Source organism: Mesonia sp. K7 (assembly GCF_003233725.1).
Classification (GTDB): domain Bacteria; phylum Bacteroidota; class Bacteroidia; order Flavobacteriales; family Flavobacteriaceae; genus Mesonia.
Genome location: NZ_QKQV01000005.1, coordinates 57,672 through 115,342 on the forward strand (window position 1 = coordinate 57,672; position 57,671 = coordinate 115,342).

At 36.0% G+C, this 57,671-nt stretch carries 50 protein-coding genes (2 of these 50 cut by a window edge); 20 read left to right on the top strand and 30 right to left on the bottom strand.

What is annotated here, in order from left to right; genetic code table 11:
* On the top strand, positions 1–398 hold the final stretch of the coding sequence (locus tag DNG35_RS05155; protein ID WP_111126694.1) for an aspartate kinase. 943 nt of this gene lie to the left of the window's left edge; 398 of the gene's 1,341 nt are visible here — the last part of the coding sequence; the start codon falls outside the window, past its left edge; the stop codon is at positions 396–398.
* Positions 399–469: 71 nt separating this feature from the next.
* On the opposite strand, the gene DNG35_RS05160 is transcribed toward DNG35_RS05155, so the two are convergent.
* Positions 470–1,285, bottom strand: a complete 816-nt coding sequence (locus tag DNG35_RS05160; protein WP_111126695.1) for an alpha/beta fold hydrolase — start codon at positions 1,283–1,285, stop codon at positions 470–472.
* Between the two features lie 127 nt (positions 1,286–1,412).
* Positions 1,413–2,705, bottom strand: coding sequence for an aminopeptidase P family protein (locus DNG35_RS05165; RefSeq protein ID WP_111126696.1), 1,293 nt, complete (start codon positions 2,703–2,705; stop codon positions 1,413–1,415).
* A gap of 83 nt (positions 2,706–2,788) precedes the next feature.
* On the opposite strand from DNG35_RS05165, the gene DNG35_RS05170 reads away from it, so the two are divergent.
* From DNG35_RS05170 to DNG35_RS05185, 4 genes are all read left to right on the top strand, one after another.
* Positions 2,789–3,658: a hypothetical protein gene (locus tag DNG35_RS05170; RefSeq protein ID WP_111126697.1), complete on the top strand. Its 870-nt coding sequence runs from the start codon at positions 2,789–2,791 to the stop codon at positions 3,656–3,658.
* Between the two features lie 124 nt (positions 3,659–3,782).
* The gene (locus tag DNG35_RS05175) at positions 3,783–4,445 is read left to right on the top strand and encodes a succinate dehydrogenase cytochrome b subunit (protein ID WP_111126698.1); all 663 of its coding nucleotides are present in this window, start codon (positions 3,783–3,785) and stop codon (positions 4,443–4,445) included.
* Between the two features lie 12 nt (positions 4,446–4,457).
* Positions 4,458–6,461, top strand: coding sequence for a fumarate reductase/succinate dehydrogenase flavoprotein subunit (locus tag DNG35_RS05180; protein ID WP_111126699.1), 2,004 nt, complete (start codon positions 4,458–4,460; stop codon positions 6,459–6,461).
* A gap of 74 nt (positions 6,462–6,535) precedes the next feature.
* On the top strand, positions 6,536–7,282 hold the full coding sequence (locus tag DNG35_RS05185; protein WP_111126700.1) for a succinate dehydrogenase/fumarate reductase iron-sulfur subunit: 747 nt from the start codon (positions 6,536–6,538) through the stop codon (positions 7,280–7,282).
* 80 nt (positions 7,283–7,362) lie between these two features.
* Here the strand turns inward: DNG35_RS05185 and DNG35_RS05190 are convergent, their stop codons facing one another.
* Complete coding sequence (locus tag DNG35_RS05190) at positions 7,363–8,310, bottom strand: NAD-dependent epimerase/dehydratase family protein (protein ID WP_111126701.1); 948 nt, start codon at positions 8,308–8,310, stop codon at positions 7,363–7,365.
* A 65-nt stretch (positions 8,311–8,375) separates the two neighbouring features.
* Here DNG35_RS05190 and DNG35_RS05195 point away from each other — a divergent pair, with 65 nt between their 5' ends.
* Genes DNG35_RS05195 through DNG35_RS05205 form a run of 3 tightly spaced genes read left to right on the top strand, consistent with a single transcriptional unit; the run spans position 8,376 to position 11,591 of the window.
* Positions 8,376–8,993, top strand: a complete 618-nt coding sequence (locus tag DNG35_RS05195) for a hypothetical protein (protein ID WP_146228833.1) — start codon at positions 8,376–8,378, stop codon at positions 8,991–8,993.
* The gene (locus DNG35_RS05200; RefSeq protein WP_111126703.1) at positions 8,990–9,487 is read left to right on the top strand and encodes a nuclear transport factor 2 family protein; all 498 of its coding nucleotides are present in this window, start codon (positions 8,990–8,992) and stop codon (positions 9,485–9,487) included. The genes DNG35_RS05195 and DNG35_RS05200 overlap by 4 nt, the downstream gene beginning before the upstream one ends.
* A 37-nt stretch (positions 9,488–9,524) precedes the next feature.
* On the top strand, positions 9,525–11,591 hold the full coding sequence (locus tag DNG35_RS05205; RefSeq protein ID WP_111126704.1) for a M13 family metallopeptidase: 2,067 nt from the start codon (positions 9,525–9,527) through the stop codon (positions 11,589–11,591).
* Positions 11,592–11,690: 99 nt separating this feature from the next.
* Here the strand turns inward: DNG35_RS05205 and DNG35_RS05210 are convergent, their stop codons facing one another.
* Genes DNG35_RS05210 through aspS form a run of 5 tightly spaced genes read right to left on the bottom strand, consistent with a single transcriptional unit; the run spans position 11,691 to position 18,622 of the window.
* The gene (locus DNG35_RS05210) at positions 11,691–12,494 is read right to left on the bottom strand and encodes an SDR family NAD(P)-dependent oxidoreductase (RefSeq protein ID WP_111126705.1); all 804 of its coding nucleotides are present in this window, start codon (positions 12,492–12,494) and stop codon (positions 11,691–11,693) included.
* 2 nt (positions 12,495–12,496) lie between these two features.
* Positions 12,497–14,773 carry a M28 family peptidase gene (locus tag DNG35_RS05215; RefSeq protein WP_111126706.1) on the bottom strand — a complete coding sequence of 759 codons (2,277 nt, stop codon included), beginning with the start codon at positions 14,771–14,773 and terminating at the stop codon, positions 12,497–12,499.
* Positions 14,774–14,783: 10 nt separating this feature from the next.
* Positions 14,784–15,032 carry a hypothetical protein gene (locus DNG35_RS05220; RefSeq protein ID WP_111126707.1) on the bottom strand — a complete coding sequence of 83 codons (249 nt, stop codon included), beginning with the start codon at positions 15,030–15,032 and terminating at the stop codon, positions 14,784–14,786.
* 10 nt (positions 15,033–15,042) lie between these two features.
* Complete coding sequence (locus DNG35_RS05225) at positions 15,043–16,815, bottom strand: chloride channel protein (RefSeq protein WP_233494459.1); 1,773 nt, start codon at positions 16,813–16,815, stop codon at positions 15,043–15,045.
* A 58-nt stretch (positions 16,816–16,873) separates the two neighbouring features.
* Positions 16,874–18,622: an aspartate--tRNA ligase gene (gene aspS, locus DNG35_RS05230; RefSeq protein WP_111126709.1), complete on the bottom strand. Its 1,749-nt coding sequence runs from the start codon at positions 18,620–18,622 to the stop codon at positions 16,874–16,876.
* Between the two features lie 215 nt (positions 18,623–18,837).
* On the opposite strand from aspS, the gene DNG35_RS05235 reads away from it, so the two are divergent.
* Together DNG35_RS05235 and hflX are read left to right on the top strand one after the other, a co-directional pair.
* Positions 18,838–19,191: a toxin-antitoxin system YwqK family antitoxin gene (locus DNG35_RS05235; protein ID WP_233494460.1), complete on the top strand. Its 354-nt coding sequence runs from the start codon at positions 18,838–18,840 to the stop codon at positions 19,189–19,191.
* 119 nt (positions 19,192–19,310) lie between these two features.
* Positions 19,311–20,534 carry a GTPase HflX gene (hflX, locus tag DNG35_RS05240; protein WP_111126711.1) on the top strand — a complete coding sequence of 408 codons (1,224 nt, stop codon included), beginning with the start codon at positions 19,311–19,313 and terminating at the stop codon, positions 20,532–20,534.
* A 383-nt stretch (positions 20,535–20,917) separates the two neighbouring features.
* On the opposite strand, the gene DNG35_RS05245 is transcribed toward hflX, so the two are convergent.
* The 3 genes from DNG35_RS05245 to DNG35_RS05255 all read right to left on the bottom strand — a co-directional run bounded on the left by DNG35_RS05245 (position 20,918) and on the right by DNG35_RS05255 (position 26,208).
* The gene (locus DNG35_RS05245) at positions 20,918–21,385 is read right to left on the bottom strand and encodes a hypothetical protein (RefSeq protein WP_111126712.1); all 468 of its coding nucleotides are present in this window, start codon (positions 21,383–21,385) and stop codon (positions 20,918–20,920) included.
* A gap of 449 nt (positions 21,386–21,834) precedes the next feature.
* A complete protein-coding gene (locus DNG35_RS05250; RefSeq protein WP_111126713.1) occupies positions 21,835–23,223 on the bottom strand; it encodes a DUF5689 domain-containing protein in 1,389 nt (462 codons plus the stop codon).
* A gap of 27 nt (positions 23,224–23,250) precedes the next feature.
* Complete coding sequence (locus DNG35_RS05255) at positions 23,251–26,208, bottom strand: carboxypeptidase-like regulatory domain-containing protein (protein ID WP_111126714.1); 2,958 nt, start codon at positions 26,206–26,208, stop codon at positions 23,251–23,253.
* Positions 26,209–26,342: 134 nt separating this feature from the next.
* Here DNG35_RS05255 and DNG35_RS05260 point away from each other — a divergent pair, with 134 nt between their 5' ends.
* Positions 26,343–27,422: an endonuclease/exonuclease/phosphatase family protein gene (locus tag DNG35_RS05260; protein WP_111126715.1), complete on the top strand. Its 1,080-nt coding sequence runs from the start codon at positions 26,343–26,345 to the stop codon at positions 27,420–27,422.
* A 69-nt stretch (positions 27,423–27,491) separates the two neighbouring features.
* Here the strand turns inward: DNG35_RS05260 and DNG35_RS05265 are convergent, their stop codons facing one another.
* From DNG35_RS05265 to DNG35_RS05280, 4 genes are all read right to left on the bottom strand, one after another.
* On the bottom strand, positions 27,492–27,935 hold the full coding sequence (locus DNG35_RS05265; protein ID WP_111126716.1) for a hypothetical protein: 444 nt from the start codon (positions 27,933–27,935) through the stop codon (positions 27,492–27,494).
* A gap of 120 nt (positions 27,936–28,055) precedes the next feature.
* Positions 28,056–30,713, bottom strand: coding sequence for a carboxypeptidase-like regulatory domain-containing protein (locus DNG35_RS05270; protein WP_111126717.1), 2,658 nt, complete (start codon positions 30,711–30,713; stop codon positions 28,056–28,058).
* A gap of 93 nt (positions 30,714–30,806) precedes the next feature.
* Positions 30,807–32,042, bottom strand: coding sequence for a peptidoglycan DD-metalloendopeptidase family protein (locus DNG35_RS05275; protein ID WP_111126718.1), 1,236 nt, complete (start codon positions 32,040–32,042; stop codon positions 30,807–30,809).
* Positions 32,043–32,155: 113 nt separating this feature from the next.
* Entirely contained in the window at positions 32,156–32,992 is an 837-nt protein-coding gene (locus DNG35_RS05280) for a DUF3108 domain-containing protein (protein WP_369908047.1), read from the bottom strand.
* Between the two features lie 50 nt (positions 32,993–33,042).
* Here DNG35_RS05280 and DNG35_RS12305 point away from each other — a divergent pair, with 50 nt between their 5' ends.
* Complete coding sequence (locus DNG35_RS12305) at positions 33,043–33,168, top strand: hypothetical protein (protein WP_255419901.1); 126 nt, start codon at positions 33,043–33,045, stop codon at positions 33,166–33,168.
* 44 nt (positions 33,169–33,212) lie between these two features.
* On the opposite strand, the gene hppD is transcribed toward DNG35_RS12305, so the two are convergent.
* The 4 genes from hppD to uvrC form a co-directional block, all read right to left on the bottom strand.
* Entirely contained in the window at positions 33,213–34,373 is a 1,161-nt protein-coding gene (gene hppD / locus DNG35_RS05285; RefSeq protein ID WP_111126719.1) for a 4-hydroxyphenylpyruvate dioxygenase, read from the bottom strand.
* Between the two features lie 115 nt (positions 34,374–34,488).
* Positions 34,489–35,649, bottom strand: coding sequence for a homogentisate 1,2-dioxygenase (locus tag DNG35_RS05290; RefSeq protein WP_111126720.1), 1,161 nt, complete (start codon positions 35,647–35,649; stop codon positions 34,489–34,491).
* Between the two features lie 60 nt (positions 35,650–35,709).
* Complete coding sequence (locus DNG35_RS05295; protein WP_111126721.1) at positions 35,710–37,956, bottom strand: patatin-like phospholipase family protein; 2,247 nt, start codon at positions 37,954–37,956, stop codon at positions 35,710–35,712.
* A complete protein-coding gene (uvrC, locus tag DNG35_RS05300; protein WP_111126722.1) occupies positions 37,953–39,749 on the bottom strand; it encodes an excinuclease ABC subunit UvrC in 1,797 nt (598 codons plus the stop codon). The genes DNG35_RS05295 and uvrC overlap by 4 nt, the downstream gene beginning before the upstream one ends.
* Positions 39,750–39,847: 98 nt before the next feature.
* Between uvrC and DNG35_RS05305 the strand changes: the two genes are divergently transcribed.
* From DNG35_RS05305 to DNG35_RS05320, 4 genes are read left to right on the top strand one after another with little or no spacing between them, the layout of a single operon-like run.
* Positions 39,848–40,291 carry a RimK/LysX family protein gene (locus DNG35_RS05305; RefSeq protein WP_111126723.1) on the top strand — a complete coding sequence of 148 codons (444 nt, stop codon included), beginning with the start codon at positions 39,848–39,850 and terminating at the stop codon, positions 40,289–40,291.
* A complete protein-coding gene (gene rimK, locus DNG35_RS05310; RefSeq protein WP_111126724.1) occupies positions 40,288–41,160 on the top strand; it encodes a 30S ribosomal protein S6--L-glutamate ligase in 873 nt (290 codons plus the stop codon). The genes DNG35_RS05305 and rimK overlap by 4 nt, the downstream gene beginning before the upstream one ends.
* A 6-nt stretch (positions 41,161–41,166) precedes the next feature.
* Entirely contained in the window at positions 41,167–42,141 is a 975-nt protein-coding gene (locus tag DNG35_RS05315; protein ID WP_111126725.1) for a succinylglutamate desuccinylase/aspartoacylase family protein, read from the top strand.
* Entirely contained in the window at positions 42,141–42,704 is a 564-nt protein-coding gene (locus DNG35_RS05320) for a 5-formyltetrahydrofolate cyclo-ligase (protein ID WP_111126726.1), read from the top strand. The genes DNG35_RS05315 and DNG35_RS05320 overlap by 1 nt, the downstream gene beginning before the upstream one ends.
* Here the strand turns inward: DNG35_RS05320 and DNG35_RS05325 are convergent.
* The 4 genes from DNG35_RS05325 to ileS form a co-directional block, all read right to left on the bottom strand.
* Positions 42,701–43,318, bottom strand: a complete 618-nt coding sequence (locus DNG35_RS05325) for a lipoprotein signal peptidase (protein ID WP_111126727.1) — start codon at positions 43,316–43,318, stop codon at positions 42,701–42,703. The two genes, DNG35_RS05320 and DNG35_RS05325, sit on opposite strands and share 4 nt — an antisense overlap.
* A 27-nt stretch (positions 43,319–43,345) precedes the next feature.
* The gene (locus DNG35_RS05330) at positions 43,346–43,948 is read right to left on the bottom strand and encodes a DUF4097 family beta strand repeat-containing protein (protein ID WP_111126728.1); all 603 of its coding nucleotides are present in this window, start codon (positions 43,946–43,948) and stop codon (positions 43,346–43,348) included.
* A 380-nt stretch (positions 43,949–44,328) separates the two neighbouring features.
* Positions 44,329–44,712, bottom strand: a complete 384-nt coding sequence (locus DNG35_RS05340) for a TraR/DksA C4-type zinc finger protein (RefSeq protein ID WP_111126730.1) — start codon at positions 44,710–44,712, stop codon at positions 44,329–44,331.
* Between the two features lie 5 nt (positions 44,713–44,717).
* Entirely contained in the window at positions 44,718–48,119 is a 3,402-nt protein-coding gene (gene ileS, locus DNG35_RS05345) for an isoleucine--tRNA ligase (RefSeq protein ID WP_111126731.1), read from the bottom strand.
* 198 nt (positions 48,120–48,317) lie between these two features.
* Here ileS and DNG35_RS05350 point away from each other — a divergent pair, with 198 nt between their 5' ends.
* The gene (locus DNG35_RS05350) at positions 48,318–48,746 is read left to right on the top strand and encodes a TerB family tellurite resistance protein (protein WP_111126732.1); all 429 of its coding nucleotides are present in this window, start codon (positions 48,318–48,320) and stop codon (positions 48,744–48,746) included.
* A gap of 17 nt (positions 48,747–48,763) precedes the next feature.
* Here DNG35_RS05350 and fbp read toward each other — a convergent pair whose 3' ends face one another.
* Complete coding sequence (gene fbp, locus DNG35_RS05355) at positions 48,764–49,771, bottom strand: class 1 fructose-bisphosphatase (RefSeq protein WP_111126788.1); 1,008 nt, start codon at positions 49,769–49,771, stop codon at positions 48,764–48,766.
* Between the two features lie 75 nt (positions 49,772–49,846).
* On the opposite strand from fbp, the gene DNG35_RS05360 reads away from it, so the two are divergent.
* The 3 genes from DNG35_RS05360 to DNG35_RS05370 are packed head-to-tail and all read left to right on the top strand — an operon-like array spanning position 49,847 to position 53,436.
* Positions 49,847–50,326, top strand: coding sequence for a GNAT family N-acetyltransferase (locus DNG35_RS05360; protein WP_111126733.1), 480 nt, complete (start codon positions 49,847–49,849; stop codon positions 50,324–50,326).
* Positions 50,323–51,576: an aspartate kinase gene (locus tag DNG35_RS05365; protein ID WP_111126734.1), complete on the top strand. Its 1,254-nt coding sequence runs from the start codon at positions 50,323–50,325 to the stop codon at positions 51,574–51,576. Before DNG35_RS05360 ends, DNG35_RS05365 begins: the two co-directional genes overlap by 4 nt.
* Positions 51,577–51,612: 36 nt before the next feature.
* Positions 51,613–53,436: a lysophospholipid acyltransferase family protein gene (locus tag DNG35_RS05370; RefSeq protein ID WP_111126735.1), complete on the top strand. Its 1,824-nt coding sequence runs from the start codon at positions 51,613–51,615 to the stop codon at positions 53,434–53,436.
* Here DNG35_RS05370 and DNG35_RS05375 read toward each other — a convergent pair whose 3' ends face one another.
* The 6 genes from DNG35_RS05375 to rsmA form a co-directional block, all read right to left on the bottom strand.
* Positions 53,437–53,826: a VOC family protein gene (locus tag DNG35_RS05375; RefSeq protein ID WP_111126736.1), complete on the bottom strand. Its 390-nt coding sequence runs from the start codon at positions 53,824–53,826 to the stop codon at positions 53,437–53,439.
* An 8-nt stretch (positions 53,827–53,834) separates the two neighbouring features.
* On the bottom strand, positions 53,835–54,290 hold the full coding sequence (locus DNG35_RS05380; protein ID WP_111126737.1) for a DUF1801 domain-containing protein: 456 nt from the start codon (positions 54,288–54,290) through the stop codon (positions 53,835–53,837).
* A gap of 5 nt (positions 54,291–54,295) precedes the next feature.
* The gene (locus tag DNG35_RS05385; RefSeq protein ID WP_111126738.1) at positions 54,296–55,243 is read right to left on the bottom strand and encodes a 2-hydroxyacid dehydrogenase; all 948 of its coding nucleotides are present in this window, start codon (positions 55,241–55,243) and stop codon (positions 54,296–54,298) included.
* Positions 55,240–55,638 (bottom strand): thioesterase family protein, encoded by a 399-nt coding sequence (locus tag DNG35_RS05390; RefSeq protein ID WP_158524873.1) that lies wholly within the window; start codon positions 55,636–55,638, stop codon positions 55,240–55,242. Before DNG35_RS05390 ends, DNG35_RS05385 begins: the two co-directional genes overlap by 4 nt.
* Before the next feature lie 95 nt (positions 55,639–55,733).
* Positions 55,734–57,083, bottom strand: coding sequence for a magnesium transporter (mgtE, locus tag DNG35_RS05395; protein ID WP_111126740.1), 1,350 nt, complete (start codon positions 57,081–57,083; stop codon positions 55,734–55,736).
* On the bottom strand, positions 57,064–57,671 hold the 3' portion of the coding sequence (gene rsmA, locus DNG35_RS05400) for a 16S rRNA (adenine(1518)-N(6)/adenine(1519)-N(6))-dimethyltransferase RsmA (RefSeq protein WP_111126741.1). The gene runs 235 nt beyond the window's last position; the window shows 608 of its 843 coding nt (coding positions 236–843); the start codon falls outside the window, past its right edge; it ends in the stop codon at positions 57,064–57,066. The genes mgtE and rsmA overlap by 20 nt, the downstream gene beginning before the upstream one ends.

Sequence of the window (57,671 nt, forward strand, 5' to 3'; positions counted from 1 at the left end):
TGTTGGCACACGGTTTCTTAAAACGTGTTTTTGAGATTTTCGAAAAATACCAAACGGCTATCGATATGGTCACCACTTCAGAAATTGCAGTTTCACTTACAATAGACAATACACAATTTTTAGATGAGATCGTAGCCGAGTTAGAAAAATTTTCCGCAGTGACGGTAGAAGATAAAATGAGTATTGTATGCCTCGCAGGTAATAATATTGTCAACCATCCTGAAACCTCGAAGTTATTTCAGATTTTAAACGATGTGAGCATCAGAATGATTGCCTATGGCGGAAGCAACAACAACATTTCATTATTGATAAATACCCAAGATAAACCTAATACTTTGCAACAACTTAACCACTATATCTTTAAAACACAAGTTGCAAGTGTTGCACCTAGCGTTTAGCCAACGCTACCCTTAATTTATTCAACAACTAAAACTTCAGAAACTGCTCTATATTTGAGCAGTTTTTGTATTTATAGGAAGCCCTCTAAGCTTTTTATATAATTTGCTTTAGCCTCCAACCAACTCATATGTCCGCCTTCTAGAATTTTAATAGGCGTTTGGGTTTTGGTAGCAATTTCTTGAATGTTCTGAATCGGTATCACTTCGTCTTTTTCTCCAGCAATAATCAGTTTTTCACCTTTAAAGTTCTTCAAAACATCAGTTCGATCTTTACGGTTTTTCATCCCTTCGATGGTGGCTACAATAGATTCTATGGGCATTTGCTGGGCTTCGGCGACCAATGATTTGATTTGTTCAGTCAGATTTTCTCTATTTTCTTCCGCAAACAAATTGTTGATCGCCATACTTATAAAGGCTGTTTTATTTTGCTTGAGTAGCCTAATTGCCCGATCGCGATTGTCTTTTCGCTCTTGCGAATCTTCACTAGAAGTAGAATTGAGCAACACCAATTGAGTCATCATTTTAGGAAACAATTCCACGAAAGCGAGTGCAACATAACCGCCCATCGAATGCCCTACAAAACTTGTCTTTTTTATTCTTTCGGTTTCCAAAACACTTTTGACAAGCAGAGCGTTTTCTCGCATCGTATGAATATAACCCAGCTTATCAGTTTTTCCGTGACCTAATAAATCAATCGTAACGATTTGATATTTTTCTTGCAGTATTTCAACAGTTTCTCGCCACATGCACGAACTTTCAAGAAAGCCATGAAGCAAAACAATGGTTTTTCCGCTTCCGAAAATGCTATAGCTTACGCTGATATTCTTATAGGATAATGTTTTTAGCATTTGAACCGTCATTCTGTCCCGAACCTTCGGGATCAGCATCTTATTAATTTAAATTTTTTATGATTCTTTTGTGGTCATTCCATACTGAATCTTAGAGAACAAGAATCTCTTATTGCTAATTTGCTCATCGGGATGAGACCCTGAAACAAGTTTAGGATGACAGAAATTACGAATTCATCAAATCTTCAATTTCATCGGCTTCAATTGGGATATTACGCATGAGGTTAAAAGGCGTTCCTTTTTCTTGAATGACCACATCGTCTTCCAAACGAATACCAAAACCTTCTTCTGGAATATAAATTCCCGGTTCTACGGTAAAAACCATATTGGCTTTCATGGGTTCGTACAGCAAACCATAATCATGAGTGTCTAACCCAATGTTATGCGAAGTGCCGTGCATAAAATATTTTTTATATGCCGGCCAATTTGGGTCTTCGTTTTGGACATCAGCTTTATCCAACAAGCCCAAACCAAGTAATTCTGAAGTCATCATTTTACCTACTTCTATGTGGTATTCTTCCCACATCGTTCCTGGAACTAGGAGTTTGGTAGCTTCGTCTTTAACCCTATTTACCGCGTTATAAACTTCTTTTTGTCTCTTCGTAAATTTCCCATTTACAGGAATAGTTCTTGACATATCGCTGGCATAATTGGCATATTCGGCACCTACATCAAATAAAATCAAATCGCCATCTTTACAATGTGCTTTATTTTCGATATAATGCAACACATTGGCATTGTTTCCCGAAGCAATAATTGGCGTATACGCAAAACCTTTGGAACGATTTCTTAAAAATTCGTGCATAAACTCTGCTTCGAGCTCATATTCCCAAACGCCCGGTTTGGTAAATGCTAAAATCCGGCGAAAGCCTTTTTCGGTAATATTACAAGCTTGTTGCATGACATCGATTTCCAATGGGTCTTTTACCGATCTTAGTCGTTGTAATATAGGATTACTCTTGGCAGTTTGATGCGCAGGATAACTTTCTAACACCCATTTATTAAAACGTGCTTCACGGGTTTCGGTCTCGACATTAGCGCGGTAATGTTCGTTGGTGTTGATGTAAATTGTCTCGCTTTGCGACATTAACTGATGAAATATCTTTTCAAACTCGCTTAACCAATACACCGTTTTGATACCCGTAAGCTCAGTAGCTTTTTCTTTGGTGAGTTTTTCACCTTCCCAAACCGCAATATGCTCATTTGTCTCGGTCACAAAAAGCACCTCACGATGTTTCTCATGCGGAGCATCAGGAAAAAGCACCAATTTGGTCGCTTCTTGATCGACACCACTTAGGTAGTATAAATTTCTGTCTTGTTGAAACGGAATCGTGCTATCGGCTCCGATGGGATAAATATCATTAGCATTAAAAACTGCAAGACTGTTTGGCTTCATCTGCGCCATAAAGTTTTTACGGTTTTTTATAAATAAATCTGATTTGATAGGTGAATATCTCATAGCTGTTTTTGAAATTTTTTCAAAAGTACAAATTCAGAGAAGAAATAGAAAATCACTATCTTTAAGTTTTAAATTTTACACTCATGAGACATTTACCCTTTTTATTTTTGACGTTTGCCTTAGTGTTGACAAGTTGTAGTAATGACGACAATAACAACCCTTCAGATGATGAACCACAACTGGTAATTAGACTAAAATTTGACCCCAATCAAGAACGTTTAAATAACCTTGGTCAACCTTCTACCATTCCAGACGGAAATGCTGCACAATCACCCAGCATTAAAAGCATGAGTGCCAACTATATCGAGTTTGCTCCAGGACCGTTTACACCACTTGGGGAAGGCGAAGTCATTTTTTTGGGTGAAGAAACCAATGTTGGCGGTGAAACGGCTATCGATTTTCAGCAAGCTGTTTTTGCCGGAAACGATGAAGTGTTTTTAAGCATTCCTTTAAGCGAAATTGCTGCTGGCAATTACGAATGGGTAAGAGTCTCATTGGCATATCAAGAAGGTGATATCGATTTTTTACTTGACGGAAACACTTACACAGCTACTTTAGCCAGTTTTGTAGGTTATAACACTTACATTTCTACTTTTGATCTCAACGGAGCAAATTTTGAAATCAATGAAAATAAAAAACAAGGTTTTTGGGCATTAGAAACGAACGGATTTTCTACGCAAGGACAAGCACCAGAAGGAGCTACAACGGTTCCTAACCCATTGTTTGATTCTTCTCCAGTACCGCAAGGTTCATGTGTAGTCACAGGCGAATTCGAAAACGGTTTTACCATCACAGGCAACGAAACCGAAGATGTGGAAGTGGTTCTTTCATTCTCTATCAACAACAGTTTTGAATGGACAGAAGTCAATGAAGATGGTCTCTACGAACCTAGTGCGGGAGAACAAGTAGTCGATATGGGACTTCGGGGTTTGATTCCGGTTGTTTTGGAGTAAATTTTCTATACAGAAAAAGATTGCTTAAACTAATTCTAAATAACATTAATCTTTCTGCGAAAGTTTGTGAATAAGCGAGCGCACTTGTATTTTTGTGTAAATTTATTTTAAACAACCAATTTCCATGGGAGGATTATTAAAATCGTCAATAGCTAGAAAGGTAGCCATGGCGCTTTCGGGATTATTTTTAGTTTTATTTTTATTCCAACACTTTTCAATCAACTTTACATCGGTTATCTGCCAAGACACTTTTAATGAGTTGTCACATTTTATGGGCACCAACTTTTTTGTACAAGCGATTTTACAACCTATCTTAATTTTTGGAGTGATTTTTCATTTCATTATGGGGTTTGTTTTAGAAATCAAAAACAGAAACGCAAGAACATACAGCTATGTAAAGTACAATGGAGCAGCCAACTCAAGCTGGATGTCCCGAAATATGATTTATTCAGGTGCAGTTATTCTAGCGTTTTTGTGTTTACACTTTTATGATTTTTGGTTTCCAGAAATTTCACATAAGTATATTCACCGTCTACCAGAAGATCCAACAAGGTATTATGAAGAAACGGTTGTCAAGTTTAAAGATTTATGGCGTGTAATTCTGTATGTTATTTCTTTTATCTTTTTGATGTTGCACCTATTACACGGGTTTTCTTCCTCTTTCCAATCGATGGGTTGGAACAACAAATACTCAAAAGGACTTAGAGGATTTACCGTAGCCTTTGCGATTATCATCCCATTAGGGTTTATTTTTATCGCCCTTTTCCATTATTTCAACCAACTATAACAACGTAGATTTATGTCAGTATTCGATTCTAAAATACCAGAAGGACCCTTAGCAGACAAATGGACAAAGCATAAAAACGACATCAACTTGGTGAACCCTGCCAACAAGCGTAATATCGATGTAATTGTTGTTGGAACAGGTCTTGCAGGCGGAAGTGCCGCAGCAACTTTGGCTGAGTTAGGTTATAACGTAAAAACATTTTGTTACCAAGATTCTCCGAGACGTGCACACTCTATTGCCGCTCAAGGCGGAATTAATGCCGCAAAAAATTACCAAGGTGATGGAGATTCAAACTACAGGTTATTCTACGATACCATAAAAGGAGGTGATTACCGTTCGCGTGAAGCCAATGTTTACCGTCTTGCAGAAGTGTCGGCAAATATTATCGACCAATGCGTAGCTCAAGGTGTACCTTTTGCTCGTGAATATGGTGGTTTACTAGACAATCGCTCGTTTGGTGGTGTATTGGTTTCGCGTACTTTCTACGCCAAAGGGCAAACAGGTCAACAGTTATTACTAGGCGCTTATTCTGCGATGAATAGACAGATCAACCGCGGAAAAATAAAAGCTTATAACCGTCACGAAATGATGGATTTGGTTTTAGTAGACGGCAAAGCTCGCGGTATTATTGCGCGTGATATGGTAACTGGCGAAATACAACGGCACTCGGCTCACGCTGTCGTTTTAGCTTCTGGAGGTTATGGAAATGTTTTCTTTTTATCGACCAATGCGATGGGAAGTAACGTCATGGCAGCTTGGCGAGCTCACAGAAGAGGGGCTTATTTTGCCAATCCTTGTTACACACAAATTCACCCCACTTGTATTCCGGTTTCGGGAGAACATCAATCAAAACTAACGTTGATGTCTGAATCGTTGCGTAACGATGGTAGAATTTGGGTTCCTAAAAAACAAGAAGATGCTATCGCTATTCGCGAAGGCAGAAAAAAACCAACCGATCTTTCAGAAGAAGAAAGAGACTACTATTTAGAAAGAAGGTACCCTGCTTTTGGTAACTTAGTACCTCGTGACGTAGCTTCGAGAGCCGCCAAAGAAAGATGTGATGCTGGTTTTGGTGTAAACAAAACTGGTGAAGCGGTATTTTTGGATTTCTCGAGCGCGATAGAACGTTACGGGAAAGAAAAAGCCTTCACTTCAGGACATAAAAACCCTACAAAAGAAGAAATCACCAAATTAGGAAAAGAAGTCGTAGAAGCAAAGTATGGTAACTTATTTCAGATGTACGAAAAAATCGTCGATCAGAATCCATACGAAACGCCCATGATGATTTATCCTGCTGTTCATTACACGATGGGTGGACTTTGGGTAGATTATAACCTACAAACTACCATTCCTGGTTGTTATGCGACAGGAGAAGCCAATTTCTCAGATCACGGCGCCAACAGATTAGGTGCTTCGGCATTGATGCAAGGACTCGCCGATGGTTATTTTGTCTTACCATATACCATTGGAGATTATTTGGCTGATGACATTAGAACGGGTAAAATCTCTACGGATTCTCCAGAGTTTGAAGCTACTGAAAAAGATGTGAGAGAAAGAATTGATAAACTGATGAATGCTGGTGGAAAACACTCGGTAGATTATTACCACAAAAAATTAGGTAAAATCATGTGGAACAAATGCGGAATGGCTAGAAACGCACAAGGTTTGACCGAAGCTATTGATGAGATTAAAGAATTACGTGAAGATTTCTGGGCAAATGTAAAAGTAACAGGAAATGCTGCATCTAAAAATGCAGAATTAGAAAAAGCAGGACGTGTTGCCGATTTCTTAGAACTCGGAGAACTTTTTGCAAAAGACGCTTTACACAGAAACGAATCTTGCGGTGGTCACTTTAGAGAAGAATACCAGACCGAAGAAGGAGAAGCTCTGCGTGATGACGAAAACTTTAAGTATGTAGCCGCATGGGAATACACTGGTAATCCGCGTGAAGCGATATTGCACAAAGAAAATTTAGAGTTTAAGAATATAGAATTAAAAACAAGAAGTTACAAATAGATATAAGTATTGAGCTATGAGATGTTAGATTATAACGCCTCAATACTCAATATTCAATACTAAAATCTAAAAAGATGAAACTTACACTAAAAATATGGCGTCAAGAAAATAAAGATACCAAAGGTAAAATGGTCACTTACCCTATCGATGGTATCGAAGGCGATATGTCTTTTCTTGAAATGTTGGATGTTCTCAATGAAGAATTGGTAGAGAAAGGCGAAGAACCCGTAGAGTTTGACCACGACTGTCGTGAAGGAATTTGCGGAATGTGCTCGTTACAAATCAACGGTGAGCCTCACGGACCAAATAGACACATCACCACTTGCCAATTGCATATGCGTTCTTTTAAAGATGGTGACACTATTGTGATTGAACCTTTTAGAGCAAAAGCATTTCCTGTGGTTAAAGATTTGATTGTCGATAGAAGCTCTTTCGACAGAATTCAACAAGCAGGTGGTTATGTTTCGGTCAACACTTCTGGAAATACGATAGATGCAAATGCCATTCCGGTAAATAAACACGATGCAGACGAATCATTTAACGCCGCAACGTGTATTGGTTGTGGCGCTTGTGTTGCCGCTTGTAAAAATGCCAGTGCAATGTTATTTACTTCGGCTAAAGTTTCGCAATATGCTTTATTACCACAAGGTCGTATCGAAGCCGTAGATCGTGTAAAAGCGATGGTAAGACAGATGGATGAAGAAGGTTTTGGTAACTGTAGCAATACAGGCGCTTGTGAAATAGAATGCCCTAAAGATATTTCCCTTGAAAATATTGCTCGTATGAACCGAGAATATTTAATGGCAACCACAAAAGGCTAATTCAAACTATTATTTTTTTCACTTACGTGGAATAAAAAACTCCGAAGTTTTCTTCGGAGTTTTTTTGTATCATCTTATAATCAATTCTGAGCTTTTAGACCTTCTAACATCGCCGTGGTCATTTTTTCCAAATCGTATTCGTGTTTCCAATTCCAGTCTTCGTAGGCTTTACTATCATCGATACTCGATGGCCACGAGTCGGCAATGGCTTGTCTAAAATCTGGAGCGTAATCTATCGTAAAATCAGGAATCTCTTTTTGAATACTTTCAGCAATTTCTGCAGGTGTAAAACTTATTCCGCCAAGGTTGTAAGAAGAACGTATTTTTACATCCTTCGCATCTGCCTCCATCAACGAAATGGTTGCTCGTATCGCATCATCCATAAACATCATGGGTAAAGCTGTATTTTTACTTAAAAAAGAAGTGTAGCTTTTATTTTTTAAGGCTTCGTGGTAGATTTCCACCGCATAATCGGTTGTACCGCCACCAGGCAAAGTTTTATAGCTTATCAAGCCAGGATAACGAATACTTCTAACATCAACTCCATATTTATTGAAATAATATTCGCACCAACGTTCTCCCGTTTGTTTGGAAATTCCGTAAACGGTTGTTGGCTCCATCACTGTAAGTTGTGGTGTATTTTGTTTGGGTGTGGTTGGCCCAAAAACCGCAATACTAGATGGCCAAAAGATTTTAGAAATCTTCTTTTCCTTAGCGAGATTCAAGACATTAAAAAGCGAATCCATATTTAAATTCCAACCACGCATTGGAAATTTTTCTGCAGTAGCACTCAACATCGCTGCCATGAGATATACTTCATCTATTTCATAATGCAACACCACATCTTCTATGGCTTTATAATCGGTTGCGTCTATAATTTCAAAAGGACCACTCTGCATAAGTTGCTCGGCACCTTCTCTGATGTCACTTGCAACCACATTGCCATTTCCTTGCTTTTCGCGCAAAGCCATCGTCAATTCTGTTCCTATCTGTCCGCAAGCACCGATAATCAATATTTTTGAAGCCATATGTTTCCTTTTTTTATAGAACCCCAAAAAAACGAAATTTACCACGAACATCAAAATAGCGAAGTGTGAAAAATAACTTATCTTTCGCTAAAATTTTAAAGATTGCTATGCTTAAGGTTTTAAAAAACTTCCTTTTTTTTTCGCTTACGCTAATTTTCATGTTTAGCTGTGACAACACCGATAAAGTTGCGGAAGAAGAAAAAACATTTCAGTTACAACGTGCAAAAATCCTTCAGAAGAAAATAAATATTTCCCCTACCAAAGAAGTAACCCTACTGAAAGAAGCCAATGATAGTGCTTCTAATTGGGCAGAGTATATGAATTTTCAGAACGAAATTAGAAATATCCAAAATTTTACTTATCAAGAGTTGGCAAGTAGCAGTAACAACATTAGAGAAACAAGTTTGGCGATGAAAGATTCTGTCCCTCCTGTTTTCAATGTCAACCCTGTAAAAGTTCGCTTGAATGTTCTGTATACTAAATCGAGTATGCTCAACCAACTTATTCAACGCCAAGTAATCGACACGACTCGTATCAAAACTACGACAGCAGATTTGCAAGATGCTTTTCAGAATTTAAAAATTCAACTAAATGAAGTCTTTTTAGGTACACTCGAAGAGTTTGAAAAAGAAATTGAAAAAAGTATAAAACCACAAGACAGCACAGCAACCAACAAAGTATGAAACCACTAGTTTTTCTTTTTATCGCCTTATTTTCATTGGCTAGTTTTAGTCAGAATGAGGTTGAACAAGTCGCACAAATGCTTGACGATTGGCATCAAGCTGCTGCAAAAGCTAATGATGAAGCTTATTTTTCTAAAATGACTAAAGATGCAATTTTCATTGGAACCGATCCTACCGAAAATTGGACCAAAACCGAATTTAAAGCTTTTTCAAAACCTTATTTCGATAAAGGTACTGCATGGGAATTTATTCCGTTTGAACGGAATATTTATGTAGAAAACAATTTGGCTTGGTTTGACGAATTGCTTAATTCTGAGCATATGGGAATTTGTCGTGGTTCTGGTGTATTGATAAAGAAAGATGGAAAATGGTTCATCAAACATTATGTACTTTCGCTAAGCGTTCCTAACGAAAAGATGAGTGAAATTGTTCCACTAAAAGCACAATTCGAAAAATCTTTTTTAGAAAAAAACCAACAAAAAAGTAACAAATAGTATTTTATAACTACCTATATCATAAATTAATAACAACATGAAACTACAACTTAAACAAAGCCTTGCTGTTGCTTCTATGATTGCTGTTTTATCTTCTTGCGGAGATAAAGAGAAAAAAGAAGTCGCTCAAGCGGAAAGAATTCCGGGTATCGATTTAGAATATATGGATACCTCTGTGAGTCCAAAACATAATTTTTATAATTATGTAAACGGAAACTGGATGAAAACTACTGAAATTCCTGACGATAGAACCTCATGGGGAGGATTTCAGGTGTTGCGAAAAAGCACCGACGACGATGTCTTGCAAATTATAGACAATGCAGTAGAAAGTAAAAAATACAGTGCCGAAACCGATCAGGCGAAAGCTATCTTTATTTTTCAGTCTAAGTTAGATACTATTGCTAGAGATAAAGCAGGTATCCAACCTTTACAACCTGCTTTAGACAAAATCGCTGCGATAGAAAATATCGATGATTTACAGACACTTCTAGGAAAAGAAGCAGCTACTATTTCGTCGCCATTTTTTGGATTGGCAGCCTTTTCTAATCCTACGAACAGCGATATGAATTCTGCCTATATCACTCCAGGCGGATTAGGTTTACCCGATCGTGATTTCTATACCAAGCAAGACGCCGAGTCTAAAAAAATAAGAGAGCAGTACAAAGAGCATATCGCTAGAATGCTCCAATTGATTGGTGATGACGAAGCTTCCGCGAAAGCACAAGCTGAAAAGATTTTGGCTCTAGAAACAAGGTTGGCAACTCCAAGATTAGACAAAGTAGCGAGCCGTGATTTTAGAAATTTCAACAACCCAAGATTGATTGCAGAATTGCAAAAAATGGTTCCTGCTATTGAGTGGAAGAAATACTTTGACGATTTAGGTGTAGAAAAAGAAATGGACACCGTAATTGTCATGCAACCTGCCTATATGAAAGAATTACAAAAAGTTTTTGCAGAAAAAGATGTTGACTTATGGAAAACCATGGTTCGTTGGTCTACGCTTAACGATGCTGCCGGACTTTTAACCACCGAGCTTGATAAAGCCAATTGGGATTTTTACAGCAAAACCCTTAACGGAGCTAAAAAACAGTTACCAGCAAGAGAAAGAGCCTTGGCTACCGTAAATGGTTCTGTAGGTGAAGCTATCGGGCAATTGTATGTCGATGAAAAATTTCCACCGGAAGCAAAAGAAAAAGCAGAAAAAATGATTGCTAACGTGATTACGGCTTTCCAAAACAGAATTGAAAAACTAGAGTGGATGACCGACAGCACCAAGCTAAAAGCCATCGAAAAGTTAGACAAATTTACCGTAAAAATTGGTTACCCAGACAAATGGAAAGATTACTCTGATATGGAAGTAAATGCAGACAACAATTACTACGAAAATATGGTAGCAGTTTCAGAATGGAATTTACGCGATAACTTGGCAGATATCAACGAACCTGTCGATAAAACCGAATGGGGAATGTCGCCACAAACGGTCAATGCTTATTTCAATCCGTTTTACAACGAAATTGTTTTTCCTGCGGCTATTTTACAACCACCGTTCTACAACTACAAAGCAGACGAAGCTGTCAATTACGGTGGAATTGGAGCGGTAATTGGTCATGAGATTTCGCACGCCTTTGATGATAGTGGCGCTCGTTTTGATGCCGATGGAAACCTTAAAAACTGGTGGACTGATGAAGATTTAGAAAAATTCACCGAAAGAGGAAATAAACTTGCCGAACAATATGATGCCATTGAAGTGTTGGATAGTGTTTACATCAACGGGAAGTTTACCTTAGGAGAAAACATTGGTGACTTAGGAGGCGTTTTAGCGGCTTATGACGGTTTACAAATGCACTTAAAAGAAAACGGAAGACCAGAAAATATTGATGGCTTTACACCAGAGCAGCGTTTCTTCCTTTCTTGGGCAACGGTTTGGAGAACAAAAATGAGAGAAGAGGCTTTACGCAACAAGATCAAAACCGATCCGCATTCTCCTGGAATGTACAGAGCGTACGTACCACTTCAAAATGTAGAAGCTTTTTACCAAGCTTTTGACATCAAAGAAGGTGACTCGATGTATATCGCACCTGAAAAACGTGTTTCTATTTGGTAAAAAACAATTTATAAGTTATAAAAAAACCCATCGAGTTTCGATGGGTTTTTTGTTCTTTTCAATGCTATTGCTATAACTCCGTCAAGTATAAAAAATCATCTATATTTCATATTTATAGTCAAAACCTAAAACTTGTTGAGTAATGTTGCTCTCAATGATTTTTCCTATCTTATCTTTATCCTTTTCATAATTAGGTATAGAAAACCCTCGTTCTTCAGCAATTTTTGAATAATATTCTTGATGTGATGTATGCTTTGGGTAAACACCATGAAAGATTCCTCTAACTTTTTGAGCAACTAGCTTTTTGATAATATCAATAGCGTCGTTTTGATGTATCAAGTTTATTGGAGTATTTGCATTTTGTAATTTTTCTCTTCCTGCAATATACTTTATAGGGTGGCGGTCTTCTCCTATCAAACCACCTAGTCTTAAGATACTAGATTTATTCTTTAATCTTAAAATAATTTTTTCTGCTTCTATTAATTGCTGTGTCTTTGAAAATTCGCTATAAGGCTCATGCTCTTCATTATATTTCGTAATAGGATGTGTTTTCCTAAATACTGAGATTGTACTTACATACACCACATATATATTTGGTTGCTTTGCAATCTCATGGCTTAAATTGTTTATGATTTTTATAAATTCTTGATTTGGATTTTCTCTATAATTGGGTGGGAAATTTAAAATTAATACATTAACATCTTTTAAAAAATTAGCCATATCACCTTTTATCCGCTCTTCAAAAAGCTTTATCAAAAAAGAATTTATTCCAAAATCCTTTAACGTTTTTATTTTATGATCTGATGTAGTCGACCCATTTATTGAATAACCAAGATCTTTTAACTCCCTTGCTAAAGGAAAACCTAACCAACCACATCCTAAAATTGCTACTTTTTCTTCCAAGGTTATTTAATTACTTGTTTTACCATAATTGCATCATTTAATACAAAAGGTCTCGGAATCATGGTTGAATCTCGTGGCAAAATTTTCACCCATTTATTATTCATCAAATTATGACTGGACTCGTACATCGTAAAGACAGGTTTTTTTTGAGCAGAAAATTCGATTCTTAACGTATCACGATCGATTGGGTAATAGGTCAACAATTTGTTATTTTTTCTGTTTTGGTAAAATGGCTCATAACCTTCGGGTTGTTCTTTTCCGTTGAGCGTAAAACTTTCGAAATTGATGTTTTTATCGACAAACAATTCGATACGGTTGAGTTCACGTTGGGGAGCAATTTTTAATTCGTAAGAACCATTTCCTTTATTTTTATAGTAAAATTCTGATAAAGGTATATCATACTTCTGTGCTTTTGCGGAGTAAGTAAACTCAGAATTGTACTTACTATCAAAGACATTTTTTGTTGAATCTACTTCTATTTCTTCTTTAAAATAAGCTTGGTTCCAGTGATCTAAATCATAATCATAGGAATTCCAACTGGCTTGATTAGTGTCAGCATCATAGAGGTAAACCAAACTATTTTGCTTAGGATTTTCGATAGATAAACCAGCTTTTGTATGCGCAATGATTAAAGCTACAAAAGCAATGATTGTACAAAGAATCGCAAGAATTTTGTTGAATTTTATTTCTACAAAAACATTCCACAACAACCCAAAAAGTAAAATGGTAAAGAGAGCACTAATGCTTAACATTTTTAACCCCAAACCTACTGGGAAAAACTGTATCAAAGGTGCAAAAATCAAAATAGCCGGAATCGCTAACAAGATTTGTATAAAATGACATTTGTAGGATTTGAGTACCACTAAAAATCCAACTAAAGCAAGATAAACCGGAATCACAAAGTAAAATGCTCCTGGCAATACAAAAGCAATAAGGGTTAAAATTAGCATCCAGAAAAACAAGATGGCCATAAAATAGGCGTCTTTTACCGATGATAATTGCGACTGAATTTTTGAAGTAAAAAACAACGACACCAAAAGTGTTATACAGACGCTCGCAAGAATATACCAATGCCCGTTAGGCGTAAACCCATTCTGATTTTCGAGAAAAACGGGATAAAAATTACTGATATAAAAAAACAGCAAATTAACAGAAGCAATACTTATAAAAAGGATTTTTACCAAAAACCATAATCCTTTAAGTACTTGTGATATGGTAAATTTTTGTTTTCGTAAAGCCACCATCAAAACACCTAGCCATAACAACCAACCAATAGTCAGTAACGGAAAAATCAAAAAGAAAGGAAAACTCAGCATCCCTAAAAAAGGAAAGTTGAAATACACCACATCATTTTCTGATTTGAGTTCACTTAAATCCTGATGTGCAAAATAAGGCAACAAAGCTTTGAGGTAAGTGGCTTGATGAATGAGCGATTGTTTGTCGAGGTTTTTGGCAGTATCATAAGCGGTATGATAATCAAAATGGTCATCAATAAAAGCAAAAAAGAAACTTGGTGTATCGTTAACCTCCCTAAAAATAGTCGCATCGGTATCGTTGGGTAAAACTTTATAGACGCTGTACATCAGCGAAGTTGCCAAGGGAAATTGCGGGTTTGCTTCCGCGAAAGCATGAATAAGTTTTTTATTCCCGGTATTGGTTTCTAGAATAGTATTCGACGGACCTCCGCTTCCGCGTGCTTCAAAGTTTAAAACCAAACCAATATTTTTTGACCATGGATGCTGCTTGACAAACAAACCTGCACCCAATAAACCTATTTCTTCGGCATCTGTAAAACAAATAATCACATCATTTTCGGGCTGAAAACCGTCTTCTAATAATAAGCGAAGATTTTCTAAAATAATCGCCACTCCCGAAGCGGCATCGCTTGCTCCAAAAGAAGAATGCACGGCACTATCGTAATGCGTCATCACCAACAAAGCCGGTTTTTTTGGGTTTTTGCCTGGAATTTTGGTAATGATATTTTCGGGTACTGTAGCGAGGCCTTCGTGACTTAGGTAATAATCTTTTTGGGTTTGTACTTCTAAATCGAGCTTTTGGAGTTCTTGTACGATATAATTACGTACTTTGCTGTGCGCTGCAGTACCAATAGAATGTGGTTTTTGTGAAATGGTTTCTACATGTCTGAAAGCATTTTCTACAGAAAATTTCCTTTCTTTTTTATCAAAATAATCTTTGGAAGGCAATAAGGTATAAAAAGAAAAACAGACCAATAACCCTATACTTACAACTGCAATAATGTCTTTAAGTATGCTTTTCATAACTAAAGAATTAAAATTTCTCTTGCCCCTTTTTTCTCATTTTATCGAGATTTTCTTTGGTAAGCAAGTAGTCTTTCATATTTCTTTTTTTAGAGCGATGGTATAAAAACAATGGCATCCAAACAAAAAAACCAATTACTAATGAGCCGCCAATAAGAAGATTGCCAGTTTTCTCGTCTGTTAAACTCATTTGCAGGTATAGACCAACAACGAGAGCTGTAAACAAAAGGATAAATAAAACAATTAAGAAAGTTCGCATCAGCAGATTTTTATTTAAAGGTAACTAATTTTCGGCGGTAAGCCGTGAGCATTTTAGATTTTGAAACAAACCCGAGATATTTTCCATCTTTGATGACGGGTAAATTCCACGCTCCGGTTGTGATAAATTTATTCATAACACTTTGCATACTGTCTTTTTCGTAATAAATGTAATCGGGCGCTTCGTGCATCAAGAGTTTTACCAGCATGGTTTGTTGCAACATATTGTCAAACATGATCTCACGAATATCATCTAACGTAATGAGGCCGACCAATTCTTCATCTTCATTTACTACCGGAAACAGGTTTCGGTTAGATTTTACAACTCCTTCGTATAGCATTTCTCTTAAAGTCATTTCGGGCGTAAGTTTGATAAAATTTTTTTCGATGATTTTATCGAGATTTAAAAGTGTAAGTACCGCTTGGTCTTTGTCGTGAGTAATCAAAGCGTTTTGCTCTTTGAGTTCTTTCGTATAAATATTACTGTCAATAATCGATTTGGAAATCAAGAACGAAATACCGACCGTAAGCATCAAAGGGATAAAAAGTTCGTAACCGCCAGTAATTTCAGCAATCAAAAACATCGCTGTAAGCGGAGCATGCAAAACTCCTGCCACCAAACCAGCCATACCCACCATCGTAAAATTACTCGACGGAAGGTTAAAACCCAATTGGTTCAAAAAGTTAACAAAAAAACTTCCCGAAATAGCACCGAGAAATAAAACTGGAGCGAAAACACCACCAACACCACCACTTCCAATAGTGATTGCCGTCGCGATGGGTTTAAAAATAATCAATCCTAAGATTAGAAAAATAATCACCCAAGAGGTAAAAATATCTTCTTTAAAAAGAAAAGCACTAAAAGCTTGCTCGTAATTTTGGGAAATCAAGTTGTTGATAAACGAAAAGCCTTCTCCGTAAAGTGGTGGGATAAAATAGATGAGAATACCAATCGAAAGTCCACCAAGTAAAACTTTTACAAACGGACTTTTTATTTTTTTAAACAGTCGCTCAACAGTAAAATACACTTTAGAAAAATAGACTGAAATGAGTGCAGTAAACAATCCTAAAACCACATAAAAGAGTATATTTTTTATCTGAAAATCTTGAATCTCTTTAAACTCTACGATATACTGTTCGCCAATCACCAGCATTCTCGCTAAAACTGCCGCTACCGAAGAAAACAAAAGTGGTAAAAGCGAAGCTAAAGTCAAATCTAAACTAAACACCTCTATGGCAAACAAAAGCGCTGCTATGGGGGCTTTAAAAATTGCCGAAAGTGAACCTGCAGCCGCACAAACCAGCAAGAGTTTTTTGGTTGGTCCTTTGAGGTGAAACAACTCTCCCATTTTTGAACCGATAGTCGAACTTGCAGCAACTGAAGGTCCTTCGAGACCAACAGAACCTCCAAAACCAACAGTAAGAGGAGCTGCCAAAAGCGAATTGAAAATATTAGCCCTATCGGTACTTCCTTCTTTTTTAGATATAGAAAACAACGCCATACTTATCCCGTTGGTGGTTTCTTTTCTAATCAGGTATTTTTTGACCAGTAATGTAAGTAGTAAACCTATAAATGGAAAAATAAAAAATAGATACAAATGATACGATTGTATCGCTCCTTCTTCAAAAATACTGGTGATAAAGTGTGTCAAGTTTTTAAGAACAACAGCAACCAAACCTGCTAAAAGTCCTATAACGATAGAAAGCATATACACAAAATTCTTTTCAGAAATGTGCTTATACCTCCACAGTAAAAACTTAATAAACGGATTTTTCCTTTTCAATTGATTGGTGTTACTTTTTATAAAAGTAAAAAATCCACACTAAAGTGATGTTATAAATCTACGACTTTAACGCCAATGATAATTCGTCTAATTGTGCCTGATCTATCGGTGCTGGAGCATCAATCATGACATCTCTTCCCGCGTTGTTTTTAGGAAATGCTATAAAATCACGAATGGTTTCTTTGCCGCCCAGAATAGCTACCAAACGGTCGAGGCCAAAAGCAATTCCACCGTGAGGTGGAGCTCCAAACTCAAAAGCGTTCATCAAAAACCCGAACTGATTTTGCGCTTCTTCTTCGGTAAAACCAAGGTAATCGAACATCATTTTTTGAGTTTCTTTATCGTGAATTCTTATCGAACCTCCGCCAATTTCGTTACCATTGAGGACTAAATCGTAAGCATTGGCTTTTACGGCTTTCGGATTACTTGCCAGAAGTGGAATATCACCTACTTTTGGCGAAGTAAACGGATGATGCATCGCGTGGTAAGTTTCGGTTTCTTGATCCCATTCTAATAACGGAAAATCTACCACCCAAAGCGGTGCAAATTCATCGGCTTTTCTCAAACCTAATTGCTCTGCCATTTCCATACGCAAAGCACTTAATTGTGCTCTTACTTTACTAGTTTCTCCCGAAAGTACACAAATTAAATCGCCTGGTTTTGCTTGTGTTTTTTCTGCCCATTGTTGAAAATCTTGCGCATCATAAAATTTATCTACTGAAGATTTAAAAGTGCCATCTTCATTATACTTCACATAAACCATTCCCATCGCACCAACTTGTGGACGTTTTACCCAATCGATGATTGCATCTATTTGCTTTCGCGAATAATCTGCTGCGTTCGGCACAGCTATTCCAACAATCAATTCGGCATCATTAAATATTTTGAAATCTTTGTGTTTTGCCACATCGTTTAGCTCGCCAAATTGCATCCCAAAACGGATATCTGGCTTATCGTTTCCGTACAAACGCATGGCATCATCATAAGTCATTCTCGGGAAGTTTTTTACCTCAACCCCACGAATTTCTTTCAGCAAATGCTTGGTTAATCCTTCAAAGACATTTAGTACATCTTCTTGATCTACGAATGCCATTTCGCAATCTATTTGCGTAAACTCTAGTTGTCTGTCGGCACGTAAATCTTCATCCCTAAAACATTTTACAATTTGAAAATATTTATCCATTCCGCCAACCATTAGCAATTGCTTAAAGGTTTGTGGCGATTGTGGCAAGGCATAAAATTCACCTTCGTTCATACGGCTTGGCACCACAAAATCCCGAGCTCCTTCTGGTGTAGATTTTATTAAATATGGGGTTTCCACTTCAATAAAACCTCTTTCCGAAAGGAAGTTACGCACTTGCATGGTTACTTGGTGACGAAAAATAAGGTTGTTTTTAATCGGGTTACGACGAATATCTAAATAGCGATATTTCATACGTAAATCTTCACCACCATCGGTTTGATCTTCTATGGTAAATGGCGGTAACTTTGCGCTGTTTAGTACTTCTAATTGCTGTACCAAAATTTCGATGTCTCCAGTAAGCATTTGTGGGTTTTTAGACTCACGTTCGATCACTTCTCCTTTTACTTGTATCACAAACTCACGACCCAAGTCTTTGGCTTTTTGCATCACTTCTTTAGGGGTACGCTGCTCATCAAAAATAAGCTGTGTTATCCCATAACGATCACGCACATCTACCCAAATCATAAAACCTTTGTCACGTACTTTTTGTACCCAACCGGCAAGGGTGACCGTTTCCTCAATATGTGTTGCTCTTAACTCAGCGTTTGTATGTGATCTATACATCGAATGTAAAATTAGAATGAAAGCGCAAAAATAATAAGTAAACAAGACTTTCACTACTTTATTTATTTGAAATCAGGTTTTTAGTTTTAAAACAGTATAAAACATTGATATACAGAAATTTAAAATATTAATGTTAATTTAATGTTATGTAAATGTTCATTTATTGTAAATTATTTCTTATCTTTGGGAAAGAACCCTAAATAAAAATGATGAAAATGAAGAATTTATTATGCATAGCGGCATTATTGATAGGATCAATAGCTATGGCACAAGAGGTAAAGCCAAAGTTTGAAAAATCTGATGATTTAATCAAAGGTACTTATTATTATGAAGACGGAACCGTGAAGCAAGAAGGCACATATAACCTTGAAGGAAAACTTCATGGTGATTGGGTAATGTATAATCAAAAAGGAGAGAAAACAGCAGTAGCCAAATACCAAAACGGTGAAAAAGCCGGTAAATGGTTATTTTGGGAGAACCAAGAACTTACTGAAGTCAATTATAATGACAGTAGAATTACTGAAGTTGTAAAATGGAAAAACAACGAAGTGATTGTGAGCAATCCATAAATTCGTTGACAAAGTTTAAAAGATAAAGCAGCATTTTTTGCTGCTTTTTTTATTTCATTATAGACGTAAATTGAGAAGGCGAAGCTTTTTTAGTATTTTTGTCTTAGAGAAAAAAATGTATGCTAGAGAAAAACGAAATTGAATACGAAAAGTCGGTTTTAATAGGAATTATCAACCAGTACCAAGACGAAGAAAAATCACAAGAATATCTCGATGAACTTGAATTTTTGACTTATACCGCTGGAGGTGAAGTCATGAAACGTTTTACCCAGAAGCTGGAGAAACCCAATCCCAAAACCTTTATAGGTTCGGGTAAATTGGAGAAGGTACGGCAATATGTAGAAGAAAATGATATTGGCTCTGCTATTTTTGATGATGAACTTTCACCCGCACAACAGAAAAATATCGAGAAGATTTTAAAATGTAAGGTCGTAGACAGAACTTATCTTATTTTGGATATTTTCGCCCAACGCGCCCAGACCAGTTATGCAAGAACGCAAGTAGAATTGGCGCAATACGAATATTTACTCCCAAGACTTACCGGACTTTGGACACACTTAGAAAGACAACGTGGTGGTATTGGAATGCGAGGTCCTGGAGAAACCGAAATCGAGACCGATAGACGTATTGTACGGGATAAAATTGCTCAGCTCAAAGAAAAGCTAAAGACCATTGACAAACAAATGGCAGTACAGCGAGGTAATCGCGGACAACTCGTAAGAGTGGCTTTGGTGGGTTATACCAATGTAGGTAAATCTACCCTGATGAATGTGATTAGTAAAAGTGAGGTGTTTGCCGAAAATAAACTTTTTGCAACACTCGATACGACGGTAAGAAAAGTGGTGATTAAAAACCTCCCTTTTTTATTGACCGATACAGTTGGTTTCATTAGAAAATTACCAACACAATTAGTAGAATCGTTTAAATCTACCTTAGACGAGGTACGCGAAGCAGATTTATTATTACACGTTGTCGATATTTCGCACCCGCAGTTTGAAGACCATATTGCTTCGGTTAATCAGATTTTAGATGAAATAGACAGTGCAGACAAACCCACATTGATGGTTTTTAATAAAATTGACGCATACAAACCTGAGCCTTATGATGAAGCCGATTTGATGGAAGAAAGGCAGCCCATTCATTATTCTTTAGAGGAATGGAAAAGAACTTGGATGAATAGAATGGGGAAAAATGTGATTTTTATCTCGGCAACCCAAAAAGAAAACTTTGAGGATTTTCGTTTGAAAGTTTATAATACCGTTAGAAAAATACACATTACCCGTTTTCCTTACAACAACTTCTTATATCCAGAGTATGATGAAGAAACAGGCAAATTGAAGTAAAAGACATGAAATTATACGGAAACTGTATTTCTTGTAAAAAAGAAATAATGATTAAATCTGCTGCAAAAAACAGAGGTGATTTACAAATGCAAAAAGGAGATGAACTTAAAATAAATTGTAATCACTGTGGCAAAATATTTAACATTCATGTGAATAAGGTTAGACTAAGATTGATAAAAGACTTATTTATTTAGGCTTGGCGCTAACTGTTCTGCTATTTATTATGATACTTTCTTTTAGTTATATAGCTGTAATTAGTACCGCTATACCTATTATTTTCTGGTATCAAGAAATGAGTGCCGTCAAATCATTCAATAATTATATGATAAGAAGAAAATAAAAAATCCGCTTAAAGCGGATTTTATTTTTATAATGAGTCAAGTTTAGTCATGTTGCGCAATATTTATATGGTTTTCAATATTATCAGCCCAAATTCCTCCACCTGTTTTCCAGTCACTTATTTCTGTAATATTACAATCATTTCCAGAACCGTGAGCTGTATATACTGTAACTTTTATGCTTTCAACAATACTTGCATTTGTACTCCCATCTAAATTTAAAGTAACCTCTGGCTCTCCTGTAAGTTCATCAAGTTTACCAAAATAATTTACTTTATAACCATTTTTATAAGTAACCTCAAACGTGCTACTTAAAATTTCTGTGTTAGAACTCAACTGTGTATCTGCATAAAAAGTTACTTTACTTGTATTATTATCTGCAACAGCATTTATATATATAGTAGAACAATTGTTAGGATCTTTAGTCTCTTTATTTTTTTCCTTTTCTATGTTATAGGCCTGTGCACCAAGAAAAGAAAAAACTAAAATTGATAATAAGGTAATCTTCTTCATAATCTGTGAATTTAATTTCAACTAAACCAAATCTACTTTATAAAGATTAAAATTGCAAGTAATCGGATAATTTTAACACTTTATCGATGTTTTATTAACACTTAATGAACATTTGGTTAATGTAAGGAATTCGTTTAATGCGGATTGTATAACAATAAATCACTCTTTAATATAGCTTTGCTTGAATACCTAATTAGTTTCTTTTTGAAATGGCACTATCAATTCTGTACCTAATACCTATATCTTCTCTTTTATTTTTTACAGAAGTGAGAGTTATTCTTGCAACATCTATTTTCTAAATTTGTGCGAAAGCTTTATTTAATAACAGCAAGACCACTGCAAATAAGTAGGTGAACTTATTTTAGGTATTAAAGAATTGTAATTTCACTTCAAGTTTAAGCATAAAAAAATCCGCTTAAAGCGGATTTTTATTGAAATATCATCTTTTTTTATTGCACTCCGTTTACTTCAAAGTTATCTATATGATATCTTGTCGTTGCACTTGGATCAGAACCTTCATACAAGAAAGCTACTCTTAAGTTTCCATCTATACACTCAATGTTTGCCGTATAATTATCAAAACCTCCAAATCCATTCGATGGCTCATTAGGAATAGCGAAATCTAATTCATTCCAAGTCGTAGTTGTTGGGTCACCTGTATAATCATTAGTCACTAAAACTTTTAAAATTACACCTGTAGAATAAGCTACTTCCAGATCAAAGCTTAATTCTTCTTCTGTCGTAGCGTCCATAGCTATTTCAGGAGAAATTAAATAAGTAGTAATTACACTTTCCCCTGAATTAAAACCAGAGATTTGCGCATAATTGTTGTTGTTAAAGTTTCCTAAGACCCATTTTTCACCACTTGTATTAGCAACATTTACGTTTATCCAACCTGCCGCTTCTGCTCCAGCAAAATTAGCATAAGATTCAAAATCGTCTGAAAATAAAATATGTGCTCCTCCTGAAGTCCCTTCACAAGCAAATACTTCTGGGTCACATCTTTCATCTTCCATCTCTATATAGCTTAAATCGTTTACAGAAACTACATATTTACTGTCTTCAAAATTTCTACTCAAAATGCCTGTGATAGAACCACTACCAGCTGCAACAGGTAAACTTGCAAAATCTGCAAAAGTAGAAGTACTAAAGGTAGTTGTTGCACCAGTCGCACAGCTTTCTATTGTTCTTTCACCATCAAACTCATCTGAGCTTTCACCAGCATAAGTAACATTGTTGTTAAAATCTGCTTTCGTAAACTGCATATTTTCTAACTGTATCATTATATTCTCATAGTCATCAGAAAAATCTGCAATGGTTAACGAGAGCGGAACTATTGTTGCCACCTCTGCGCTTCTATAAATTTTGTTTTGAAATTGTGCAGGAGCTTCATCGATAAAATTACCATCAGGGATACCTAAGCTATAAACTCCGTTAGAAGTTCCTACGGTAAATCCGTTAAGGTTTATACGAATTTTTCTACCTACTTCGTAGCTTGTATAAAGTGGGTTGACAAACAACATCACTTTAATACCAGCAGTCGGATTTTCTGGTTTGTCTTGTAAAATAAGCTCCCTAAAGAAGTTACCCGCTTCATCACTAGAAATCACATAACCTTCCATAAAATCATTGGTCTCTTCAAAAGTAAATTGGCCATCGTCTGACTGATCTGCCTGAGCGGTCACTGCACTAATAGAAATTACTTGAGCTCCTTCTGGAAGCGGTTGTTCTTCACCTAATCCGTTTGGAACGTCATAATCGTCGTCTTGCACACAAGCTGAAAAAACAAGTGTGAATGTTACCAAGAATAAAATTTTTGTGATATTTATTGCTTTCATTTTATATGAATTTATTTTTTTATTGTATTAAAATCTAACGTAAAGGTTTAAGTAATAAGTCGTACCATACCCAAAGAAATAACGGTTACCAAAAATTTCTCCGTTTTGCCTTGACATATCTTCGTTGGTATCTCTATAATTGGTATTTCTTGATTGCTCAAAGCCTCCTGTCTTATATTCGGTATCAAAGACATTATTGATAGTAGCAAAGAAGCCAACAAAATAATCATCAATTTTCCATGATTTCCCACCAACGAGGTTAAACAAGGTGTAATCACCAAAGTTTTCTTGCGCTAATAATTCTCTAGCTCTTGCGGGATCATAATCGTTAAACGGTAACCCATCTGAATCTAAATTAAAATTATCACTTCGTCTAATTTTTGAAACATCAATATAAGCATCGTCAAAATAATTGGCAGTTACACCAACCCACCAATAATCTGGGTCGCGGTATTCAAAACCTATTTGAAAGGCTTTTTCTGGTCCGCCTGCAACGTGATAATCTTCTAGGTAAACTTTTCCTGTTTTTCCTAATTCACCACTTGGTGATGAAATTCTATCAATAGCTGTATATTTTCCGTCACCTGTTACATCGTTTGCTACACTTCCTGTGTTTACATCGTCACTAGTATAATACATATTAGGATTGTTGGTATAAACGTATTGAGCGTAAGAACCTGCCGCTTTTAACTTGACGGTTGGTGTAACTTGATATTCTACACCAAACTCTCCTCCTGCATTTCTTCGTTCTATACCTGTAAGCACTTCTTGAATAAATGAGTTTGTATCTTCTGTTCTCGAATTTAAGTTACTAAAGCCTTGACCAAAATAGAAACCGATATCTGTTCCATCTTCAAAACCTGTATAAAAACCAGTAATCCGAGCTTTTACTAATGGCGATCTAAAAATATAACTCACATCTGCCGAAGTAATTTTTTCTGATTCTAACCCAACCACAAAGTCATTGTTTTGTCTAGCGTTACTAAAGCTATTTCTTATGCTTGGGGCTTTGGTCATATAACCTAAATTGGCATCTATCAAATGACGACCCGTAACTTTGTAGGTTCCACCGATTTTTGCTCCATAATTGGTAAAATCTTTTTGCTCACTTTCGCCAAAGCTTAAATTTCCATCACTAAAATAACCATTTCTGTAAAGCCCATTTCTTTGATAGCTTGTTTGAGAAAAATTTGCTCCTAAATAAAAGTCTATTTTGTTGTATTTAAACTGTGCTTGAGCGAATGCAGTGGCGACATCGGTATTAATTTCATAATTATATTTATAGCGATCGCCTTCTTGTGCTATCCTATTTGGATTGTTAACATCGCTTTGAGCTTCTAGATATTCATATTCTCTTGAAGTAATATTTCCGTTTTCATCTAAAATATAAAATCCTTGGTAAAAACTATCTACATCTACATACCCTGAACCTCCTAATAAATCTTCTAATTCAGCAAAAAATTCACTTTTAAGTTTTCTGTAGTTTAAAGATCCGTTAAGTGTAATGTTATTACTTATTTGTGAACGAACTATAGAATTGAACGTTAGCTGTGTATCGTCTTGTCTATCTTGCTGAATAACGTATGTAGATAAAAGCGGATTACCATTGGCATCGATATTAGCACTATATAAACTACGCCAATCTAATTGACCATCATTTTGAAAAGCTTGACGAGCTAAATAGGCAGCTTGGTAATTATTGGCGTTCAAATCTGGAAAACGTAAATGATAGCTCGGTAAGTTTTGGTAATATTCTGGGGTAGGATTTCTCGCTCCGCCAGGATAATAATATTCTCCACTACTACTATCATATTCTATTTTGGTACCATTATTATCTATTCTTGAGTTACCAATCATCCCTGTTTGGTATGCAATATTGGTATTCAATGAAGTTTTATCTGAAATATCCCAATAGTGGTTTAACATTAAAATTGGCTCAGCAATTTCTTTTTCTCTCGAATTTCTAATCTCTCCATCTTGATAACCCCAAAGTGGGTTGTATTGTCTTCCTTTAAGGTCTCTTACTTCTTGTGTAATCGCAGTAGATTTACCTCTACGGTTTGGGGTAAAAAATCCGGTAAAGTTTAAACTGTGGTTTTCGTTTATTTTCTTTTCTATCGAAGCAAAGAAAGAATTGGCATCGTATAAAGTTCCGTCAAGGTAGCCCTCTTCACCATATCTTCTAGAAGCTAAAAAACTATAAGCCCAACCACCAGCCGAGAGACCTGAATTATAACTTGCCATTACGCGGCCTCTATAACTTCTATTGGAAGAAGCATAAGATACACGACCTCCTTCTCTATATTGAGAAGCTCGCATAATGATATTATTGGTTCCCGAAACGCCACCAAAGGTATAGTCGTTAGCCGAAAGTCCCATCGAAAAAACCTGGTTACGTTGCGCATCATTTAAGCCGCCCCAACTACTCCATTGTGGTCTTCCGTCAAACTGTTTATTCATTTCAACACCATTGATCAAAACCGTTCCGTACTCATTATCTAAACCTCTTGGTCTAAAAAAAGTAGAACTAAAATCAAAAGCTGCTGCATTTAGATAGGTGTCTCTTGAGGCTTGTAATAAACCTGACAAATTCGCCGCAGAACTTTCTTCGTTATCAAGTTCATTTGCTGATAAGCTAATGGTTCCTATCTGAAGGTTTTCTTCATTAATGTCTACTTGTAATGTAATCGTTCCTAAATCTAAGGTCTGATTTTCGTTGATTGTGATCGGATAACGCTTAGACGTGTAGCCTTCTTTACGAATTGCTAAAATCACTTCCCCCAAAGGCAGGTTATTGTACTGCGAAAAGTCGAAAGCTCCTTCTGCATTGGTAGTTGTGGTAAAGTTAGTTTCTTCAATTTGCAAAGTAACATCTGGAATTGCAGTAGATGTTGTTTCGTCAATGATGGTTCCTTTAACTGCGGTTTGCGAAAAACCCAAGATGCTTGTTAAAAGGAAAGTAAAAACAAGAAATATGCTTTTCATTAGAATTAAAATATTTAATTTACTGAAAGTTAAGAAATTATTATTTTCCGGCTGCAAATGTACGCAAGAAAAAGACAATACTTACCTTTGTATTCCGAAATACTTTAAAATTTACATAATCATAATATTAGCTCATGAAAAAACTTTTAGGTTTATTTATTGTAAGTGTACTTATTTCCTGCGGAAGCATTGAAACTACCACCCAAAAAAATGCTTCTAACGCACAAACTTCTTACAAGATAAATACCGTTGCGTTTTACAATCTAGAAAATTTGTTTGATCCTGAAAATGATGAAAGCGTTCTCGATGAGTATTCTCCGATTATGGAAATGAGTGAGGGGTTGCGTGAGGATGTTTACCAAAAGAAACTTAAAAATATGGCAGCTGTCATTGCTCAAATAGGAACTTCAGATGCCAAAAATGCTCCTGCTATTATAGGCGTATGCGAAGTAGAAAATAGAAGAGTACTTGAAGACTTAACCCGTGAGCCTGCTATTTTAGAATACGATTATGGTATTGTGCACTATAACTCGCCAGATGCAAGAGGCATCGATGTGGCTTTGTTATATCAAAAACGATTGTTTCAGCCTATCAACTCTAATTCCCATCGTTTGATGATTTATGAAACAGACGATCCTTCGAAACGTATTTTTACACGCGACCAATTGGTCGTTTCTGGAAAACTCGATGGAGAGTTGATTCATCTCATCGTTAATCACTGGCCTTCTCGTAGTGGTGGTGAGGCCAAAAGTAGGTTTAAGAGAGAAAAAGCTGCTGCGCTTAACAAACATATTATCGATTCGCTACAAGCCATCGATCCTTATGCAAAAGTTATTACGATGGGTGATTTGAATGATGGCCCGTATAACAGCAGCTTAAAAGAAGTTTTAAACACCAAATCAGAAATTGAAGAGGTAGAGTTAAAAGGACTTTACAACCCGATGGAAAATATGCAGAAAAAAGGTATCGGGACGATTGCTTATCGTGACAGTTGGGATTTGTTTGACCAAATTATTATGAGTAAACCCTTGACGGAAAAAGATTATTCTTCTTATCGTTATTACAAAGCTGGTGTTTATAACCCCACTTTTTTAAGCAATCCTGCTGGAAGATACAAAGGTTATCCGTTTAGAAGTTTTGCTGATGGCGGATTTTCGGGTGGTTATAGCGATCACTTTCCGGTGTATATTTACCTTATTAAAGAGCAACAATAAGTTGATTACCGCACTTTTATAAAATAAAAATCCTGCTCAACTAAGCAGGATTTTTTATTTTATTTCGCTTTAAGCTAACCAAACCGACCACGGAATCATCAAGAGCATTGCGATAAATGCAAGCGTATAAAAAATAGCCAAGGTCTTATATTTTGGAGCCGAAGAAAGCTTCTTCTTGTGTTTAGAATAACCTATGGTTATTAGTATCACAGCAATAATCATCAATAACGGATGCTCTACATTATACAGGCGCATCATTTCGTTTTTCATGACTTCTCCCATAGCTACATCACCAGAAAACAAGACTACCTTTGGGGAAATAAAATACATAATGATACCGATGAGTAATTGTATATGGGTAACGATGAGTGCAAAAAGTGAAATTCTAAAATCTCTTGGCGCAAACGATCTTTTCATCAAAACACCACTAAGTGCGTTTGCGGTTGCTAAAAAAACAACCAAAATTACCAAATAAGCCCACATCGAATGTAAGTGATAAACTACTGTATACATAACTTTTTAAATTTTGATGTGTAAAGATAATTTTTATTTGCCGAATAGCCTCATAAAAAAACCTCACAAAGTTTTGTGAGGTTTTTAGAAACTAACTAGTAAGGTTAAATTATAATGCGATTAAAATTGATATGTTAAACTTGCTCTCCAAGTTAAGCCTGTACCATAAAAGTAACCAAATGCATCAGATTGATTAACATATTGATTATCAAATAAATTGTATATGTTGCCCCTGAAAATTAAGTTTTGCTCACCAATCTTAAAATTATAACTAGTTGTAAAGTCAAATACAGAATAAGGGTCTAATTCTACATTTTCGTAATCTTGTCCTTGCTGAACGACATCCACTACATCAACAAATTCATAAAGATTTGAGTAATAATTCCAATATAAACCTAATTTGAATTTATTTGTAATTTTAGCCATTGCGTTTAGGCCGAATGAAGTTTGTGGTGCATTACCAATTTTTACACCATCTAAATCTACTTCACCTGTAAAAGAATTAGGCTCTAAATCATTTCCGTCCCTGTCTGTATAAAGGCTTGTTTCATCATTTGTAAATGTAGTATTACTTCTATAATCTCTAGTTCTAAATGGTGTTGAACCAGAGAATTTCCAATTCCCAAAAGAAGCAAAGGCTCCTAATTCTAATTTTTCTATAGGCCTATAGGCAGCATTAATTTCTATACCAGAGTGTAATTGTGTCACATCTGTTTGCTCTCTAGCTCCATCTATTTCTTCACCAGTAGATTTTTCTATAAGGGTTATACCATTAGACACAAATCTATTTGCCCATTGTGTTCTGTATAGATCTATACCTAAACTAATATTTTCTCTAGAGAACTTATAACCCAACTCTAAACCTGTAATTTCTTCATTGTCAACTTCGGGGTCAGATAATTCTGCTGTTCCTGAAAAAATGTTATCTAAATATGGTTGGCGCGAATAAAAGCCTGCGTTTGCATATACTTTATGTCCTGATTCAACAAAATATGCTGCTCCTCCTTTTAAATTATAACCAATTCTGTCTTCTTTATCGGATTCTTTTGTAAACTGATTGCCAGCTTCGTCTGTAGCAAATCTATCTTGTCTTTGGTAAGATTGATTTGATAATGCCCCTTGAAAGAAAGCAGAAAAACTATCTGTGGCATATTCTAATTGCGTAAATATGCCTTGATAGTTAATATCTTCTGAATAATCATAGTTTATGCGTTCGCTTTCATCTGCTGAATTAAACAATGTCGACCAAGGATTTATATCAAAAGATTCTGTGACAACTCTTCCATCTGGTCGATCGTTAGACCAACCTTCTAAATCATAGAAATCTGCTACTTGTCTAAAGTGATCTCCTGTGTAAAATCTAATATCTGTTCCAACATTAAAGTTTAGTTCTTCAGTAAAATTCGTTTCAAAGTTAGAAATCAATCCATACCATTGATGGTTATTCATAGATGATCTTCTGATATAACCAGCTCCAAGTGGATTGTCATAATCTCCACCAATACCAATTTGCTGGTTTTGCTCTCTTATTGCAGCATAATCTATTTGACCGTTTATCGTGTCATTACCTACAATATAAGACTCACCCCTTATTCTTCCATTTCCTCTATCTCCAGTTCCTCCTCCTCTACCAAAAGAAGCATATGCTACAGTTGACAGATTAGACCGCTCTGAAATATTCCAGTCCCAGTTCAAATTCATTACAGGTTTATGATAAAAATTGGTTCTTTCTGATTCTATTTCGCCTTCATCTCTACCCCAATGTTGATTATATTTTCTATAATTTTCTAATACATTTATTGGTTGAGACCACTTTTGACCATGTAGTTGAGGCGCTCCAAATACTAAAAAGTTAAAATTGTGATCTCCCATTAGTTTTCCTACAGAGAAAAAATAATTCTGTCCTGCACCAAATGTGCCTTCAGAAAAATATCTATGAGATTGCCAATGGTCTAACATAACTGAAAAACCCCATCCATTTTCATTTAAACCTGTATTGTATGCTGCGGTGAATTTTAAGAAACTATCATTACCCGTCATAAAACGACCAAAACCTCCCTCTTTTTTATCTGTTGTTTTTGAGACTATGTTAACTGTACCTCCAACAGATGAAATGGCTAGCTTTGAAGAGCCTAAACCTCTTTGCACCTGAACTGCATTAGCAATATCTGTCATTCCAGACCAATTCGACCAATACATATTACCATCTTCCATACCATTAATTGGTTGGCCATTTAGCAAGAAAGCAGTATTAGATTGTCCAAAACCCCTAACATACATTTGAGAGTCTCCAAAACCTGTTTGATTAGAAACATAAACAGAAGGAACGTTTTCCATTACCTCAGGAAACTCGATTCCAACCGATCTCTGTTGTATTTCCTGAGACTTAATCGTTGATACTGCTATGGGTGTTTTTCTATCTTCTTCTAAATCGATAACACCTTTACCTACAATTACAATTTCTTCTAAAGCATTGTCATCGGAAACCAAAACAATAGTTCCCAAGTCTAAAGTCTCTCCATTAGCGATTGTAAAATTCATTTCTTTCTTTAGAAAACCCACATAAGAAATAATGATTTTACCAGTGTTTTCTGTGATTTCTAAGGTAAATTTCCCATCAAAATCTGTAGTTGTACCGTTAGCTGTCCCTGCGACCATAACATTTGCTCCAGGAAGTGGAGTCCCCGCGTCAGCATCTGTTATCGTCCCTGTGATTTTTCCTTGTGAGAAGGCAAATGATGTTATAAGTAACATCAAAACAAGTAGTTTGTTTTTCATTTGATTTATGTCTTTAAAATTTCGGTTCAAAATTAGACATAAACAAAAACCGTACGTATAAGATAAAGTTAGTTCTTTGTTACATTTCTGTTACTAGATTTCTTTATACTTGATCTCTTGTAACATTTTTTTTGCGGGCTCTACATGAAAGAAAAAATCTGATTTGAGCCTATCTTCTAAAGGCTCTGCGCTAGGTAGGTTTTGCTTGTAAGGATCGACTTGTTTACCATAAACCCAAAAGCGATAACAAACATGAGGGCCAGTTGCCAAGCCTGTACTGCCTACATAACCAATAATATCACCTTGGTTTACACGCTGCCCCACTTTTACCGCTCGCTTAGACATGTGTAAGTATTGGGTAGTGTACTTGTCATTGTGTTTCACTTTTACATAATTACCATTACCTCGTGTGTAACTCGATTTAATGACAACACCGTTTGCAGTAGACCAAATTGGTGTTCCGTGAGGTGCCGCATAATCTGTACCTTTATGAGCTTTCCAGCGTTTTTGTACTGGGTGAAACCTTCTTTTTGTGTAGCGTGAAGAAATTCGTGAAAACTTTAGTGGAGCTTTTAAAAAGAAATTTTGTAATGATTTGCCTTCTTCATCGTAATAGCCTACTTCTTTTTTAAGGCTATCTTTTACAAACCTATAAGCATAATATTCTTTACCTGAATGCTTTAACACCGCTGCTTCTACACTTTCTATACCCGCATAAATGGTATCGTTGATATATTTTTCTTTGTAAACCAGTTTAAACTGATCTCCTTTTTGGATTCTAAAAAAATCTATTTTCCATTGGTAAATATCAGCCATTTTATCTGCCAAAATCACACTCATTCCTGCGTTGGTCATCGCTTGAGAAAGCGACGAAGTAATGACTCCTGTTGCTACTTTTTGTTTGATGGCAACAGGCCTTTTCTTACTTTCTGCATACAGGCTGTCTCCTAAATGAACCACCGCATAATTCACACGGTCGTATTCATAAATAAAAACTTTAGCAGAATTTACAGAATCTTTGGCTTTTAAAATAGTATAGGGCTTACCTGCAATTATCTTTCTTGGGCTAAAATTATCCTTTACAGAATTAATTATATTATAAACTTTCGAAGCTGGAACTCCGTGTGTGTCCATAATGGCACCAAAACTATCTCCTGATCTTACGGTATCACGATAAACCTCATAATTATTGAGAATAAACCCATACTCTTTGATAAGAGGTGCTTGTTTTACTTCTACAACTTTTGTTATTTTTGGAGACTTGTCTTCTTCACAAGATACTGATATCAAGCAAAATAAAATCGAAAGGAAGAAAAATATGCTTTTCAAAAAAATATAAATTGTCGTTGGTAATTGTTCTTCTTGAGCTCAAAAATATCTAATGCGCCACTCTTTAACAACAAAAACTTGACAATTTTATTATGAATGTTTTTAACAAAACTTTAGTTGAAAGCATGTTTTAGGTTTTTATACTCTTCTAAATCCGCTTCTAACGAACCAACAGCTAATTTTGCTTTTATTTTTACAGGAATTTTATTTTCATCTGCACTTACCCAAAATGTCAAACTTTCTTCTTCTTCAAAAACTCTTCCTGCTTGTACATATGGTCTAAATTTTAAACACTCTATTTTCCCAAATTTTGTTTTTACAGTTTCTTTTTCGAGAAAAACAGTTCTAAATCTGTAGTTTTCATTATCAAAAAACAAATCGATATCGATTTTATCTCCTTCTTTTATGGTCTTATGGTCTATTTTATTTCTTAAAAAATAAAATACCGAAAGCATGTCGTGTACATTTGGTTTGGTTTCAAACTCTTTTAAAGTTTCTCGCTTTTTATCATGAACAATTGCTTTCTTTTCTACCTGATTGAAATCTATTTGTACATTTTTGGTGTGACCGCCTTCATCTATTTTTCGTAAAAAACGTAAGGGTAACTGCGTTTTTTTATCAATATAAGTTTGGTAATTGTCATCTACCTTAAAAAATAAATCAAGTAAGCCTGTTGATTTTCCTTTTCCGACGATATGGTAAACAGGCCGGTTGTGCAGGTTTTTTTCTTTTACTTCTAGTGTAGCATAACTAGCGTTGAACCAACCGTAGTGTATTCTGAACTTAAACCACTCACCATCTTGGTAAGCCTGGTTATTTTCTTGCGGATAGAGTGCCCAAGTTTGCAGCACACATAATATATATAAGAAATATTTTTTCATTGTTTTATGGTATTGTAATTTGGTATTTACAATTTCTATTCCAAAAATAGATAAAACAAAAAACCTCATCAAATCTATGATGAGGTTTCATGCTTATTAACCAACTAAAACTTAAATTTATGAAAAAAATTCTCATTTTTTACACTCTTGGTAACCACTCCAAAAATGCTGTGCAAAAGTATAACAATATTTTACACCTACAACACCAAGAGCAAACTTTAACTAATTTAACAAATTATATTTAATTATTTAGCTTTTGTTCTAGATGTTTTTTAGATAAAGTTAAGTTTTATAATGTACCTCGTAATTCTTGTTCTCTTTCAATCGACTCAAAAAGGGCTTTAAAGTTACCTGCACCAAAGCCTCGAGCTCCCATTCGCTGAATGATTTCGAAAAATAATGTCGGTCTATCCTCTATTGGCTTGGTAAAAATCTGTAATAAATAACCTTCTTCATCTGCATCGATCATGATGCCCAGACTTTTTAATTTTTCGATATCTTCTTTAAGTTCATGGCTAAATTCTTCTAACCTTCCCGGAACAGCTTGATAATAAGCTTCTGGTGGATTGGAAAGAAATTCTATACCTCGTGATCGTAAATCGGCTACGGTTTTGATGATATCGTCTGTTGCAACAGCAATGTGCTGTACTCCTGGACTTTCATAAAAATCTAAATATTCTTCGATCTGTGATTTTTTAATACCCTCTGCAGGTTCGTTGATCGGGAATTTTATTCTTCCGTTACCATTACTCATCACCTTACTCATCAATGCAGAATATTCGGTATGTATTTGTTTGTCATCAAAAGACAGGAAGTTAACAAACCCCATGACATCTTCATACCATTTTACCCAAGTATTCATTTCACCCCAACCAACATTTCCTACCATATGGTCAATATATTTTAGGCCAACTGGTGCTGGGTTATAGTCTGATTTCCACTCTTTGAAACCAGGCATAAAGATTCCGTTATAGTTTTTACGTTCTACAAACATATGCACGGTTTCGCCATAAGTATAAATACCTGAACGTACTACTTCGCCGTGCTCATCCTTTTCTACTGTTGGTTCCATATAAGATTTTGCTCCTCGAGAAGTAGTTTCTTCCCAAGCACTTTTTGCATCATCTACCCAAAGTGCTATCACTTTTACACCGTCACCATGTTTTACAATATGATCGTTGATAGGATGTTTTGAATTGAGCGGAGTAGTCAAAACCAAACGTATTTTGTCTTGCTTTAACACATAAGAAACTGTATCTCTACTTCCTGTTTCTAAACCCCTATAGGCGTATGACTGAAACCCGAATGCCGTTTTATAAAAGTGAGCCGCTTGCTTTGCATTTCCTACATAAAACTCAACATAATCTGTTCCTAGAAGTGGCAAAAAATCTTCTGCCCCTTCAAATATTTTTTCTAATCCGTAATCTACTGATTTTATTTCTTTACTCATCTTTGATAATTTTTTTAATTCATTATAATAACTGTTTGTGATAAATTTTTAATTTGAATTAATGTTTTACCACATCGCACGCATTTGTGAAGAAATAGCTAAGCTTTTCATATTTTTATTCTTCTAACCAAGATTGATGATAGCTATCATCAGCTATTTTCATACCTTCTTCGGTAACCATAAGCGGTTTAAAAGTATCGACCATTACTGCCAATTCTTCTGTTTCAGTTTGCCCAATACTTCTTTCTACAGCACCTGGATGTGGGCCGTGAGGAATTCCTGCAGGATGTAACGAAATATGACCTGCTTCAATATCGTTTCTGCTCATAAAATCACCATCTACGTAATACAATACTTCGTCGCTATCTATATTGCTATGATTGTATGGCGCCGGAATTGATTGCGGATGGTAATCGTATAATCTAGGGCAAAAACTACACACCACAAACGCATCGGTTTCAAAAGTTTGATGAACTGGCGGTGGTTGATGAATTCTTCCTGTAATAGGCTCAAAATCATGAATAGAAAACGCATAAGGATAATTGTAACCATCATAGCCAACCACATCAAAAGGGTGTGTCGCATAAGTAATATCAAACATTTGCCCTTGTTTTTTTATTTTCATGAGAAACTCTCCTTTCTCATCATTGGTTTCTAATTCGTAAGGTCTTCTAATATCTCTTTCGCAAAAAGGCGAATGCTCTAAGAGTTGCCCAAACCAGTTTCGGTAACGTTTTGGAGTATAAATTGGTCGGCTTGATTCTACAATAAACAAGCGATTGTCTTTTCCGTCAAAATCTATTTTATAGATTGTACCTCGAGGAATCAACAAATAATCACCGTATTTAAAGTCTAAATTCCCTAGGTGGGTTCTTAATTTACCTGTTCCCTTATGTACAAAAATCAATTCGTCTTCATCAGAATTTTTGTAGAAATAATCTTTCATCGACTCTTGTGGCGCTGCTAGAGTTATAGAGCAGTCTGAATTGGTCAGTACTGTTTTTCTACTCTCTAAAAAATCTGATGTAGGCGCGGTTTGAAATCCGTGAAAGCGATAAGACTTCAAATTGTTCTTTACCGCTATTTTTGGTTTGATATCATATGGTTCTTTCACACTTTTTACCTGAGTTGGTCTGTGTTCATGGTAAAGATTGGTCGACATCCCATCAAAACCTATAGTGCCGAAGAGTTGTTCGTAATACAAATCGCCATTTGGTTTTCTAAAAATGGTGTGTCGCTTTGGCGGAATTTTTCCTAATTGATGATATAAGGGCATAGTATTTTGTACTTTTTACAAATATCGAAAATTTTTGGGTTTTTAAAGAATTTTAGTGTCCTAAAACCAATACCCCAAACTAATAAACCATTGACTTTCGTTGGTCTCTGTAGAATAGGTATATTTCAGTTCGATTGGCCCTAAAATGGTTTCCAGACCGTAACCAAGGCCAAAACCTGTATAATCGGGAAGGGAAAGCCAGTTTCCTGTTTCGTATAGATTGTCTTCTACATTGGCTGCGTTGTAACCTGCTACGATATGGTTTTTACGAAAAATCTCGTAATCCAACTCTATTTTGCCTCTAATGTAACTATTTGCCGAAAGCTCTAGAAAATCATATCCATAGAAAGAAGTTATATTATTGAGTGGTCGATTACCATAACCTCCTATAAAAAAGTTTAAAGCGCTCATATCATTATTTCCAATACGCAAACCCGTATCAGTTTCTAATCGTAAACTCACTTTTTTTAGCGGTCTAAAAGCATACCCGATTTTTCCTTTAGCAATAGAGAATTCCGAAAAATCGAAACTCGCTTCGCCAGACAAAAGGTATAGGTTGAGCAACCCACTAAAATAAATACCCGATGAAGGAAAATAAAAATTGTCATAAGTATCAAACTCTATATACCCTAAAGCGCTGTATAGATTACTTTGCTCTAAAATGGTAAATGGGAGTTCATCGGTACTCGTCTGATCTAGGATTGTTTTCGTTTCTATTTTGGTATATTTGTGTTCTGCACCCAAACCAAACTTAAATGATTTCAAGAAAAAAGTTTCTGCGTAAAATTGGTTGGTAAAATCACTATAGGCGATCCTCACCTCATTTACATTAAACTCACCAATGTTTGAGTTTTGCTGAACAAAATCGAAACCGACATCTTTTTTAAACTGGTTGTAGTTAGAATTAATCCCTAAACTCCAAAAATCTCCTTTATCGATATAATATTGAAAGTCGTACCTAAAGTTATCTCCAACAATTCCATCAAAAGAGATAATATCATTAGGAAGCAGTAATCTTTTTTTGGTAATATTTACTAAGGCTGCACTCCTAAAAAGTTCATCGTAATGCAATGCCAAACGCAAATACATGTGGTTTTCGGTCTCGTTGACCATCATATGCATATTGTATTCGTCATTTTCTTGTGGCATCAGACAATATTCTATCCGCTTAAAATTTCCCGATGCTGAAAGATTATTGATACTTCTATTCAGTTCTTTAAATGAAAGTTTTCTACCGCTTCTGAGCTTTAATTTTCCTTGCAGGTATTTTTTAGGATAATTTTTATTGCCTGAAACGGTAAAACTATTGATGGTAAGCGAATCTAAAGGCTCGATTTGTATTTTTTCTCCCACATCTTGATTTTGCTCTTGAGCAACTGCTTGCAATTCACTATAAAATCTCCTTGCTGCATTTTCTCCAGCTTCAATAATTTTGTCTCCTTTCTCGAAAGAGAGAATCGAAAAATCGGTGATATTGGGTTTAATGTACAAATCCGTTTTTCCAATCTTGTCTTTCATGTCCTTGATTGTTCGGAAGTTATTTACCTGTGTCATCACTTCAAAAACTGTTTTCAACTCTTTTCGTGATGCTAAGCTATCTTGTACATCTACTCCGATAATGTAATCAACACCTTTAGCTTTTAGTTTTTCAACAGGATAATTATTGGTAATTCCGCCATCGCTAATCAATCTTCCATCTATTTCTACAGGACTAAACAACGAAGGAATCGCTCCACTTGCCGAAACCGCTTGCGGCAACGAACCGTGATCTAAGGTGATTTCTTCTCCTGTTTCGATATCTGTCCCGATACAAAAAAACGGAATGGGTAAATCCTCAAAATTCTCGACATCACTTACGTGAATCATTAGCTGCGACAGCAGGTTGTATATGTTTTGACCTTTAGACAAACCTGATGGAAATGACACTTTAAAATTATCGAAAGGTAGTATTAAGGTATATCTATCTGAATCTTTTCGTTCGTTAAAGGTTTTGGTAGTTCTGGGTAAATCATCTTGAATAAGATCGTTAAAATTGGTTTCCCTAAAGATAGAATCGAGTTGATGCGGCGTGTAACCTGCTGCATATAACGACCCGATAATTGCGCCCATACTTGTTCCTGCGATATAGTCTACTTTCACACCCGCAGAATCAATCATTTTTAGCGCTCCGATATGTGCCAAACCTTTCGCTCCACCACCACTTAAAACCAACCCTACTTTCATTTTTTTCTGCTCAAAAACTTCTTCTTGAGCAAGTGTCTGAAAGCATATAAAGACCAATAACCATAGAGCTATTTGTTTTTTCATGAGTTGTTTTGGTAGTAGTTATAAATTATTTTTCCTTTTGCTTTTCCTATCACTTCTTCTATTTCTTCTAAGGTAGCATTTTTTATTTTTTTAACCGACCTAAAATGTTTTAAAAGCTCTAAAGCTGTTTTTTCTCCTATTCCAGGAATGGTTTCTAGTTCTGTTCCAAGCGCAGATTTACTTCTTTTATTGCGATGAAATGTAATCCCGAAACGATGCGCTTCATTTCTGAGTTGTTGGATAATTTTTAAACTCTCCGACTTTTTATCGATATATAACGGATATTTATCGCCCGGATAAAAAATCTCTTCCAATCGTTTGGCAATTCCAACAATGGCTATTTTTCCGCGTAAGCCTAGTTTGTCTAAAGCTTTTAAAGCGGAAGAAAGTTGCCCTTTTCCTCCATCAATCACAATAAGCTGTGGCAAATCTTGCCCTTCTTCCAGCAATCTTTTGTAACGCCGGTATACGACCTCTTCCATAGATGCAAAATCGTCTGGACCGTCTACGGTTTTTATGTTAAATTTTCGGTAATCTTTTTTACTCGGCTTTCCGTTTTTAAAAACTACGCAGGCTGCAACTGGATTTGTCCCTTGAATGTTAGAGTTATCAAAACACTCGATATGTCTTGGCTCTTCACTAAGGCGTAAATCTTTTTTCATTTGAGCCATAATGCGATTGGTATGTCTGTCTGGATCTACGATTTTCATCTGCTTGAAAGTCTCTTGACGGAATTGCTTCGCATTACGCAGCGATAAGTCTAATATGGCTTTTTTGTCACCCAATTTCGGGACAGTCACCTTGATGTTTTCACCTACATTTACTTTAAAAGGTGCATATATTTCACGTGAAATAGACTGAAAAGTCTGTCTGATTTCGGTAATGGCAAGTTCTAGTAATTCTTCATCGGTTTCGTCGAGTTTCTTTTTGAGTTCGATGGTGTGTGAGCGAACAATTGCGCCGCGTTTAAGCTGTAAAAAATTGATATAACCCGAGCTTTCGTCACTGATAATACTAAATACATCTACATTATTTACTTTTGGGTTGACAATAGTGGTTCTAGCTTGATAATTTTCGAGCACTTCTATTTTTTCCTTAATCTCGTGTGCTTTTTCAAATTGTAGGTTTTCCGCGTAAGCGTGCATCTCTTTTTTAAAAGCATCGAGCGAATCCTTAAAATCACCTTTGATGATGGCTCGTATCTTTTTGATGTTTTGTTGGTATTCTTCGTGACTTTGCAAATCCTCGCAAGGTCCGAGGCAATTACCAAGGTGGTATTCTAGGCACACCTTAAACTTGCCACTTTCTATATTTTCTTGCGAAAGTTTGAGATTGCATGTTCGCAACGGATATAAATCTTTGATAAGCTCTAAAAGTGTATTGACCGTTTTAAAGTTGGTATAAGGTCCAAAATATTCGCTCCCATCTTTTATGACTCGACGCGTTGGAAAAATTCGTGGAAAACGCTCATTTTTTATACACAGCCAAGGAAAGGTTTTATCATCTCGAAGCAATACATTGTACCTCGGTTGGTGTTTTTTGATAAGGTTATTTTCCAACAACAACGCATCAGATTCAGAGTTAACAACAATGTGTTTGATTTTGGCTATCTTTTTGACCATCGAAGTTGTCTTATAACTTTTATGGTCTTTATTAAAATAAGAGCTTACCCGTTTTTTAAGATTTTTGGCTTTACCAACGTATAAAAGCTTACTATTTTTATCATAATATTGATAAACACCCGGATTGTTGGGCAAGGTTTGCACCTGGATTTCTAGTGACAATTCATCCATACACTCAAAGATAATGTAAGTTTTATAATCTGAAATGCTATTTTTTCAATCTGTTATTTTAATTTTATAATAACTATCAACTTCTCTATTTTTGTCATATGGTTTCAGAGAAAAAGCTTATCGGAAAAAATGACCACGCCGACTTTCCGAAATTGGGTTTGGAAGACATTGCTATCAAAATAGACACAGGAGCTTACACCTCCTCTATTCATTGTTACAATATCCATATCGAAAACAACGTGTTGTATTGTAATTTTTTAGACCCGGAACATCCACAATATAACGATAAAGAGTTTAAATTTACCCAGTTCGAACTCAAAACCATAAAAAGCAGTAACGGGATTTCACAAGAGCGATACCTTATCAAAACCAACATTACATTATTTGGAAAAACACATCAGATAACGCTTTCGCTGAATAACAGACAGGAAATGAAATTTCCAGTACTCTTAGGCAGAAAATTCCTGAATAATAAATATCTTGTCGACACCCAATTAGAAAACCTATCCTATAATTTAAAAAACAACCTTAGCAACTCATGAACATTAAGATTTTATCAAGAAACAAAGACTTATACTCTACTCGCAGGTTGGTAGAAGCGGCTAAAAAACGAAAACATGAAGTTGAGGTCATAGATCCGTTAAAGTGCGATATTGTCATCGAAAAGAGAAAGCCAAATGTCTATTTCAAAGGGCATTACATTACCGATGTCGATGCGATTATTCCTAGAATTGGTTCTTCGGTTACATTTTACGGAACTGCTGTTGTACGACAATTTGAAATGATGGGTGCTTTTACCACCACAGATTCTGAAGCATTGGTAAGAAGTCGTGATAAACTCAGGAGTTTACAGGTGCTTTCTAAAGCCAAAATTGGGTTGCCAAAAACTGTTTTCACCAATTATTCGCGTGATGTAGAAGGTGTGATCAATCAAGTTGGCGGAACTCCATTGGTCATCAAGTTATTAGAAGGAACGCAAGGTTTGGGCGTTGTACTTGCCGAAACCAAAAATGCAGCCCGTTCGGTTATCGAGGCTTTTAATGGGTTACAAGCAAGGGTTATCGTTCAAGAGTTTATAAAAGAAGCTAAAGGAGCAGACATTAGAGCTTTTGTCGTTGATGGTCACGTCGTTGGAGCGATGAAAAGGCAAGGTAAAGAAGGTGAGTTCCGTTCTAATCTACATCGTGGCGGATCTGCAGAAGTGATACAGCTTTCTGATGAAGAAGAAGTGGCTGCAGTAAGAGCTTGTAAAGCACTTGGTTTAGGCGTTGCGGGTGTAGATATGCTACAAAGTGCTCGCGGACCATTGATTCTCGAAGTAAACTCTTCTCCAGGACTCGAAGGTATCGAAAAAGCAACGGGCAAAGATATCGCCAAAACTATTATCCGATACATCGAAAAAAATGTGTAATTCTATATGACATTTCTCGATAAGAAAAACATACTCACACTACTAGAAAAAAAAATAAAACCTGGCGAAAGCGCTCGTATCAACTTCAACACTGCCAAATTATTTACGGGTAGCATCGTTGAAGTGCCAATTATTATTGAGCGTTCTAAAAAACCTGGACCCATTGTTTTAATCACTGCAGGCCTTCACGGCGACGAAATCAATGGTGTAGAAATTGTTCGACAGCTCATCGCAAAACAAATCAACAAACCTAAAATTGGAACGATTATCTGTATTCCGGTCGTCAATATTTTTGGCTTTTTAAATCAATCTCGTGAGTTCCCTGATGGTCGTGATCTTAATCGCGTTTTTCCAGGTTCAAAAAAAGGAGCTTTAGCGAGTAGGTTTGCTTTTCATTTTATGAAAAAAATTCTACCCGTAGCCGATTTTTGTCTCGATTTTCATACCGGAGGAGCAAGTAGGTTTAATGCTGCACAGATTAGAATTGTAAAAGACGACGAAAATCTTTTACAGTTGGCTAAGGTTTTTAATGCTCCGTTTACGGTATACTCTAAAAATCTTTCTAAATCCTATCGTGACGCCTGTACTAAATTGGGCAAACCTATTTTACTTTTTGAAGGTGGAAAATCATTAGATAGTAATAAAGACATTGCCAAAGAAGGCGTTGACGGAACGATGCGGGTCTTACATCACTTAGAGATGCTTTCAAGCGAATTTGAAATTCCTGAAAGGACATATGAAACGATTATTATTGACCAATCCATTTGGCAACGTGCCAAATACAGCGGCTTGTTGCACATAAAAATTCCTATTGGAAAACACGTGACCAAAGGCGAATATATTGCCATTATTACCGATCCATACGGTTTGTTTCGTCACAAGGTAAAAGCGAGTGTTTCGGGTTATGTGATTAACGTTAACCAAGCACCAATTGTTTACCAAGGTGATGCTATTTTTCATATTTCAAAAAACGAAGAATAGTGCAAAAACAAGAACTCAGAAAAAAATATAAAGCATTAAGAAAGTCTTTGTCTTTCGATGAAATCGAAGAAAAAAGTCTAGCAATTGCCAACCAATTACTGACTTTACCGATATGGGATTTCAGTTTTTACCACCTTTTTTTAAGTATCGAAAAGCATCGAGAAATCAACACCGAATATGTACTGCACATCCTTAACGGAAAGGATAAAAATGCGGTGGTTCCCAAAAGTGATTTTGCAACTTCCGAAATGCAACATTTTTTATTGACAGACGCTACTCCCTTAAAAGTGAATCATTGGGGAATTCCCGAACCTGTAAATGGTATCGAGATACAAACGCAACAAATAGAGGTTGTTTTTATTCCTCTTTTGGCTTTTGATGAAAAAGGCCACCGAATTGGCTACGGAAAAGGTTTTTACGATCGTTTTCTAGCCAAATGTAAACCCAAAACCTTAAAAATTGGACTTTCGTTTTTTGAAGCCGAAAAAGAAAACTTTGAAGTATTCCCTACCGATATTCAAATGGATTTTTGTGTGACGCCAGAGAAAGTTTATAAATTTTAGCTTTCTACCTTCTTCTCCTTTGGAAATGCTTTTTTGTTAAAAATAATAAGTAAGGCTACCCCAATGGTAATTGCAGAATCGGCAATGTTAAATACGGGATCGAAAAAAGTAAAATATTGTCCGCCCCAAAAAGGCAACCATTCGGGTAAATTACCTTCCCACAAAGGAAAATACAACATATCGACTACTTTACCGTGAAACAAAGTGCCATAACCACCCGCTTCGGGCAAAAAGCTTGCTACGTGTGTTGGTGTGCTTTCGTCAAAAATAAGTCCGTAAAAAACCGAATCGATGATATTACCCATCGCACCAGCAAAAATCAAAGCGATAGAAAAAACAAGTACTTTCGCACCATTCTTTCTTACCGTATCCCACAGCCAATAGCCAATTCCTACAATGGCTACCAATCTAAAAAGTGTTAAGATAAGTTTACCATATTCCCCGGGAATTTGTGCGCCCCAAGCCATTCCGTTATTTTCGATAAAAAGTATTTTAAACCAATCGAAAACTGGAGAATCTTCGCCTAAAAAGAAATTGGTTTTGATGTAAAACTTCGAGAGTTGGTCAATCAACAACACAATAAAAATAACCAGCGTCGCTTTTTTTAGTGACATAAAAAAGAATTTGCGCAAAAATACATTTTATTCTGTATTATTGATATAGATATTGCCATCTATCGTTTTTAATTTTATTTGGTCGCCTTGCAAAAGAGGTTCGTCGGAATAAATGTTACCATTGGTCGTTTCTGCCCAAATTTTTTCCTCTGTGGTTTGTATATTGATGTTTCCACGTAAGGTGTTTATTGCTGCTTTGCCTGTAAAGTTTTTGAGGTTACAATTTCCTGAAAACGTATTGACCGAAAGGTATTTTAATTTTCCTAAACTATTTACATTGGCAATATCTGAAACCAAAAACACCGATTTATTTTCCGGAATTCTCAGTTTCACTTTTACCGAAAAAACCTTGTGTGCGCTCAGTTTGTCATAACCGCTCTGATAAATTTCTGGATAAACCGACTCTATGGTTAGCGTTTTTCCTTTTTCAATAAAATTTATCTGAAATTGGTTTTGGTATTCGCCTTCAGAAATCAGTTCTATAGTTAATTGCTGATTTTTTACACTTTCTATTTCTACTTCAAAAACTTGATAAAACACCAAATTGATTTCCTCAAAATAAGAAACGTTCAGTTGTTTTTTCTCGATGTGTTGCGAAAAACCAAGTGATGAAATTAGTAGAAATATCATTATTGTCTTGTTGCCCAAAATTCTTTAGCTTCTTGTAGTTGTTCTTCAAGTTGGTTTTTTATAACACACATATTTTTAATTCTTTTCTTATCGACATATAAAAAAACAAAATGACCTAAAAACACTATCGTTTTCTTTTACCCAATCGATGAATGCACTATGACCAACAATAGCTGAAGGTCCCATTACAAAACAGACAAATATTCCAGATAAAACAACTTCCTTTTTATGTTTAACAAACGGAAGAGATGTTTCTTTTGCACTCTCTATTTTGTAATGCATTCTGCGGACTTTTCTAGAAAGTAATTCTACGTCATACATAGTTTATAGCCAAAAAAAGCCTCAAAAAGAGGCTTTTAATATATTGATTTAGCAAGAAATTATTTTTGCATATTTTTTGCTTCGATGCTTAAGGTTGCGTGAGGCACTAACATCAAACGTTCTTTCTTGATGAGTTTACCCGTAACTCTACAAACACCGTAGGTTTTATTTTCGATACGGATCAAAGCGTTTTTTAAGTCTCTGATAAACTTTTCTTGACGAATAGCCAACTGCGAGTTTGCTTCTTTGCTCATCACTTCACTACCTTCGTCAAAAGCTTTAAAGGTTGGTGATGTATCATCAGTGCCATTGGTACTGTCATTCATATAAGCACTTTTATAAAGTTCTAATTGTTCAGTTGCTTTCGCAATTTTCTCCTGAATCACTTTTTTGAACTCTTCTAAGTCTTTATCACTGTATCTTTCTTTTACTTCTGTTGCCATAATTCTTACTGTTTTTTAATAGACAATCTGGTGTTTACATCGTCAAAGGCAATTTCCGTACCATTGTCTAAATGCTCTGCTAGTTCGAGGTTTGCAGTAAGCGTTTCGTTTTTAATGTATTCTTTATTGGCTAAAATCGCATTCTCGACAATACCGTCTTTTAGCACTTTTACTTCTATTTTATCAGTTACTTCAAAACCAGAGTCTTTACGGATATTCTGAATTCTATTCACCAACTCTCTGGCAATACCTTCATTTTTCAAAGCATCATCTATGGTAACATCTAACGCAACGGTAATACCATTATTGCTCGCTACCAACCAACCTTCTATATCTTGCGAAGTGATTTCTACGTCTGATAGCTGCAAAGTAGTCATTTTTCCATTAATTTCTATAGAAATTTCACCCTCTTTTTCAATTTTTGAAATCGACGCTGCATCTAGCTGATTTACAGCAGAAACCACACTTTTCATATCTTTTCCAAAACGTGGACCTAAGGTTTTAAAGTTAGGTTTAATGTTTTTAATCAAGATACCCGATGTGTCGTCTATCAACTCGATTTCTTTCACGTTCACTTCCGATTTTATCAAATCTGCTACCGCTAAAATCTCTTCTTTGCTCTTTTCATCCATCGCAGGAATCATAATTCGCTGTAAGGGTTGTCTTACTTTTATCATCTCTTTTTTACGTAAAGACAATACCAAAGAAGAAATCGTTTGTGCTTTCTCCATTTTTGCTTCCAATTTCGCATCGATATACGATTTGTCTTGCATCGGAAATTCTGCCAAATGTACACTTTCAACAGTTTCCTGTTGTGTCGCTTTTGTTAAATCTTGGTAAAGTCTATCCATATAAAACGGAGCGATGGGAGCACCCAATTTGGCAATGGTCACCAAACAAGTGTATAAGGTTTGGTAAGCCGAGATTTTATCTTGTTCGTAATCGCCTTTCCAGAAACGCCTTCTGCTTAAACGCACATACCAGTTACTCAAGTTTTCCTGTACAAAATCAGAAATATGTCTGGCTGCTTTTGTCGGCTCATATTCTTCGTAAAACTTATCTACTTTACCAATTAAGGTGTGTAATTCAGATAAAATCCAACGGTCTATTTCTGGTCTTTCGTCAAGCGGAATCTCTTTTTCACTAAAAGTAAAGTGATCAATATTTGCATACAGCGAAAAGAACGAATAGGTATTGTAAAGAGTACCAAAAAACTTACGTCTAACTTCGGCAATTCCTTCGATGTCAAATTTTAAATTGTCCCAAGGATTGGCGTTCGAAATCATATACCAACGTGTCGCATCGGGACCAAATGCCGCAATCGTCTCAAACGGATCGACTGCATTGCCCAAACGTTTCGACATTTTTTGCCCGTGTTTGTCTAACACCAAACCGTTAGAAACCACATTCTTATAGGCCACATCATCAAAAATCATCGTAGCAATGGCGTGAAGGGTGTAAAACCAACCTCTGGTTTGGTCGACACCTTCGGCAATGAAGTCGGCTTGACGCTCGCCATTTTCGACCATTTTTTTGTTTTCAAACGGGTAATGCCATTGTGCATAAGGCATCGAACCCGAATCGAACCAAACGTCTATCAAATCGGCTTCGCGATACATGGGTTTGCCTGATGGCGAAACCAACACCACTTGATCGACAATGTTTTTATGCAAATCTACTTTATCGTAGTTTGCCTCACTCATATCTCCAGATTCAAAATTGGCAAATAGATTTTTTTGCATCAATCCAGCGTCAACCGATTTGTCCATTTCCGCCTTGAGCTCTTCTACCGAACCAATAATGGTTTCTTCTTTGCCATCTTCAGTTCTCCAAATTGGTAACGGAATTCCCCAATAACGCGATCGCGATAAGTTCCAATCGTTGGCATTGGCAAGCCAGTTTCCAAAACGACCTTCACCAGTCGAAGTAGGTTTCCAATTAATTTTTTGGTTGAGCTCATGCATACGATCTTTTACATCGGTAATTTTAATAAACCAAGAGTCTAGCGGATAATACAATAACGGCTCATCAGTACGCCAACTGTGGGGATAACTGTGTACATATTTCTGAACTTCAAAGGCTTTATTTTCTTCTTTTAGTCTGATGGCAATTTCTACATCAACCGATTTTTCCGGCACTTCACCCTCGTCGTAATATTCGTTCTTTACATATTTACCGGCTAATTCGTCCATTTCTGGTCGAAAACGACCTTGTAAATCTACCAACGGCACCAAATTGTCGTTTTCGTCTTTGACCAACATCGGTGGAACTTCTGGCTCGGCTTGCTTCGCCACCAAAGCATCATCGGCACCAAAAGTTGGTGCTGTGTGAACAATTCCTGTTCCGTCTTCGGTAGTGACAAAATCTCCGCTAATCACTCTAAACGCATTTCCCGGATTTTCTGCGGGTAACGTATAAGGCAGTAATTGTTCGTATTTAATACCAACTAAATCTTTACCTTTAAACTCCTTTACAATTTTATATGGTATTTTTTTATCTCCTTGTTTGTAACCTTCTAGGGCTTCTTCACTTTCGACAGACTGGTATTTTTTACCAAATTGTTTTACCACAAGATTCTTGGCAACGACCACATTTACCGCAGCGAAAGTATATTGGTTATAGGTTTTTACTAAAACATACTCGATTTTCGGACCAACGGTCAATGCTGTATTACTTGGCAATGTCCAAGGTGTGGTCGTCCAAGCTAAAAAATGAACCTCATCAAATTCTGCTAAAAAATCGGGTAAAGTTTCGCTTTTAGCTTTAAACTGAGCGGTAATCGTAGTATCGGTTACATCACGATAACAACCAGGCTGGTTCACTTCGTGTGAGCTCAAACCTGTTCCCGCTTTTGGCGAATAGGGCTGAATCGTGTAGCCTTTATAAATCAGACCTTTTTTGTATATCTCAGACAATAGCCACCAAACGGTTTCCATGTACTTCGATTTGTAGGTGATGTAAGGATCGTCAAGATTGACCCAATAACCCATTTTTTCGGTAAGGTCACGCCAAACATCGGTATAACGCATAACCGCATTTTTACATGCTTCGTTGTATTCTTCTACGGTTATCTTTTTACCAATATCTTCTTTGGTAATACCCAACTCTTTCTCTACCCCTAACTCTACAGGCAAACCGTGCGTATCCCAACCAGCTTTTCTCTTTACCTGATAACCTTTTTGGGTTTTATAACGACAAAAAATATCTTTGATGCTTCTTGCCATCACGTGGTGAATTCCTGGCAAACCATTTGCCGAAGGTGGACCTTCAAAAAAGACATAAGGTTTGTTATCATCTCTGGTAGAAATACTTTTCTCAAAAATTTCACTTTCTTTCCAAAAAGCAAGTATTTCTTCAGCAATGGCAGGTAATTCTAAAGATTTATATTCGGTAAATTTTGATGGCATAACCGTATTTTTTCAAATAAGTTGCAAAATTAAGGAATTTTGAAAAATCTGTGGTATAATGAAGGAAAAATCTACTGGTTTTTAGCCAATTGTATATGCGAAAGTGATCTTTTTAAAAATAATTCTTTTTAAAACTCTGTTTTCTATTTCAAAAGAAGCGAAATATTTATATTTGTAGCTTATTATAATTTATAAATTATGTCATTTTCAGATTTATTTTATTCTGGAGAACACAGAAGAAATTTAGCACATTTTGCTGCTATTGTTACTTTAGCAACCGTTGATGGTGCGGTTAATCCTGAGGAAGAAAAAGTGTTGCAACGTTTGGCAACCAAACTAGACATTACCGAGACTGAATATAAAGAGGTGATGAAAAAGCCTGATGGTTACCCGATTAATCCGCCAAATTCTAAAGAGAGGAGATTAGAGCGTTTATATGATTTACTGATGATTATTTATGCTGATCATAATATGGATGAGCAAGAAGCTTTCTTACTGAAACGTTATGCGATTGGTTTAGGTTTTTCTTCAGAAGATTCGCAAAAAATTGTCAATCGTTCTATTCAGATTATGAGTGGTAAAATCCCTTTTGACGATTACATTTATCTTTTAAATAAGAAGGATTAATCCAATCCTTCTTATTTCTATTTATACTTTTCCATAAATTTTTCTGCATCTTCAACCATACTTGTTGTTCCTGCAAAAAATGGCACTCTCTCGTGTAGGCTAGAAGGCTTGATGTCCATAATTCTTTGGTAACCATCACTTGCTTTTCCGCCTGCTTGTTCTACCAAATAAGCCATTGGGTTACATTCGTACAATAACCTTAACTTCCCTTTTGGATTTTTTGATGTGCTTGGGTAAATGTAAATTCCACCTTTCAAGATATTTCTATGAATATCTGAAACCAACGAACCAATATATCGCGAGGTATATGGTCTGTCTCCTTCTTCGGCTTGGCAATATTTTAAATAATCTTTTACACCTTGTGGAAATTGCAAGTAATTCCCTTCGTTTATCGAGTAAATATTTCCCTTTTCGGGGAATTTCATATTCGGATGCGACAAATAATATGTTCCTATCGCAGGATTAAGTGTAAAACCGTTTACACCGTGACCTGTGGTATAAACCAACATGGTAGAGGTTCCGTAAACAATATAACCTGCGGCAACTTGAGCATTTCCTGGTTGCAAAAAATCTTCGAGCGTCACCGGAGTTCCTATTTTGGTTTTTCTTCGATAGACCGAAAAAATAGTTCCTACAGAAACATTTACATCTATGTTTGAACTTCCGTCAAGCGGATCGATAAGTACGACATATTTATTCTGATGGTTTTCTTTTTGTCCGCAAATGGTGATAAAATCGTCTTCTTCCTCAGAAGCAATTCCACATACAATTTCTCTATTGGTGAGTGTTTGTATAAATTTTTCGTTGGCGTAAACATCCAATTTTTGTTGTTCTTCACCCTGTACATTGGTTTCACCAACGGCTCCCGTAATATCTACCAAACCTGCTTTGTTTACTTCGTGATTAACCACTTTTGCTGCTAATCTTATCGAGTTAATCAACCGAGAAAGCTCTCCCGAAGAGTATTTAAAAGCTTCTTGATTTTCGATAATAAACTCTCCTAGGGTCTGATTTTTTTTTACCATTTTTTCATCTTTATGCGACAAAAATAGCAAAAAAGTAGTTGTGATGTTTATTTTTGCTAGATAAGCCTTATTTGTATGCACGTAAAAATAAGAAAAGCTACTCCAGAAGATATGGGTCAAGTTTTAGAACTCATCAAAGAATTGGCTCATTTTGAAAAAGAACCAGATGCAGTAATTGTTACCGAAAAACAAATTATAGAAGATGGTTTTGGTGATAACCCTCTTTTTGAATGTTTTGTTGCTGAAAAAGAAACCAAAATTCTTGGGATGGCGCTTTGTTATTTTCGATATTCTACTTGGAAAGGAAGAACCTTACATCTTGAAGATTTAATCGTAAACGAAAACTATCGGGGTAAAAACATAGGGTTACAGCTTTATAAAGAAGTAATGCAGTTTGCTACAGAAAACCAAGTAAAACGTGTAGAATGGGTAGTTTTAGATTGGAATAAAAATGCGATTGATTTTTACCAAAAAACAGGCGCAAAAGTTTTAGAGGATTGGAGAATAGCTCAATTTGACGAAGCTTCTTTGCAAAAATTTATACAAAATTCATGAAAGTATTCAAGTTTGGAGGAGCATCGGTAAAAGATGCCGATGGCGTAAAAAATTTACGAAACGTAGTGCAAAATACTGGTACTACCAATAAAGTCGTTGTGATTTCAGCGATGGGAAAAACCACCAATGCTTTAGAATCGGTTATCAATACCTACTCTCAAACTAAAAATATAGACTTACACGAGGTAGTTAACTATCATCGGGTAATTATGGAAGGTTTATTTCCTAATACTTCCCATGAAGTCTATAAAAAAGTAACTGTTTTATTTCAAGAAATTGAAAACTTTTTGAGAACCAACAAATCACTCAATTACGACTATGTTTACGATCAGGTAATTGTTTATGGTGAATTGATCAGTACAACCATTGTTAGCGAATATTTAAAAAACGAAGGAATTGAAAACACTTGGCTAGACGCGCGAAATCTTATTAAAACAAATGATGCTTATCGCGAAGGAAAAGTGAATTGGGAACTGACTTCCAGTAATATTTCAGATCAAATCACTATGTCTAGTCTATACATTACACAAGGTTTCATCGCTTCCGACGAAAATAATTTTTCGACCACTTTAGGTCGAGAAGGTAGTGATTATTCGGCAGCAATTTTGGCGTATTGCCTCCATGCTCATGATGTCACCATTTGGAAAGATGTTGATGGTGTTTATAACGGTGACCCAAAAGTTTTCCTAAACACACAAAAATTAGAGGAAATATCTTATACTGAAGCTATCGAATTGGCATTTTATGGTGCTTCGGTTATTCACCCAAAAACATTACAACCACTACAAAAAAGAGAGATTCCGCTTTATGTAAAATCTTTTTACAAACCCAACGAAGAAGGAACGGTTGTGAAACGTGGTGGAGCAAAAATCAAACCTTATGTTCCTTGTTTTATTGTAAAAAATAACTTGGTATTGATTTCGCTTTCAGCGATAGATTTTTCTTTCTTTGTAGAAGAAAATATCAGCGAGGTTTTTGCCTTGTTTCATCAACATCAAATAAAAGTAGATTTGATACAAAATTCGGCGATTAGTTTTTCGGTCTGTGTCGATAATAAATATAATCGTTTAGATGAACTTATTTTAAAACTTAAATCGAAATTTAAAGTTTCTTTCAATAAAGATGTGTCGCTTTATACCATTAGACACTTTAACACAGGAGCTATCAACAGTATCGAAAAAGGGAAAACTATTCTGCTAAAACAACTGACGCGCGAAACGGTACAAATAGTAGCCAAACAAGAGTCGTAAAACATATTTTTATATATTTGTTGAAAGCCCCGATAAATGAGCATCGTTACTGCAAAAGAAATATCAGAAGGTTTAAATCTTGATAAATTCGGGTTTATTGGCTTGTCTATGAGCCGGTTGGTTATGAACCTAACCAAAATTAGTGATGCCAACACAGTTTATAACAAATACAAACATCTTCCAGCCTTAGAGTTTTTAACAGCTGTTTTAAATCATTTTGAAGTCAATTATGAAATTGCTGATAAAGATTTAAAAAGAATTCCTAAAACAGGACCTTTTATCACGATTTCCAATCATCCGCTTGGAGCGATAGATGGTATCATTTTAATGAAAACTCTTATCGAACAACGACCCGACTATAAGGTAATTGCCAATTTTTTATTACATCGACTCGACCCACTAAAACCTTATATTATGCCTGTCAACCCCTTTGAAGACAGAAAAGATGTAAAATCGAGTTTAGGAGGTTTGAAAGAAGCTATCAATCACTTAAAAGAAGGTAAACCTTTTGGGCTTTTTCCTGCAGGTGAGGTTTCTACCGAAAAAGAAGATAAAATTTTGGTCGACAGACCTTGGCTAAAAGAAGCGATGCGATTGGTACAAAAATCTAAAGTGCCAGTTGTACCGGTTTATTTTCATGCGAGAAATAGCTCGAGTTTCTATCGCTATGCCAAAATAAACGATGCGTTAAGAACGGCAAAGTTACCCAGTGAAATGTTTTCGCAAAAGCACCGTAAAATCAAGGTTCGTATTGGCAACCCTATTTCGTTAGACGATCAAAATCAATATCCAGATTTAAAAGATTACACCGCTTTTTTACGAATGAAAACCTATTTGCTTTCCAGCGGATTTGATAACAAAAAAAGCTTACTAAAAAATATTGAATCGCATATCAAGATTCCAACTTTAGGCAATAAAGAACCTAAAGAAATTGTGGGTGAAACTCCAGAAATTCTCATGGAAAAAGAGATAGAATTTTGCCGTAAAAACAACAAAAGACTCTTAGAAAGTAAGAATTATGAGGTTTTTCTAGCCGAACGAAAAGATATTCCGAATATCGTAAAAGAAATTGGTCGCTTACGCGAAATCACTTTTAGGGCGATTGGCGAAGGTACCAACAATGCGATAGATATCGACCAGTTTGACGATTATTACCACCATATGTTTTTGTATGATAACGAAACCAGAAAAATTGCGGGAGCTTACCGAATGGGCTTTGGTGCTCAGATTTTCCCAAAATATGGTATTGATGGTTTTTATCTACAGCAGCTATTTAGGTTTGAACCCGAGTTACACAAACTCATGAGCGAAAGCATAGAAATGGGAAGAGCTTTTATCATTAGTGAATACCAGCAAAAACCTCTTCCGTTATTTTTACTCTGGAAAGGAATTGTACATTGTACACTTCGTTTTCCCGAACATAAATATCTGATTGGTGGCGTAAGCATTAGCAATAAATTTTCTGAATTTTCGAAATCGATGATGATCGAGTTTATGAAATCACATTACTATGATCCGTATGTTGCTCAATATGTCCATCCTAAAAAAGACTACAAAGTCAAGCTAAAAGACGCCGAAAAAGATTTTGTTTTTGATGAGACCCAAGCCGATCTCAATAAATTTGATAGACTTATTGACGAGCTTGAACCCGATAACAGTTTAAGAATGCCTGTGTTGATCAAGAAATACATCAAGCAAAATGCAAAAGTTGTCGCTTTTAATGTCGATCCGTTATTCAACAATTCGGTAGATGGTTTGATGTATATTAGAATTGCAGACTTACCCGAAAGCACCGTAAAACCTGTGATGGAAGATTTACAAGCAGAGTTGGAAAGTAAACTCAACCATTCCGATAAATAATTATTCTAAAAAGGCTTTATCGATTGGTTCCCAAAGTTCGATTTTATTACCCTCGAGGTCAACAATCCAACCAAATTTTCCGTAGCTGTATTCTTCTATTTCACCTACCACTTGTACCCCTTCTTTTTTAAGCTCGTCGAGAAGTTCTACTAAATTCTCTACCCGAAAATTCATCATAAATTCTTTCTGTGAAGGCTCAAAATATTTGGTGTCTTTTTTAAACGGACTCCATTGGGTAGAGCAATCGTTACCCTCATTGTCTTTCCACCAAAAAGTACAACCATACTCGTCTGTATTTAAACCCAAATGCTTCTGGTACCAATCTTTTGTTTTTTTGGGATCTTCTGTTTTAAAAAAGAAACCGCCAATTCCTGTGACTCGTTTTTTCATTTTCAGTCTTACTTTTTGATGTTTTGTTCATAAATTTCTATCCATTCATCAGCGGTCATTTTCTGTGTTAATTCCGCAATAAGTTCATAAGGAATAGCCTCTGGTTTTTTAAAGCGCACACAACTTTTACCCATATCCAATTTGGTTTTAACATACTTAGGATATTCAGCAACAAACCAATCTAAAAGTTCCTTTTTAGCATAAATTCCCATATGGTAAAAGTTGATGGAATTTTTTTGAGAGGCAAAACTCATAAATGGTAATGGTTCTTCTGGTTTGCAATGGTAACCGTCAGGATATTTTGAGTGTGGCACATAATAACCTATCATCCCATATTGCATACCTTCTTCAAAACCCTTGGGTAAATTATTCTTAATAGTTTTTCTGAGTTTCTTTAACGCTTCTTGGCGATCTTCAGGCATTTGCTTGATGTAATCTTCGGGGGAAGTAGCTTTATACTGCATGATTTCTAATTTGCTTTAAAGTTAGCTAAAATTTTATTGACAATGATTTGAGCTAGTTTTTCTTTACTTTCGATGGTCCAGCCTGCAATATGTGGACTCAAAATAACATTGTCTGCTTTGATGAGGTACTGAAAAGCTTCAGGCATTTCTGTTTGGTCCTGAAATAAATTTTCGAAAGAAGTTTTCTCATATTCCAACACATCTAAACCTGCACCCATAATTTTTTGTGACTTGAGAGCAGCAACCAAATCTTTGGTTACCACCGATTTTCCTCTAGCGGTATTAATAAACCAAAACGGTTTAGCGAAAGCATTGATAAAACTCACATCAACCATATTTAAGGTCTTTTCTGTAAGCGGTGTGTGCAAACTCACCACATCGGCTCGCTGCTGAAATTCTTGTAAACTCACTTGTTCAGCATATTTATCGCCAAGCTTTGGCAAAATATCATAACAGATCACTTTACAGTCGAAACCTTGTAATTTTTTGGCAAAAGATTTACCCATATTTCCGTAGCCAATGATACCAACGGTTTTGTTTTCGAGTTCAAAACCGCGGTTTTCTTCCCGTTTCCAAATACCGTTTTTTACTTCGTCATTGGCAATAATCGTTCGGTTAAAAAGTGACAAAAGCATTGCCAAAGCATGTTCGCCAACAGCATTGCAATTTCCTTCTGGTGCAGCAAAAAGTTGAATGTTTTTTTGTTCCGCGTAAGCGATGGCTATATTTTCTAAACCCGCGCCAACGCGACCAATAAATTTAAGATTTTTGGCTTTATCGATAAAGGTTTTGTCTATTTCAAAACGACTTCTAATCACAATACCTTCGTAAAGATGAATAATTTTTTCGACCTCTTCTTTTGAAGATCTATAATCTTGGTCATTGATAAAACCGTTTTTATCAAGTTGTTCGATGAGAAGCTCGTGGTTTTTATCTAGGTGTAGAATTTTCATTCAAAAAAAGGTTTGACGATTTCTTCGGTTATACGTTGTGGCCTTTGTTTTTCTTTATCGACCAGACACCACAAAACTTTTGCTTGTGCTAAAAGGGTGTTATCTGCTTTTCGATAAATTTGTGTCTGACGTTCGCTTCTCACGCCTTTGTAATTGAGAATGTATGTTTTCAGCAACAATTCTTCACCCAAAAATGCTGGGCTTTTATAATCGATATTTAAATTGAGAACCACCCAACCGTATTTTTCTTGTACAGATTTATCTGCTTTTTCTTCCCAATGTTTTTGCGAAACCCACTGAACCCACTCAACATACTTGAGGTTATTGACATGGTTAAGGTCGTCGATAGCAGAAGGTTCCACGGAAAGTGAAAGAAAAAAAGGTATGGCTTGCATCGTCATATTTTAATTAAAAATAAAAAGGAATTTGTAAAATCCAATCAAAGTTAGTGTAATTAGTTTTTCTACAGAAAAAAGAAATTACAGTAAAATCAAAATCCTAGCATGATTTTGGCGATGTAGAAAAATAAGAATATTCCAAAAATATCATTGCTTGTCGTGATAAATGGTCCCGTTGCTATGGCAGGGTCGATACCTTGTTTATCTAAAATGATGGGAACAAAAGTTCCGATAAGGGCGGCAATAATAATGACCGATAACATCGAAATGGCAATTGTCAGACTAAAATTGAGTTGCATACCATTGACAAAGCCAAAAATGATGACCAAAACCCCTAGAACTAGTCCATTGATAAGGCTTAGACCAATTTCTTTTAGCAATCGATTGAGCAAGCTCCCCTTTACATTGTCGTTTGCCAAACCTTGCACGATAATCGCACTCGATTGAACTCCTACATTTCCTGCCATCGCAGCAATAAGTGGTGTAAAAAAGAAAAGCTCGCGGTATTTTTCTAGGGCTTCCTCAAAACCTTCCATAATAAAAACACTTCCCAGACCACCTAAAAGACCTAAAACCAACCAGGGCAATCTCGCTCTTGTAAGTTGCCAAATGCTGTCATCTGCTTCGACATCTTCTGAAATACCAGCAGCCATTTGGTAATCTTTTTCGGCTTCTTCTTTAATGAAATCTACAATATCATCGATAGTCACACGACCAACCAATCTACCCATTTCGTTCACCACAGGAATGGCTTCTAAATCGTATTTCTGCATGATACGAGCGACTTCCTCGCCTGGCGTGTGCACGGTTACCGAATCTACTTTGTCTATATAAATATCACTAATTTGTGCATCACTGGGTGCCGTTAGTAAATCTTTCAGCGAAAGCCTGCCTCTGAGTCTATCTTTGTTGTCTACCACATAAATCGAGTGAACTCTAGTCACGTGTTCGGCTTGTTGGCGCATTTCGCTCATACAGCCTGTAACACTCCAGTTTTCGTTGGCTTTTACCAATTCTTTTGCCATCAGACCACCGGCAGAATCTTCGTCGTAACGTAAGAGCTCGACAATATTATCGGCATGTTCTTCATCCTCTATATTGGCAATTACCTGTTCTTTCAGGTCATCAGAAAGTTCAGAAACGATATCAGCAGCATCATCGGTATCCATCTCCTCAATCTCTTCGGCAATTTCTTTGGCGGTAAGGTTGTTGAGTATTTTATCCCGATCGTCTTCATCGAGTTCCATTAAAACCTCAGCGGTTTTTTCACTTCCGAGAAGTTTAATCACATAAGTAGCTTCGTCTAACGATAATTCATCAAGAATTTCGGCAATATCGGCATGGTGCAATTCTTCAAAATGCAATTTGAGTTCCTGATTGTTTTTTTCTTCAATCAGCTCTTCTATACGCTCGATAAACTCTTTATTGATTTCTATTTGCATCGCCACCTATTTTTTGCGTAAGTTCTACAAATTGCTGCACCGATAATTGTTCGGGACGTTTGCCAAATATACTATCTTCTTTTAATTTTTCTGAGAGTTGTAAATTTTTTAAACTATTTCTTAACGTTTTCCTTCGTTGGTTAAAAGCAGTTTTTACGATGGTAAAAAATAAAGTTTCGTCAACTTCCAGTGTGAAGTTTTCTTTTCGGATAAGTCGTAAAACACCACTGTCTACTTTTGGCGGCGGATTGAAAACTCCTGGTGAAACCGTAAATAAATATTCGGCATCGTAATAGGCTTGGGTTAAAACCGATAAAATACCATAGGTTTTTGAACCTTCTTTTTCGCAAATGCGTTTGGCAACCTCTTTCTGGAACATTCCTGTAAACTCAGGGACTATTGCTCTATTTTCTATTGCTTTAAAAACAATTTGTGACGAAATATTATACGGAAAATTTCCTGTGATGGCGACTTGTTCTCCTTTAAAAAGTTGGTGTAAATCCAGTTTTAAAAAATCGGCTTCAATGATATCGAAATCTTCCCGGGCAATTTCCGGATGTTCGGTTTTAAAGTCTTCTTGTAAATAAG

Excerpts from the sequence above, each read along its gene's own strand:
- DNG35_RS05160 (WP_111126695.1), bottom strand. The coding sequence starts at position 1,285 with ATGCTGATCCCGAAGGTTCGGGACAGAATGACGGTTCAAATGCTAAAA.
- DNG35_RS05165 (WP_111126696.1), bottom strand. The coding sequence starts at position 2,705 with ATGAGATATTCACCTATCAAATCAGATTTATTTATAAAAAACCGTAAA.
- DNG35_RS05170 (WP_111126697.1), top strand. The coding sequence starts at position 2,789 with ATGAGACATTTACCCTTTTTATTTTTGACGTTTGCCTTAGTGTTGACA.
- DNG35_RS05175 (WP_111126698.1), top strand. The coding sequence starts at position 3,783 with ATGGGAGGATTATTAAAATCGTCAATAGCTAGAAAGGTAGCCATGGCG.
- DNG35_RS05180 (WP_111126699.1), top strand. The coding sequence starts at position 4,458 with ATGTCAGTATTCGATTCTAAAATACCAGAAGGACCCTTAGCAGACAAA.
- DNG35_RS05185 (WP_111126700.1), top strand. The coding sequence starts at position 6,536 with ATGAAACTTACACTAAAAATATGGCGTCAAGAAAATAAAGATACCAAA.
- DNG35_RS05190 (WP_111126701.1), bottom strand. The coding sequence starts at position 8,310 with ATGGCTTCAAAAATATTGATTATCGGTGCTTGCGGACAGATAGGAACA.
- DNG35_RS05200 (WP_111126703.1), top strand. The coding sequence starts at position 8,990 with ATGAAACCACTAGTTTTTCTTTTTATCGCCTTATTTTCATTGGCTAGT.
- DNG35_RS05205 (WP_111126704.1), top strand. The coding sequence starts at position 9,525 with ATGAAACTACAACTTAAACAAAGCCTTGCTGTTGCTTCTATGATTGCT.
- DNG35_RS05215 (WP_111126706.1), bottom strand. The coding sequence starts at position 14,773 with ATGAAAAGCATACTTAAAGACATTATTGCAGTTGTAAGTATAGGGTTA.
- DNG35_RS05220 (WP_111126707.1), bottom strand. The coding sequence starts at position 15,032 with ATGCGAACTTTCTTAATTGTTTTATTTATCCTTTTGTTTACAGCTCTC.
- aspS (WP_111126709.1), bottom strand. The coding sequence starts at position 18,622 with ATGTATAGATCACATACAAACGCTGAGTTAAGAGCAACACATATTGAG.
- DNG35_RS05235 (WP_233494460.1), top strand. The coding sequence starts at position 18,838 with ATGAAGAATTTATTATGCATAGCGGCATTATTGATAGGATCAATAGCT.
- hflX (WP_111126711.1), top strand. The coding sequence starts at position 19,311 with ATGCTAGAGAAAAACGAAATTGAATACGAAAAGTCGGTTTTAATAGGA.
- DNG35_RS05245 (WP_111126712.1), bottom strand. The coding sequence starts at position 21,385 with ATGAAGAAGATTACCTTATTATCAATTTTAGTTTTTTCTTTTCTTGGT.
- DNG35_RS05250 (WP_111126713.1), bottom strand. The coding sequence starts at position 23,223 with ATGAAAGCAATAAATATCACAAAAATTTTATTCTTGGTAACATTCACA.
- DNG35_RS05255 (WP_111126714.1), bottom strand. The coding sequence starts at position 26,208 with ATGAAAAGCATATTTCTTGTTTTTACTTTCCTTTTAACAAGCATCTTG.
- DNG35_RS05260 (WP_111126715.1), top strand. The coding sequence starts at position 26,343 with ATGAAAAAACTTTTAGGTTTATTTATTGTAAGTGTACTTATTTCCTGC.
- DNG35_RS05265 (WP_111126716.1), bottom strand. The coding sequence starts at position 27,935 with ATGTATACAGTAGTTTATCACTTACATTCGATGTGGGCTTATTTGGTA.
- DNG35_RS05270 (WP_111126717.1), bottom strand. The coding sequence starts at position 30,713 with ATGAAAAACAAACTACTTGTTTTGATGTTACTTATAACATCATTTGCC.
- DNG35_RS05280 (WP_369908047.1), bottom strand. The coding sequence starts at position 32,992 with ATGAGGTTTTTTGTTTTATCTATTTTTGGAATAGAAATTGTAAATACC.
- DNG35_RS12305 (WP_255419901.1), top strand. The coding sequence starts at position 33,043 with ATGAAAAAAATTCTCATTTTTTACACTCTTGGTAACCACTCCAAAAAT.
- hppD (WP_111126719.1), bottom strand. The coding sequence starts at position 34,373 with ATGAGTAAAGAAATAAAATCAGTAGATTACGGATTAGAAAAAATATTT.
- DNG35_RS05290 (WP_111126720.1), bottom strand. The coding sequence starts at position 35,649 with ATGCCCTTATATCATCAATTAGGAAAAATTCCGCCAAAGCGACACACC.
- DNG35_RS05295 (WP_111126721.1), bottom strand. The coding sequence starts at position 37,956 with ATGAAAAAACAAATAGCTCTATGGTTATTGGTCTTTATATGCTTTCAG.
- uvrC (WP_111126722.1), bottom strand. The coding sequence starts at position 39,749 with ATGGATGAATTGTCACTAGAAATCCAGGTGCAAACCTTGCCCAACAAT.
- DNG35_RS05305 (WP_111126723.1), top strand. The coding sequence starts at position 39,848 with ATGGTTTCAGAGAAAAAGCTTATCGGAAAAAATGACCACGCCGACTTT.
- rimK (WP_111126724.1), top strand. The coding sequence starts at position 40,288 with ATGAACATTAAGATTTTATCAAGAAACAAAGACTTATACTCTACTCGC.
- DNG35_RS05315 (WP_111126725.1), top strand. The coding sequence starts at position 41,167 with ATGACATTTCTCGATAAGAAAAACATACTCACACTACTAGAAAAAAAA.
- DNG35_RS05325 (WP_111126727.1), bottom strand. The coding sequence starts at position 43,318 with ATGTCACTAAAAAAAGCGACGCTGGTTATTTTTATTGTGTTGTTGATT.
- DNG35_RS05330 (WP_111126728.1), bottom strand. The coding sequence starts at position 43,948 with ATGATATTTCTACTAATTTCATCACTTGGTTTTTCGCAACACATCGAG.
- DNG35_RS05340 (WP_111126730.1), bottom strand. The coding sequence starts at position 44,712 with ATGGCAACAGAAGTAAAAGAAAGATACAGTGATAAAGACTTAGAAGAG.
- ileS (WP_111126731.1), bottom strand. The coding sequence starts at position 48,119 with ATGCCATCAAAATTTACCGAATATAAATCTTTAGAATTACCTGCCATT.
- DNG35_RS05350 (WP_111126732.1), top strand. The coding sequence starts at position 48,318 with ATGTCATTTTCAGATTTATTTTATTCTGGAGAACACAGAAGAAATTTA.
- fbp (WP_111126788.1), bottom strand. The coding sequence starts at position 49,771 with ATGGTAAAAAAAAATCAGACCCTAGGAGAGTTTATTATCGAAAATCAA.
- DNG35_RS05360 (WP_111126733.1), top strand. The coding sequence starts at position 49,847 with ATGCACGTAAAAATAAGAAAAGCTACTCCAGAAGATATGGGTCAAGTT.
- DNG35_RS05365 (WP_111126734.1), top strand. The coding sequence starts at position 50,323 with ATGAAAGTATTCAAGTTTGGAGGAGCATCGGTAAAAGATGCCGATGGC.
- DNG35_RS05370 (WP_111126735.1), top strand. The coding sequence starts at position 51,613 with ATGAGCATCGTTACTGCAAAAGAAATATCAGAAGGTTTAAATCTTGAT.
- DNG35_RS05375 (WP_111126736.1), bottom strand. The coding sequence starts at position 53,826 with ATGAAAAAACGAGTCACAGGAATTGGCGGTTTCTTTTTTAAAACAGAA.
- DNG35_RS05380 (WP_111126737.1), bottom strand. The coding sequence starts at position 54,290 with ATGCAGTATAAAGCTACTTCCCCCGAAGATTACATCAAGCAAATGCCT.
- DNG35_RS05385 (WP_111126738.1), bottom strand. The coding sequence starts at position 55,243 with ATGAAAATTCTACACCTAGATAAAAACCACGAGCTTCTCATCGAACAA.
- DNG35_RS05390 (WP_158524873.1), bottom strand. The coding sequence starts at position 55,638 with ATGCAAGCCATACCTTTTTTTCTTTCACTTTCCGTGGAACCTTCTGCT.
- mgtE (WP_111126740.1), bottom strand. The coding sequence starts at position 57,083 with ATGCAAATAGAAATCAATAAAGAGTTTATCGAGCGTATAGAAGAGCTG.